52 protein-coding genes and 1 tRNA gene (2 of these 53 only partly in view) are annotated in these 56,828 nt (G+C 66.1%); 24 read left to right on the forward strand and 29 right to left on the reverse strand.

Features of this window, described 5'->3' with window-relative positions:
• The 23 genes from nuoN to tsaD all read right to left on the reverse strand — a co-directional run.
• Positions 1-220, reverse strand: partial view of an NADH-quinone oxidoreductase subunit NuoN gene (nuoN, locus tag QUV35_RS04420; protein WP_300871146.1) — the beginning only. 1,277 nt of this gene lie to the left of the window's left edge; 220 of the gene's 1,497 nt are visible here — the first part of the coding sequence; its start codon is at positions 218-220; its stop codon lies off the left edge, out of view.
• Positions 221-254: 34 nt separating this feature from the next.
• The gene (locus QUV35_RS04425) at positions 255-1,733 is read right to left on the reverse strand and encodes an NADH-quinone oxidoreductase subunit M (RefSeq protein ID WP_300871148.1); all 1,479 of its coding nucleotides are present in this window, start codon (positions 1,731-1,733) and stop codon (positions 255-257) included.
• A gap of 21 nt (positions 1,734-1,754) precedes the next feature.
• Positions 1,755-3,776, reverse strand: coding sequence for an NADH-quinone oxidoreductase subunit L (gene nuoL, locus QUV35_RS04430; RefSeq protein WP_300871150.1), 2,022 nt, complete (start codon positions 3,774-3,776; stop codon positions 1,755-1,757).
• A 33-nt stretch (positions 3,777-3,809) separates the two neighbouring features.
• A complete protein-coding gene (gene nuoK, locus QUV35_RS04435; protein WP_300871152.1) occupies positions 3,810-4,127 on the reverse strand; it encodes an NADH-quinone oxidoreductase subunit NuoK in 318 nt (105 codons plus the stop codon).
• Positions 4,124-4,777, reverse strand: coding sequence for an NADH-quinone oxidoreductase subunit J (locus QUV35_RS04440; protein WP_300871153.1), 654 nt, complete (start codon positions 4,775-4,777; stop codon positions 4,124-4,126). The genes nuoK and QUV35_RS04440 overlap by 4 nt, the downstream gene beginning before the upstream one ends.
• A 50-nt stretch (positions 4,778-4,827) precedes the next feature.
• Positions 4,828-5,364, reverse strand: coding sequence for an NADH-quinone oxidoreductase subunit NuoI (nuoI, locus tag QUV35_RS04445; RefSeq protein WP_300871155.1), 537 nt, complete (start codon positions 5,362-5,364; stop codon positions 4,828-4,830).
• A 14-nt stretch (positions 5,365-5,378) separates the two neighbouring features.
• A complete protein-coding gene (nuoH, locus tag QUV35_RS04450) occupies positions 5,379-6,461 on the reverse strand; it encodes an NADH-quinone oxidoreductase subunit NuoH (RefSeq protein ID WP_300871157.1) in 1,083 nt (360 codons plus the stop codon).
• Entirely contained in the window at positions 6,458-8,590 is a 2,133-nt protein-coding gene (gene nuoG, locus QUV35_RS04455; protein ID WP_300871159.1) for an NADH-quinone oxidoreductase subunit NuoG, read from the reverse strand. The genes nuoH and nuoG overlap by 4 nt, the downstream gene beginning before the upstream one ends.
• Positions 8,591-8,604: 14 nt before the next feature.
• Positions 8,605-9,978, reverse strand: a complete 1,374-nt coding sequence (gene nuoF, locus QUV35_RS04460; protein ID WP_300871161.1) for an NADH-quinone oxidoreductase subunit NuoF — start codon at positions 9,976-9,978, stop codon at positions 8,605-8,607.
• Positions 9,975-10,508 (reverse strand): NADH-quinone oxidoreductase subunit NuoE, encoded by a 534-nt coding sequence (nuoE, locus tag QUV35_RS04465; protein ID WP_300871163.1) that lies wholly within the window; start codon positions 10,506-10,508, stop codon positions 9,975-9,977. Before nuoE ends, nuoF begins: the two co-directional genes overlap by 4 nt.
• Positions 10,505-11,758 (reverse strand): NADH-quinone oxidoreductase subunit D, encoded by a 1,254-nt coding sequence (locus tag QUV35_RS04470; protein ID WP_300871165.1) that lies wholly within the window; start codon positions 11,756-11,758, stop codon positions 10,505-10,507. The genes nuoE and QUV35_RS04470 overlap by 4 nt, the downstream gene beginning before the upstream one ends.
• Positions 11,759-11,785: 27 nt before the next feature.
• On the reverse strand, positions 11,786-12,409 hold the full coding sequence (locus QUV35_RS04475) for an NADH-quinone oxidoreductase subunit C (RefSeq protein WP_300871167.1): 624 nt from the start codon (positions 12,407-12,409) through the stop codon (positions 11,786-11,788).
• Positions 12,410-12,451: 42 nt separating this feature from the next.
• Positions 12,452-12,931: an NADH-quinone oxidoreductase subunit B family protein gene (locus tag QUV35_RS04480; protein WP_056273769.1), complete on the reverse strand. Its 480-nt coding sequence runs from the start codon at positions 12,929-12,931 to the stop codon at positions 12,452-12,454.
• A gap of 36 nt (positions 12,932-12,967) precedes the next feature.
• A complete protein-coding gene (locus tag QUV35_RS04485) occupies positions 12,968-13,327 on the reverse strand; it encodes an NADH-quinone oxidoreductase subunit A (protein ID WP_300871169.1) in 360 nt (119 codons plus the stop codon).
• A 47-nt stretch (positions 13,328-13,374) separates the two neighbouring features.
• A tRNA-Leu gene (locus tag QUV35_RS04490) sits at positions 13,375-13,459 on the reverse strand.
• A 155-nt stretch (positions 13,460-13,614) separates the two neighbouring features.
• On the reverse strand, positions 13,615-14,016 hold the full coding sequence (gene secG / locus QUV35_RS04495; protein WP_300871171.1) for a preprotein translocase subunit SecG: 402 nt from the start codon (positions 14,014-14,016) through the stop codon (positions 13,615-13,617).
• Between the two features lie 53 nt (positions 14,017-14,069).
• A complete protein-coding gene (tpiA, locus tag QUV35_RS04500) occupies positions 14,070-14,816 on the reverse strand; it encodes a triose-phosphate isomerase (protein WP_300871173.1) in 747 nt (248 codons plus the stop codon).
• 13 nt (positions 14,817-14,829) lie between these two features.
• A complete protein-coding gene (locus QUV35_RS04505) occupies positions 14,830-15,819 on the reverse strand; it encodes an NAD(P)H-quinone oxidoreductase (RefSeq protein ID WP_300871322.1) in 990 nt (329 codons plus the stop codon).
• A gap of 11 nt (positions 15,820-15,830) precedes the next feature.
• Positions 15,831-17,957 (reverse strand): polyribonucleotide nucleotidyltransferase, encoded by a 2,127-nt coding sequence (gene pnp / locus QUV35_RS04510; RefSeq protein WP_300871175.1) that lies wholly within the window; start codon positions 17,955-17,957, stop codon positions 15,831-15,833.
• A gap of 259 nt (positions 17,958-18,216) precedes the next feature.
• A complete protein-coding gene (gene rpsO / locus QUV35_RS04515) occupies positions 18,217-18,483 on the reverse strand; it encodes a 30S ribosomal protein S15 (RefSeq protein ID WP_300871177.1) in 267 nt (88 codons plus the stop codon).
• 134 nt (positions 18,484-18,617) lie between these two features.
• A complete protein-coding gene (locus QUV35_RS04520) occupies positions 18,618-19,841 on the reverse strand; it encodes a pyridoxal phosphate-dependent aminotransferase (RefSeq protein ID WP_300871179.1) in 1,224 nt (407 codons plus the stop codon).
• A complete protein-coding gene (locus QUV35_RS04525; RefSeq protein ID WP_300871181.1) occupies positions 19,841-21,136 on the reverse strand; it encodes a branched-chain amino acid ABC transporter substrate-binding protein in 1,296 nt (431 codons plus the stop codon). The genes QUV35_RS04520 and QUV35_RS04525 overlap by 1 nt, the downstream gene beginning before the upstream one ends.
• A gap of 117 nt (positions 21,137-21,253) precedes the next feature.
• On the reverse strand, positions 21,254-22,357 hold the full coding sequence (gene tsaD / locus QUV35_RS04530) for a tRNA (adenosine(37)-N6)-threonylcarbamoyltransferase complex transferase subunit TsaD (RefSeq protein ID WP_300871183.1): 1,104 nt from the start codon (positions 22,355-22,357) through the stop codon (positions 21,254-21,256).
• A gap of 66 nt (positions 22,358-22,423) precedes the next feature.
• Here tsaD and QUV35_RS04535 point away from each other — a divergent pair, with 66 nt between their 5' ends.
• From QUV35_RS04535 to QUV35_RS04585, 11 genes are all read left to right on the forward strand, one after another.
• Positions 22,424-23,692: a nitrate regulatory protein gene (locus QUV35_RS04535; RefSeq protein ID WP_300871185.1), complete on the forward strand. Its 1,269-nt coding sequence runs from the start codon at positions 22,424-22,426 to the stop codon at positions 23,690-23,692.
• A 355-nt stretch (positions 23,693-24,047) separates the two neighbouring features.
• Entirely contained in the window at positions 24,048-25,361 is a 1,314-nt protein-coding gene (locus QUV35_RS04540; RefSeq protein ID WP_300871187.1) for an ABC transporter substrate-binding protein, read from the forward strand.
• Between the two features lie 44 nt (positions 25,362-25,405).
• Positions 25,406-26,272: a nitrate ABC transporter permease gene (ntrB, locus tag QUV35_RS04545; RefSeq protein WP_300871189.1), complete on the forward strand. Its 867-nt coding sequence runs from the start codon at positions 25,406-25,408 to the stop codon at positions 26,270-26,272.
• A 58-nt stretch (positions 26,273-26,330) separates the two neighbouring features.
• Complete coding sequence (locus QUV35_RS04550; RefSeq protein ID WP_300871324.1) at positions 26,331-27,146, forward strand: ABC transporter ATP-binding protein; 816 nt, start codon at positions 26,331-26,333, stop codon at positions 27,144-27,146.
• Position 27,147: 1 nt separating this feature from the next.
• Positions 27,148-29,637, forward strand: a complete 2,490-nt coding sequence (gene nirB, locus QUV35_RS04555) for a nitrite reductase large subunit NirB (protein WP_300871191.1) — start codon at positions 27,148-27,150, stop codon at positions 29,635-29,637.
• Positions 29,634-30,017 (forward strand): nitrite reductase small subunit NirD, encoded by a 384-nt coding sequence (gene nirD / locus QUV35_RS04560; protein ID WP_300871192.1) that lies wholly within the window; start codon positions 29,634-29,636, stop codon positions 30,015-30,017. Before nirB ends, nirD begins: the two co-directional genes overlap by 4 nt.
• A complete protein-coding gene (locus tag QUV35_RS04565; RefSeq protein WP_300871194.1) occupies positions 30,014-32,962 on the forward strand; it encodes a nitrate reductase in 2,949 nt (982 codons plus the stop codon). The genes nirD and QUV35_RS04565 overlap by 4 nt, the downstream gene beginning before the upstream one ends.
• Before the next feature lie 56 nt (positions 32,963-33,018).
• Positions 33,019-33,948 carry a DNA-binding protein YbiB gene (ybiB, locus tag QUV35_RS04570; RefSeq protein ID WP_300871196.1) on the forward strand — a complete coding sequence of 310 codons (930 nt, stop codon included), beginning with the start codon at positions 33,019-33,021 and terminating at the stop codon, positions 33,946-33,948.
• The gene (gene cobA, locus QUV35_RS04575) at positions 33,932-34,717 is read left to right on the forward strand and encodes a uroporphyrinogen-III C-methyltransferase (RefSeq protein ID WP_300871197.1); all 786 of its coding nucleotides are present in this window, start codon (positions 33,932-33,934) and stop codon (positions 34,715-34,717) included. The genes ybiB and cobA overlap by 17 nt, the downstream gene beginning before the upstream one ends.
• A gap of 69 nt (positions 34,718-34,786) precedes the next feature.
• The gene (locus QUV35_RS04580; protein WP_300871199.1) at positions 34,787-35,914 is read left to right on the forward strand and encodes a sterol desaturase family protein; all 1,128 of its coding nucleotides are present in this window, start codon (positions 34,787-34,789) and stop codon (positions 35,912-35,914) included.
• 23 nt (positions 35,915-35,937) lie between these two features.
• Entirely contained in the window at positions 35,938-37,149 is a 1,212-nt protein-coding gene (locus QUV35_RS04585) for an NAD(P)/FAD-dependent oxidoreductase (RefSeq protein ID WP_300871201.1), read from the forward strand.
• Here QUV35_RS04585 and QUV35_RS04590 read toward each other — a convergent pair.
• Positions 37,146-37,877, reverse strand: coding sequence for a helix-turn-helix transcriptional regulator (locus QUV35_RS04590; RefSeq protein ID WP_300871202.1), 732 nt, complete (start codon positions 37,875-37,877; stop codon positions 37,146-37,148). The genes QUV35_RS04585 and QUV35_RS04590 overlap by 4 nt on opposite strands.
• Before the next feature lie 85 nt (positions 37,878-37,962).
• On the opposite strand from QUV35_RS04590, the gene QUV35_RS04595 reads away from it, so the two are divergent.
• The 6 genes from QUV35_RS04595 (at position 37,963) to QUV35_RS04620 (ending at position 42,194) form a co-directional block, all read left to right on the forward strand.
• Entirely contained in the window at positions 37,963-39,240 is a 1,278-nt protein-coding gene (locus tag QUV35_RS04595) for an MFS transporter (protein ID WP_300871203.1), read from the forward strand.
• A 12-nt stretch (positions 39,241-39,252) separates the two neighbouring features.
• Complete coding sequence (locus QUV35_RS04600; RefSeq protein WP_300871204.1) at positions 39,253-39,585, forward strand: NIPSNAP family protein; 333 nt, start codon at positions 39,253-39,255, stop codon at positions 39,583-39,585.
• Positions 39,582-39,962: an antibiotic biosynthesis monooxygenase gene (locus QUV35_RS04605; RefSeq protein ID WP_300871205.1), complete on the forward strand. Its 381-nt coding sequence runs from the start codon at positions 39,582-39,584 to the stop codon at positions 39,960-39,962. The genes QUV35_RS04600 and QUV35_RS04605 overlap by 4 nt, the downstream gene beginning before the upstream one ends.
• 127 nt (positions 39,963-40,089) lie before the next feature.
• A complete protein-coding gene (gene rpsU, locus QUV35_RS04610) occupies positions 40,090-40,302 on the forward strand; it encodes a 30S ribosomal protein S21 (RefSeq protein ID WP_056273869.1) in 213 nt (70 codons plus the stop codon).
• A 108-nt stretch (positions 40,303-40,410) separates the two neighbouring features.
• Positions 40,411-40,857 carry a GatB/YqeY domain-containing protein gene (locus tag QUV35_RS04615; protein ID WP_300871206.1) on the forward strand — a complete coding sequence of 149 codons (447 nt, stop codon included), beginning with the start codon at positions 40,411-40,413 and terminating at the stop codon, positions 40,855-40,857.
• A 122-nt stretch (positions 40,858-40,979) separates the two neighbouring features.
• Complete coding sequence (locus QUV35_RS04620; RefSeq protein ID WP_300871207.1) at positions 40,980-42,194, forward strand: ABC transporter substrate-binding protein; 1,215 nt, start codon at positions 40,980-40,982, stop codon at positions 42,192-42,194.
• A 7-nt stretch (positions 42,195-42,201) separates the two neighbouring features.
• Here the strand turns inward: QUV35_RS04620 and QUV35_RS04625 are convergent, their stop codons facing one another.
• Together QUV35_RS04625 and pmbA are read right to left on the reverse strand one after the other, a co-directional pair.
• Positions 42,202-43,089 carry a DMT family transporter gene (locus QUV35_RS04625; RefSeq protein ID WP_300871209.1) on the reverse strand — a complete coding sequence of 296 codons (888 nt, stop codon included), beginning with the start codon at positions 43,087-43,089 and terminating at the stop codon, positions 42,202-42,204.
• A gap of 285 nt (positions 43,090-43,374) precedes the next feature.
• Positions 43,375-44,805 (reverse strand): metalloprotease PmbA, encoded by a 1,431-nt coding sequence (pmbA, locus tag QUV35_RS04630; RefSeq protein ID WP_300871210.1) that lies wholly within the window; start codon positions 44,803-44,805, stop codon positions 43,375-43,377.
• A gap of 97 nt (positions 44,806-44,902) precedes the next feature.
• Here pmbA and yjgA point away from each other — a divergent pair, with 97 nt between their 5' ends.
• The 3 genes from yjgA to QUV35_RS04645 are packed head-to-tail and all read left to right on the forward strand — an operon-like array spanning position 44,903 to position 46,654.
• On the forward strand, positions 44,903-45,556 hold the full coding sequence (gene yjgA / locus QUV35_RS04635) for a ribosome biogenesis factor YjgA (RefSeq protein ID WP_300871211.1): 654 nt from the start codon (positions 44,903-44,905) through the stop codon (positions 45,554-45,556).
• On the forward strand, positions 45,553-46,158 hold the full coding sequence (gene mog, locus QUV35_RS04640) for a molybdopterin adenylyltransferase (RefSeq protein ID WP_300871213.1): 606 nt from the start codon (positions 45,553-45,555) through the stop codon (positions 46,156-46,158). The genes yjgA and mog overlap by 4 nt, the downstream gene beginning before the upstream one ends.
• Before the next feature lie 19 nt (positions 46,159-46,177).
• Complete coding sequence (locus QUV35_RS04645; protein WP_300871214.1) at positions 46,178-46,654, forward strand: peptidylprolyl isomerase; 477 nt, start codon at positions 46,178-46,180, stop codon at positions 46,652-46,654.
• A gap of 44 nt (positions 46,655-46,698) precedes the next feature.
• On the opposite strand, the gene cysE is transcribed toward QUV35_RS04645, so the two are convergent.
• Together cysE and QUV35_RS04655 are read right to left on the reverse strand one after the other, a co-directional pair.
• Positions 46,699-47,463 carry a serine O-acetyltransferase gene (cysE, locus tag QUV35_RS04650; RefSeq protein ID WP_300871215.1) on the reverse strand — a complete coding sequence of 255 codons (765 nt, stop codon included), beginning with the start codon at positions 47,461-47,463 and terminating at the stop codon, positions 46,699-46,701.
• 9 nt (positions 47,464-47,472) lie between these two features.
• Positions 47,473-48,207: an RNA methyltransferase gene (locus tag QUV35_RS04655; protein ID WP_300871217.1), complete on the reverse strand. Its 735-nt coding sequence runs from the start codon at positions 48,205-48,207 to the stop codon at positions 47,473-47,475.
• A 125-nt stretch (positions 48,208-48,332) separates the two neighbouring features.
• Here QUV35_RS04655 and QUV35_RS04660 point away from each other — a divergent pair, with 125 nt between their 5' ends.
• Positions 48,333-49,271 carry an inositol monophosphatase family protein gene (locus QUV35_RS04660; protein WP_300871219.1) on the forward strand — a complete coding sequence of 313 codons (939 nt, stop codon included), beginning with the start codon at positions 48,333-48,335 and terminating at the stop codon, positions 49,269-49,271.
• Positions 49,272-49,274: 3 nt separating this feature from the next.
• Here QUV35_RS04660 and QUV35_RS04665 read toward each other — a convergent pair whose 3' ends face one another.
• Complete coding sequence (locus QUV35_RS04665; protein WP_300871221.1) at positions 49,275-52,592, reverse strand: PAS domain-containing protein; 3,318 nt, start codon at positions 52,590-52,592, stop codon at positions 49,275-49,277.
• Between the two features lie 162 nt (positions 52,593-52,754).
• Here QUV35_RS04665 and mutS point away from each other — a divergent pair, with 162 nt between their 5' ends.
• The 3 genes from mutS to QUV35_RS04680 all read left to right on the forward strand — a co-directional run.
• Entirely contained in the window at positions 52,755-55,376 is a 2,622-nt protein-coding gene (gene mutS, locus QUV35_RS04670; RefSeq protein WP_300871326.1) for a DNA mismatch repair protein MutS, read from the forward strand.
• A complete protein-coding gene (locus QUV35_RS04675) occupies positions 55,373-56,200 on the forward strand; it encodes a proteasome-type protease (RefSeq protein ID WP_300871222.1) in 828 nt (275 codons plus the stop codon). The genes mutS and QUV35_RS04675 overlap by 4 nt, the downstream gene beginning before the upstream one ends.
• A 72-nt stretch (positions 56,201-56,272) precedes the next feature.
• On the forward strand, positions 56,273-56,828 hold the 5' portion of the coding sequence (locus tag QUV35_RS04680; RefSeq protein ID WP_300871223.1) for an alpha/beta hydrolase. The gene runs 299 nt beyond the window's last position; the window shows 556 of its 855 coding nt (coding positions 1-556); it begins with the start codon at positions 56,273-56,275; the stop codon falls past the right edge of the window.

Below are 56,828 nucleotides of genomic sequence, written 5' to 3' on the forward strand. Positions count from 1 at the left end.
GGTCGCTGACGATCATGCCGCCGAAGCCCATGATGGTGTTGCCGGAAGCGGCAGCCATGGCCAGCAGCAGGGCCACGGCACCCAGCGACAGCAGCGTGAGCACATAGGTGGTGCCGCGCAGGGGCGACTTCACCGTCAGATCGGCCAGCGCGATCACGCAGGCCATCGTGAGCAGGAGGATTTCCGGGTAGGCCGCGACCCAGCTGAGCTTGTCAATCATTGTTCGTTCTCTTGTGTCGTGTGGCGCGCCCGGCTCACTGGGGCAGCTTGGAAATGGCCACGTGGCGCAGCAGGTCGGCCACGGAGGCGTCCATCACGTCGGTGAAAGGCTTGGGGTACACGCCCATGAAGAGCACGGCCACCGCCAGCACCGACATCACGAGAAATTCACGCGGGTTGAGGTCGACCAGCTTTTTCACGTTGTCGTTGCCCACGGCGCCCAGGTAGACGCGCTTGTACATCCACAGCGAGTAGGCGGCACCGAAGATCAGGGCCGAGGCGGCGAGCAGACCGATCCAGAAATTGGCCTTCACCGCCGCCAGGATCACCATCCATTCGCCCACGAAGCCGGCCGTACCCGGCAGGCCGCAGTTGGCCATGGTGAAGAGCAAGGCGAATGCGGCAAACCGGGGCATGGTGTTGACCACGCCGCCGTAGTCGGCGATCTCGCGCGAGTGCACCCGGTCGTACAGCACGCCGATGCCCAGGAACATGGCGGCCGACACGAAGCCGTGGGCAATCATCTGCACAATACCGCCCGACACACCCAGGTCGCTGAAGACGAAGAAGCCCAGGGTGACGAAGCCCATGTGGGCCACCGAGGAGTACGCCACCAGCTTTTTCATGTCCTGCTGGACCATGGCCACCAGACCCACGTAGATCACCGCCACCAGCGACAACGCGATCATGAGCCAGGCCCATTCCTGCGAAGCGTCGGGCAGGATCGGCATCGAGAAACGCAGAAAACCGTAGGCGCCGAGCTTGAGCATGATGGCGGCCAGCACGGCCGAGCCGCCGGTGGGGGCTTCCACGTGCACATCGGGCAGCCAGGTGTGCACCGGCCACATCGGCACCTTCACGGCAAACGCTGCGAAGAAGGCGAAGAACAGCAAGGTCTGCGCGGTGCTGCTCAGGGGCAGTTGGTACCAGTCAGCGAGCGCAAAGCTGCCGCCGGACACGGTGTACAGGTAGATCAGTGCCACCAGCATCAACAGCGAGCCGAGCAGCGTGTACAGAAAGAACTTGAACGCGGCGTAGATCTTGTTCGGGCCGCCCCAGATGCCGATGATCAGGTACATCGGGATCAGCGTGGCTTCGAAGAACACGTAGAACAGCATCGCGTCCTGCGCGGCGAACACGCCGATCATCAAACCCGAGAGGATCAGGAACGCACCCATGTACTGGTTGACGCGCGTCGTGATCGACTCCCAGCTCGCCACCACCACCACCACGTTGATGAAGGCCGTGAGCAGGATCAGCCACAGCGAGATGCCGTCCACGCCGAGGTGGTAGTGGATGTTGAAGTTTTCGATCCAGGGACTCTTCTCGACGAACTGCAGCGCGGCCGTGCCGAGCTTGAATCCGGTGTAGAGCGGCACCGTGACCGCCAGCCCCACCAACGCACCCACCAACGCGATCCAGCGCACCATGGGTGCCTGTTCGTCACGGCCCAGGGCCAGCAGCACGACGCCAAAAGCAATGGGCGTCCAGATGGCAAGGCTCAGCAAACCCATGATGTTCTTCTTCCTCTTGTTTTATTTGGCGAGCCAGACGAAGTACGTCATGAACAGCAGCACACCCACGATCATCATCAGCGCGTAGTGGTAGAGATAACCCGTCTGGGCGCGGCGCACCACGCCCGACACCAGTCCCACCAGCTTCCAGCTGGCGTTCACCACACCGCCTTCGATCACGCCACGGTCACCACCCTTCCACAGCCCGATGCCCAGTGCGCGCGCGCCTTTGGCGAGAACGTTCTCGTTGAACCAGTCCAGGTAGTACTTGTTCTCGAGAATCACCACCAGCGGACGCAGTGCGCGTCCGATGGCGGCCGGCACGGCCGGGTTGATCAGGTACATGTACCAGGCGCTCACGGCGCCGGCGAGTGCCAGGTAGAGCGGCGGCGTGGACAAGGCATGGGTGGCCATCGACAGCGGACCATGGAAGATCTCGGCAAACCGGGCCATGGCCGGATGCGCTGCCGCGTTGATCGTGATCGCATCGCTGAAGAAGTCGCCGAACAGCATGGGTTCGATGGTCATGAAGCCGATCACCACCGACGGAATGGCCAGCAGCACCAGCGGCACCGTCACCACCCAGGGTGATTCGTGCGGCTTGCCGTGACCATGATCGTCGTGGTGACCATGGTCGTCGTGGTGGGCGTCCGGGTTCTGGTCGTAGCGCTCCTTGCCATGGAACACCAGGAAGTACAGGCGGAATGAATAGAACGAGGTCACGAACACACCGGCGAGCACCGCAAAGTAGGCGAAGCCTGCGGCCGGCAGGTTGCTGAAGTGCACCGCCTCGATGATGCTGTCCTTGGAATAAAAGCCCGAGAACAGGGGCGTGCCGATCAGGGCCAGCGTGCCGAGCAGGGAGGTGATCCAGGTGATGGGCATGTACTTGCGCACGGCGCCCATCCAGCGGATGTCCTGGTTGTGGTGCAGCCCCATGATGACCGAGCCTGCGGCCAGGAAAAGCAGCGCCTTGAAGAATGCGTGCGTCATGAGGTGGAACACCGCCACCGAATAGGCCGAGGCGCCGAGCGCCACCGTCATGTAGCCGAGCTGCGACAGGGTGGAGTAGGCCACGATGCGCTTGATGTCGTTCTGGATGATGCCCAGGAAGCCCATGAACAGCGCGGTGATGGCGCCGATGATGAGGATGAAGTTGAGCGCGGTGTCCGACAACTCGAACAGCGGCGACATGCGCGCCACCATGAAGATGCCGGCCGTGACCATGGTGGCAGCGTGGATCAGCGCCGAGATGGGGGTCGGGCCTTCCATCGAATCGGGCAACCACACATGCAGCGGGAACTGCGCGCTCTTGCCCATGGCGCCGATGAAAAGGCAGATGCAGATCACGGTGATCAGCAGCCAGTCGGTGCCGGGGAAGCCCATGGCGCCGAGTTCCGGCGCCTTGGCAAACACCTCGGTGTAGTTCAGCGTACCGGCGTAGGCCACGATCAGGCCAATGCCCAGGATGAACCCGAAATCGCCGACGCGGTTGACCAGAAACGCCTTCATGTTGGCGAAGATCGCCGTGGGCTTGTTGAACCAGAAACCAATGAGCAGGTAGGACACCAGGCCGACCGCTTCCCAGCCGAAGAACAGCTGCAGCAGGTTGTTGCTCATGACCAGCATGAGCATGGAGAAGGTGAACAGCGAGATGTAGGCGAAGAAGCGGTTGTAGCCTTCGTCTTCCTCCATGTAGCCGATGGTGTAGAGGTGCACCATGAGCGAGACGAAGGTGACCACCACCATCATCATGGCGGTGAGGCCGTCGACCAGAAAGCCGATCTCCATCTTCAGCCCGCCGACGACCATCCAGGTGTAGAGGGTCTCGTTGAAGCGGGCGCCGTCCAGGGCCACGCTCTTGAGCGTCATGGCGGACAGGACGAAGGCGACCAGCACACCCAGGATGGTGAGCGTGTGCGAGGCGCGGCGGCCGATGACGTTGCCACCGAAGGTGGTGCCCAGAATGCCGGCCAGGGCCGCGCCGATCAGCGGCGCCATGGGGACGGCGAGCAAGGTGCTGGCAGAGAGTGTGGTGCTCATGGTGCTGTTGGGTTCTGGTCTTGGTGCCGGTGCTCAGCCCTTGAGCGTGTTGAGCTCTTCGACGCTGATCGAATGCTTGTTGCGGAACAACAGCACCAGGATGGCCAGGCCGATCGCCGACTCGGCGGCGGCCACGGTCAGGATGAAGAACACGAACACCTGCCCGTGCATGTCGCCCAGGAAATGGGAGAAGGCCACGAAGTTCATGTTCACCGCCAGCAGCATCAGCTCGATCGCCATGAGCAGCACGATCAGGTTCTTGCGGTTGAGGAAGATGCCGACCACCGACAGCGCGAACAGGATCGCGCCCACCGACAGGAAATGGCCCAGGGTCAGACTGGTTAAGTTCATGCCTTGCCCTCCTCGGCGGCTGCCGGCGCCTCGGGCGCGGCTTTTTGTGTGGGCGCCATGGGCAGCACCACCAGACGGTCACGGGCGCGCACATGCACCTGCAGGCCCGGGTTGATGGCCTTGCTGTCCTTGCGCTGGCGAAGGGTGAGTGCGATCGCGGCAATCATGGCCACCAGCAGGATCACGGCAGCCACCTCAATGGGGTAGAGGTACTCGGTGTAGAGCAGCAGCCCCAGCTCGCGTGTGTTGGAGTAGTTGGCGGCGTTGATGCCGGCGCCGGCCGCATCCGGATTTGCCGCCAGGCTCGGAAAGCCGACAAACAGCACGGCGATCAGTTCGGCCGCCACGAGGGCACCGAGGATCGCGGCCAGCGGGAAGTGTTTCCAGAAACCCTTGCGCACGCTGTCCATGTTGATATCGAGCATCATCACGACGAACAGGAACAGCACCATCACCGCGCCCAGGTACACCAGCACCAGGGTGATGCCAAGGAACTCCGCCTTGAGCAGCAACCACAACGCAGACGCCTGCGAAAACGCCAGCATGAGGAACAGCACAGCGTGCACCGGGTTTCGCGCGGTGACCACGCGGAAGGCTGCAAACAGCAGCACCGCAGCGAAGAGATAAAAGAAGCCGGTCTGGTAGTCCATGGCGTTGTGGTTGTGTCGTCGGGTCCGGTCGGATTCCAGGGTCGCAGCGATCAGCGATAGGGGGCGTCGGCGGCCCGGGCGGCGGCAATCTCGGTCTCGTAGCGGTCGCCCACGGCCAGCAGCATCTCTTTGGTGAAGTACAGGTCGCCCCGCTTCTCGCCGTGGTATTCGAAGATGTGGGTTTCGACGATGGAGTCCACCGGGCAGCTCTCCTCGCAGAAACCGCAGAAGATGCACTTGGTCAGGTCGATGTCGTAACGCGTGGTGCGTCGTGAGCCGTCCTCGCGCACGTCGGACTCGATCGTGATCGCCATGGCCGGGCACACCGCTTCGCACAACTTGCAGGCAATGCAGCGCTCTTCGCCGTTTTCGTACCGGCGCAGCGCATGCAGGCCGCGAAAGCGCGGCGACAGCGGCGTCTTTTCCTCGGGAAACTGCACGGTGATCTTGCGCTTGAAGGCGTAGCGACCCGTCAGGGCCATGCCCTTGAACAGTTCCACCAGCAAGAAGCTGTTGAGAAAATCGCGGAACGAGAATGGCGCCACGACCGCAGGGGACGCAGTGGTTTGGGCAGTGATGGTGGACATGGTCAGGCGCCCTCTTATTTCCAGAGGTTCCACGACGTCTGCATCAGGCCGCCGACGAGCAGCAGGTAGATGAGCGTGACGGGAATGAAGATCTTCCAGCCCAGACGCATGATCTGGTCGTAACGGAAGCGCGGAAAGGTGGCACGGATCCAGATGAACATGGACACCACGAGGAAGGTCTTCAGGCCGAGCCAGATCCATCCCGGGATCCAGTTGAACAGCGCGCTGTCGATGGGCGACAACCAGCCGCCCAGGAACATCAGCACCGCCAGCACCGAGATCAGCCACATGCTGGCGTACTCGGCCAGGAAGAAGATGGCAAAGCCCATGCCGGAGTACTCGACCATGTGGCCCGCGACGATCTCGGCCTCGCCTTCGACCACGTCGAAGGGGTGCCGGTTGGTTTCGGCCACGCCGGAGATCAGGTACACGAAGAAGATCGGCAGCAGCGGCAGCCAGTTCCACGACAGGAAGTTCAGCCCCTGCGAGGCGGCCATGCCGCGGGCCTGCGAATTCACGATCTCGACCAGGTTCAGACTGCCTGCCGTCATCACAACGATCAGGAAGCAGAAGCCGATGGCGATCTCGTAGCTCACCATCTGCGCCGAGGCGCGCAACGCGCCGAGAAACGCGTATTTCGAGTTGGAGGCCCAGCCCGCGATGATCACGCCATACACCTCGATCGAGGTGATGGCCAGGATCACCAGCAGACCGGCATTCACGTTGGCCAGCACCGCTTCGGGGCCGAATGGCACGGCCACCCAGGCGGCCAGCGCCGGCATGATGGCCATGATGGGGCCCAGGCGAAACAGGCCGTTGCTCGCCGCACTCGGGCGGATCAGCTCCTTGGTCAGCAGCTTGAGCGCATCGGCGATGGGCTGCAGCAGACCGAAAGGGCCCACGCGGTTGGGTCCGTGGCGGACCTGGATCCAGCCGAGCAGTTTGCGCTCCCACAGCGTGAGGTAGGCCACCGCGCCCATGAGAGGCGCCAACACGGCCACGATCTTGATCAGGTTCCAGAGCACCGGCCAGGCCGCGGTGGTCCACCACGGTGCGGCGATCAGGCCCAGGCCGCCGTTGTACATCGCGTCGATCATGCGTGCACCTCATGGGTGGTCAGGCTGGCGCGGGCGTCTGCGGTCATCTGCAGCGCAGGAGCACGGCGCACCAGTCCGTCGAGTTGGTAGATCGCGGCCACGCAGGGTTCGGCGCCGGCAGGCGCCGTGTCGATCGGCACGCTGCCGGTGTTGTCCAGACGGGCAGCATCCACCAGCGCGCCACTGGCGACACCGGGCAGGACGCTGGCCAGCACGGCCTGGGAGGAATCGGCATCGAAGCCGGCCAGACCCAGCAGGTTGCCCAGCACGCGGATCACCTTCCAGGCCGGGCGCGTTTCACCCAGCGGGCGAACAACGGCGTGGAAGCTCTGCAGTCGGCCTTCGGCATTGACGAAGGAGCCCGATGTCTCGGTGAAGGGTGCGATCGGCAGCAGCACATCGCTGAGGTCGAGGTTGGTCTTGAACGGGCTGAGCGTGATCACCATGCCGCCCGGGGCCAGAGAGCCGACGCCGGCCGCACTGTCATGCTCGGGTTCGGTATTGAGCAGGACCAGCGCATGCACCCCGCCCGCCAGCATCCGGCCGGCATCCATGCCGTCCTGCCCCGGCACGGCGCCCACCAGCTGCGCGCCCACCGTGTTGGCGGCTTCGCTGAAGTAACCCACCGTGGCACCGGTCTGCCGGGCGATCCAGTTGGCCAACGACAGCAGGCTGGCTGCTTTTTGATGGTGCGCGGCGGCGTTGCCGAGCAGGATGGCCTTGTGCTCACCACCCAGCAGCGATTTCGCCACGGCGCGGTGGGCGTCGGTCACGTCGGCGTTCGCCGGCGCGATCGCACCGGTCTCGGCAGCAACGGCCGCGGCAATGCCGGCGAGCGCCGACACCCAGACGCCGCTGTCGGCGAGCACCACGTTTTTCAGCGGCATGGCCCAGTCTTGTGCGACCGCGTTGAGCACGTTGACCTGCGCGCCCTTGCGTTGGGCTTGACGGATCCGCTGTGCGAACAGCGGGTGGTCCTTGCGCAGGTTCGAGCCCACCACCAGCACACGCTGGAGGTTGGAGAGCGATGCGATCGGCATGCCCAGCCAGCGCGCTGCACCGGCGGGAGCGGTGTTGGAAGGATCGGCATGGCGCAAGCGGCTGTCGATGTTCTGGCTGCCCAGGCCGCGCACCAGGGCACCGGCCAGCGCCAGCTCTTCCAGCGTGCTGTGCGGGCTGGCCAGCAGGCCGATGGCGCCGGCGCCGTGTTCGGCCTTGACCTGCTTCAGGCCGTTGGCAACATATTCGAGCGCGGTCTGCCAGTCGACCGTGTGCCACTCGCCTCCCTGCTTGAGCATGGGCGCGGTCAGGCGGTCTTCGCTGTTGACGGCTTCGTACGAAAAACGGTCCCGGTCGGCGAGCCAGCACTCATTGATGGCTTCGTTTTCGAGCGGCACCACGCGCATGACCTTGTGGTTCTTCACCTGGATGATGAGGTTCGCGCCGGTGCTGTCGTGCGGGCTCACGCTCTTGCGGCGTGAGAGTTCCCAGGTGCGCGCGCTGTAGCGGAACGGCTTGCTGGTGAGCGCGCCGACCGGGCAGATGTCGATCATGTTGCCCGAGAGCTCGGAGTCGACCGTGTCGCCCAGCACCGTGGTGATCTCGGCGTGCTCGCCGCGGTGGATCATGCCCAGCTCCATCACGCCGGCCACTTCCTGACCAAAACGAACGCAGCGCGTGCAGTGGATGCAGCGGCTCATCTCCTGCATGGAAATCAGCGGGCCGACGTCCTTGTGGAAGACCACGCGTTTTTCTTCTTCGTAGCGCGAGCCCGAACTGCCGTACCCCACCGCCAGGTCCTGCAGCTGGCACTCGCCGCCCTGGTCGCAGATCGGGCAGTCCAGCGGGTGGTTGATCAGCAGGAACTCCATCACCGATTGCTGGGCCTTGATGGCCTTGTCGCTCTTGGTGCGAACGATCATGCCCTGCGTGACCGGCGTGGCGCAGGCCGGCATCGGCTTGGGCGCCTTCTCCACGTCAACCAGGCACATGCGGCAGTTGGCCGCGATGGACAGTTTCTTGTGATAGCAGAAATGCGGGATGTAGGTACCGGCCTTCTCGGCCGCATGCATGACCATGCTGCCCGGGGGCACTTCCACCTTCTTGCCGTCGAGTTCGATTTCAACCATGGGAATTGTTTCTCTTATGCGGCCTTGGCTGGCGACTGAGCGGCCGCGATCTTGGCCTCGAACTCATGCCGGAAGTGTTTGATCATCGCGCGCACCGGCATGGCCGCCGCATCGCCCAGGGCGCAGATGGTGCGGCCCATGATGTTCTCGGCCACGTTGTCGAGCAGCGCCATGTCGGCCGGGCGACCCTCGCCCGCGTCGATGCGGCTGACCATGCGCCAGAGCCAGCCCGTGCCCTCGCGACACGGTGTGCACTGGCCGCACGATTCGTGCATGTAGAAGTAGGACAGCCTTTTGAGCGACTCGACCATGCAGCGGCTGTCGTCCATCACGATCACCGCGCCCGAACCCAGCATTGAGCCGGCCTTGGCGATGGAGTCGTAGTCCATGGTGCAGTCCATCATGGTGGACGCCGGCAACACCGGCGAGGAGGAACCACCGGGAATCACGGCCTTGAGCGTGCGGCCCTTGCGCACGCCACCAGCGAGCTCGAGCAACTTGCTGAACGGTGTGCCCATGGGAACCTCGTAGTTGCCGGGCATCTCCACGTCACCGCTGACCGAAAAGATCTTGGTGCCACCGTTGTTGGGCTTGCCGCAGGCCAGATACGCCGCGCCACCATGGCGGATGATCCACGGCACCGCGGCAAAGGTTTCGGTGTTGTTGATCGTGGTGGGCTTGCCGTACAGGCCGAAGCTGGCCGGAAACGGTGGCTTGAAGCGCGGCTGGCCTTTCTTGCCTTCCAGCGATTCAAGCAGCGCGGTTTCTTCGCCGCAGATGTAGGCGCCGAAACCGTGGAAGGCGTGCAGCTGGAAGCTGAACCCGCTGTCCAGGATGTTGTCACCGAGCAGTCCAGCTGCACGCGCTTCTTCGAGCGCCGCCTCGAAGCGGTCGTAGGCCTCGAAGATCTCGCCGTGGATGTAGTTGTAGCCCACGCTGATGCCCATGGCGAAGGCGGCAATGGCCATGCCCTCGATCACGATGTGCGGGTTGTACATGAGGATGTCGCGGTCCTTGCAGGTACCGGGCTCGCCCTCGTCGGAATTGCACACCAGGTACTTCTGACCCGGGAACTGGCGCGGCATGAAGCTCCACTTCAGGCCGGTGGGAAAGCCCGCACCGCCGCGGCCGCGCAGCGCCGACTCCTTCAGGGTGGCGATCACCTGGTCCTGGGTCATGCCGACCACGGGCGGATCACCCGCCGGCTCGGCGCCGTCCTTGCCCAGCACCTTGCGCAGGGCCTGGTAGCCACCGCGCGCCAGATAGTCGTTGAGCGACCAGTTGCCGCCGTTGAGGTCGGCATAGATCTGCGGGTTGATGTGACGACCGTGGAAGCAGCTCTGCACGCCGGTGGCGCGGAACTGCGAGAGGATCTGTTCGGCGTTCATGACTGTCCTTGCGGGGCGCCGACCGTCGACTTGAGGCCGTCGATCAGCTGGTCGAGCTTGTCGTTGCTCATGAAGCTGCACATGTGTCGGTCGTTGACCAGCATCACCGGCGAGTCGGCGCAGGCGCCCAGGCATTCGCTCTGCTGCAGGGTGAACAAGCCGTCTGCGGTGGTCTCTCCCATGCGAATGCCGAGCTTGTGCTCGAGGTGATGCAATGCGTTCTGGCCATCACGAAGCTGGCAGGGCAGGTTGGTGCAGACGTTGAGTTTGAACCGGCCCGTTGGCTGCTGGTTGTACATGTTGTAGAAGGTCGTCACTTCATGCACGGCAATGGGCTCCATGCCCAGGTAGCCGGCCAGAGAGGCCTCGGCCGCGGTGCTCACGAAGCCAGCTTCCTGCTGGATGATCGCCAGGCAGGCCATGACCGCCGACTGGGCCTGATCGGCCGGGTACTTGGCGACTTCGCGCGCGAAGCGCTGCCGGGTGGCGCTGCTGAACTCGACAGCAGCAAGTGGTTGGCCGGTGCTCATCGGTCGATCTCCCCGAAAACAATGTCCATGGTGCCGATGATGGCCACGGCGTCGGCCAGCATGTGCCCGCGCGCCATCTCGTCCATCGTGGCCAGGTGCGCAAAACCGGGCGCGCGGATCTTCAGGCGATAGGGTTTGTTCGCGCCGTCGCTCACGAGGTAGATGCCGAACTCGCCCTTGGGATGCTCCACCGCCGCATAGGCCTCGCCTTCGGGCACGTGGAAGCCCTCGGTGAACAGCTTGAAGTGGTGGATCAACTCTTCCATGTTGGCCTTCATGGCCTCACGGGCGGGTGCCGCCACCTTGTGGTTGTCGGTGATCACCGGGCCAGGGTTGGCACGCAGCCACTTCGAACACTGCTCGATGATGCGGTTGGACTGCTTCATCTCCTCCATGCGAACCAGGTAGCGGTCGTAGCAGTCGCCGGTCTTGCCCACCGGAATGTCGAAATCCATCTGCCCGTACACGTCGTAAGGCTGCTTCTTGCGCAGGTCCCAGGCAATGCCGGAGCCGCGCAGCATGGGGCCGGTCATGCCCAGGTTCAAGGCGCGTTCGGGCGCGACCACGCCGATGCCCACGGTGCGCTGCTTCCAGATGCGGTTGTCGGTCAGCAGCGTGTGGTACTCGGCGAGATAGGTGGGGAAGCGCCTGGTGAAATCGTCGATGAAATCGAGCAGCGAACCCTGGCGGTTCGTGTTCATCTGCTCCATGGCTCGCGCATTGCGGATCTTGCTGTGCCGGTACTGCGGCATGGTCTCCGGCAGGTCGCGGTACACACCGCCCGGCCGGAAATAGGCCGCGTGCATGCGCGCCCCGGACACCGCCTCGTACATGTCGAACAGGTCCTCGCGCTCGCGAAACGCGTAGATCAGGATGGTGGAGCTGCCGCAGTCGTTGCCGTGCGAGCCCAGCCACATCAGGTGGTTGAGCAGGCGCGTGATTTCGCTGAACATCACCCGGATGTATTGCGCGCGGATCGGCACGTCAATGCCGAGCAGCTTCTCGATGGCCAGACAGTAGGCGTGCTCGTTGCACATCATCGACACATAGTCCAGCCGGTCCATGTAGGGCAATGACTGGATGTAGGTCTTGTGCTCGGCCAGCTTTTCGGTGGCTCGGTGCAGCAGGCCGATGTGGGGGTCGGCGCGTTGCACGACTTCGCCGTCGAGCTCGAGCACCAGGCGCAGCACGCCGTGGGCAGCCGGGTGCTGCGGACCGAAGTTGAGGGTGTAGTTCTTGATTTCAGCCATGACGATGTCGCAGGAAGGCCAAAGCCTTCAGTGCAGGCCCCCGTAGTTGTCTTCGCGGATGATGCGCGGCGTGATTTCCCGGGGTTCGATGCTCACCGGTTCGTAAATCACGCGCTGGCGCTCGGCGTCGTAGCGCATCTCGACATGACCCGACAGCGGAAAGTCCTTGCGAAACGGGTGGCCGATGAAGCCGTAGTCGGTGAGGATGCGGCGCAGATCGTCGTGCCCTTCAAACACGATGCCGAAGAGGTCAAACGCTTCGCGCTCGTACCAGTTGGCCGCAGCCCAGAGCCCGGTGACAGATGCCAGCACCGGGAAGTCGTCCTCCGGGCAGAACACCCGGACACGCACCCGGTGGTTGTGGCTGACCGACAGCAGATGCACCACGGCAGCGAAGCGCGAGCCCTCCCAGCGACCGTCGCCATAGGTCTGGTAGTCCATGCCGCACAGGTCGATGAGTTGCTCAAACGAAGCCTCGGGGGCATCCCGCAGCGTTTTCATCACGTCGAGGTAGTGGCTCGCCGCCACGGTGAGCGTGAGCTCGTCCCGAACCACATCCAGCGAAACAACGCGCTCACCCAGCAGCCCGGCGAGGCTGCGCTTCAGGGCTTCCGGCTCGACGGTGTAGGAGGTTGTTGTGCTCTGGGTCATGGATACGTCTCTGGGAACTCGTTTCGCCGGGGCCACCCGCAATCAGGCGCGGGCGATGGTCTGGGTGCGGCGGATCTTTTGCTGCAACTGGATGATTCCGTACAGCAGGGCTTCGGCGGTGGGAGGGCAACCCGGCACGTAGACGTCCACCGGCACGATGCGGTCGCATCCGCGCACCACCGAATAGCTGTAGTGGTAATAGCCACCGCCATTGGCACACGAACCCATCGACAGCACCCAGCGTGGCTCGGCCATCTGGTCATAGACCTTGCGCAGGGCCGGCGCCATCTTGTTGCACAGCGTGCCCGCCACGATCATCAGGTCGGACTGGCGCGGGCTGGCGCGAAACACCTCGGAGCCGAAGCGGCCGATGTCGTAACGCGCGGCTGCCGCGTGCATCATTTCGACCGCACAGCAGGCCAGTCCGAAAGTCATGGGCCACAGCGAGCCCGTCTTGGCCCAGTTCACCACCGAGTCGTAGCTGGTGGTGACGAAACCTTCCTTGAATACGCCTTCAATCATGTCCCGCTCCGGTGCACTCGTGTGTGTTGTTGCCGCTCATTCCCAATCCAGCGCACCCTTCTTCCATTCGTAGGCAAAGCCCACGGTGAGGATGGCGAGAAAGACGACGCCCGCCAGGAAGCCCGTCATGCCGATGTCCGAGAAGGCCACGGCCCACGGGATGAGGAAAGCGATTTCGAGATCGAACAGGATGAAGAGGATCGCCACGAGGTAGTAGCGGACGTCGAACTTCATGCGGGCGTCTTCGAACGCTTCGAAGCCGCACTCGTAAGGAGAATTTTTTTCAGCGTCCGGGAGGTTGGGACCGAGGATGTAACCCAACACCTGCGGGATGATCCCGATGGCAACACCCACCAAGATGAACAGGAGCACAGGTAGGTATTGTTCGAGACTCATCTTGGTCGGTTCCGCTGACACGGCGCGGGGCCGTGTTGTCCAAAGATTGGTGCCGACGGCGAGACTCGAACTCGCACAGCTTTCGCCACTACCCCCTCAAGATAGCGTGTCTACCAATTTCACCACGTCGGCTGGTCTGCATTGCCGGCTCACGAGGTCTGTGTGAGCCTTGCTGACAAGCATCAGAGTTTACCCTGAATCACACCCTGTTTTGAGAGGCTCGGAGCCTTTTTGCACTCGAAAGGGAGATGGAACGGCATGCACGGCGGACGTGCATGCCCGCACCATCATTTCGCAGGGATTTGTGCCGGTCCGACTGGCGCAGGTGCGGCTTCTGGCGCCGGTGCAACCGAAGGACCTGCGCCGGGAATTTGCTGCGCCGGATCGGCGGGCAGCGCGGGTGCCGCAACGCCTTCGAGCACGCTGCCCGAGCTCGGCGCTTCGCGCAGGTTGCCGAAGTAAGCCAATGCAAGTGTGCAAGCGAGGAACACGGCGGCCAGCACGGCCGTGGAACGCGACAGGAAGTTCGCACCCCCCGAGGCACCGAACAGACTCGCCGAGCCCGCGCCACCACCACCGAAGGCCGCACCCGCATCGGCGCCCTTGCCGTGCTGCATGAGGATCAGGCCGATCATGGTCAGGGCCGAGAGGATCTGCACCGCCAGCAGGATGGTCAATACAACGTTCATTTTTTACTCCGGAATCACGGTTGGCTATGTGCCGGTGAGGGCACGAGAAAAAGTCAGCGGGCCGAAGCCACGATGTGCAGGAATTCGGCGGCCTTGAGGGACGCGCCCCCGATCAGGCCACCGTCGATGTCTGGCTGGGCCAGCAGACTGGCGGCATTCGCTGCGTTCATGCTGCCACCATAAAGAATGTGCACACGCTCGGGATGCTGGGTGGCGGCGGCCAACTGGGCACGGAGCACCGCATGGACCTGCTGCGCCTGTTCGGGCGAGGCGGTCTTGCCGGTGCCGATGGCCCAGACAGGCTCGTAGGCCACCACGATCTCACTGGTGCAGTGAGCCACCGCGTGGATCACCGCAGCCAACTGGCGCTTGACCACCATCTCGGTCTGGCCGGCCTCGCGTTCGGCCAGGGTTTCGCCGACGCAGACGATGGGCGTGATGCCGTGGGCCAGCGCCAGCCTGGCCTTCTCGGCCACCAGGGCATCGGACTCGCAGTGGTACTGGCGCCGCTCGGAATGACCCACGATCACGTAGCGACAGGCGAAGTCCTTGAGCATGGTCGCCGACACCTCTCCGGTGTAGGCGCCCTTCTCGTGGCTGGACACGTCCTGCGCCCCCCAGGAGATCGCGCTGCCGTTCAGCAGCGATTGCAGTTGGGCGAGATACGGCGCGGGCACGCACAGGGCCATGTCGGCACCGGGTGCCTGGGCAGCCAGGCCATCGAGCATGGCTTTCACCAGCGACTCGTTGGCCACCAGCGTGCCGTTCATTTTCCAGTTGCCTGCGATCAGTGGTTTCATGTCAGTGGTGCCGTCATGCCCAGGTGAGCACAAGCTTGCCGATGTGGCGGTTGGATTCCATGAGCGCGTGGGCCGCTGCAGCCTCGCCAGCCGGGAACACCTGATGGATCACCGGCTTGATCTGCCCCTGAGCCAGCAATGGCCAGACGCGATCACGCAGCGCCTGCGCGATCGCCGTCTTGAAGGCGATCGGACGCGGCCGCAGGGTCGAGCCGGTGATGGTGAGACGGCGGCGCAACACCAGGCCGGCATTGAACTCGGCTTTCACGCCACCCTGCACCGCAATGATGACCAGCCGGCCATCTTCGGCCAGGCAGTCGATCTCGCGCGCCACGTACGGGCCGGCGACCATGTCGAGGACCACGTCGACACCGCGCCCACCGGTGAGGTCGGCAACCGTGGCGACGAAATCCTGGGTCTTGTAGTTGATCGCGTGGTCGGCGCCCAGTGCGACACAGGCCGCGCATTTTTCGTCGCTTCCGGCCGTGGCGATGACGCGCGCACCGAGGGCCTTGGCCATCTGGATCGCGGTCACACCGATGCCGCTGGTGCCGCCCTGGATCAACAGGGTCTCGCCCGGTTGCAGCCGGGCGCGGTCGAACACATTGCTCCACACGGTGAAGAAGGTCTCGGGCAGCGATGCGGCGGCGATATCGTCCAGGCCATCAGGCACCGGCAGACACTGCCCCACGGGGGCCACGCACCACTGCGCATAGCCGCCCCCGGCGACCAGGGCGCAGACACGATCGCCCGGCTTCAGGCCCGCCGCTTCCATGGCAGCGGCATCGCCCGAGGCAATCACGCCGGCCACTTCCAGGCCGGGGATGTCGGAGGCACCCGGCGGAACCGGGTAGTTGCCGGTGCGCTGCAGCACGTCGGGGCGGTTCACGCCCGACGCGCTGACGCGGATCAGCACCTCGCCCGCAGCCGCAACCGGCACCGGGCGTTCGCCCAGGCGCAGCACCTCGGGTCCACCGAAGCTGCTGATTTCAACCGCCTGCATCACCACCGGAATCACGACTGCGGCTGCTGCTGTGGCTCAACCGCATTGCGGTCAGCCAGCGCCTTCATGGACAGCTTGACGCGGCCTTTTTCGTCGGTCTCGAGCACCTTCACCCGAACAACCTGGCCTTCGGTGAGGTAGTCGGAAACACGCTCGACGCGCTCATGGGCGATCTGGCTGATGTGCAACAGGCCGTCCTTGCCGGGCAGCAGGTTGATCAGGGCACCGAAGTCGAGGATCTTGGTGACGGGGCCTTCGTAGACCTTGCCCACTTCCACTTCGGCCGTGATCTGCTCGATGCGGCGCTTGGCCTCGTCGGCCTTGGCGGCGTCGGTCGAAGCGATGGTGATGGTGCCGTCTTCGTCGATGTTGATCTGGGTGCCGGTCTCTTCGGTCAGCGCACGGATGACGGCGCCGCCCTTGCCGATGACGTCGCGGATCTTCTCGGGGTTGATCTTCATCGTGAACAGCTTGGGTGCGAAGTTGGACACCTCGGTCCGGGCTTCGCCCATGGCTTCCTGCATCTTGCCCAGGATGTGCATGCGGGCTTCCTTGGCCTGGGCCAGTGCGACCTGCATGATTTCCTTGGTGATGCCCTGGATCTTGATGTCCATCTGCAGCGCCGAGATGCCGTTGGTGGTGCCGGCCACCTTGAAGTCCATGTCGCCCAGGTGATCCTCGTCACCCAGGATGTCGGTCAGCACCGCGAAGCGGTTGCCGTCCTTGATCAGTCCCATGGCGATGCCGGCCACGTGGGCCTTCATCGGCACGCCGGCGTCCATCAGTGCCAGACAGCCGCCGCAGACCGAGGCCATTGACGAGGAGCCGTTGGACTCGGTGATTTCCGACACCACGCGCATGGTGTAAGGGAAGTCTTCCTTGCTGGGCAGGGCCGCGATCAGTGCGCGTTTGGCCAGACGGCCATGGCCGATCTCGCGACGCTTGGGCGTGCCGAAGCGGCCGGCTTCGCCGGTGGCGAAGGGAGGCATGTTGTAGTGCAGCATGAAGCGGTCTTCGAACTCGCCAGCCAGCGCGTCGATGCGCTGCGCGTCGCGGTCGGTGCCCAGCGTGGCCACGACCAGCGCCTGGGTTTCGCCACGCGTGAACAGCGAAGAGCCGTGGGTGCGCGGCAGCACGCCGTTGCGGATTTCGATGGCGCGAACGGTGCGGGTGTCGCGGCCGTCGATGCGGGGCTCGCCGGCGAGGATCTGACCACGCACGATCCTGGCTTCGATCTCGAACAGCAGGGCTTCGATGGCCACGCTGTCAAACGCCACGCCTTCGGCTTTCAGGGCGGCGAACACGTCGGCGTAAGCGGCCCGGCAGGCCTGGGTACGGGCCTGTTTGTTGCGGATCTGGTAGGCGGCTTCCAGCCTGGCCTTGGCCAGGCCATCGATGCGGGCGATCAGCGGCTCGTCCTTGGCCGGCGGCTGCCAGTCCCACGACGGCTTGCCGGCGTCGCGCACCAGGTCGTTGATCGCAGCGATGGCGATGTTGCCCTGCTCATGACCGAACACCACGGCGCCGAGCATGATTTCTTCAGACAACTGGTCGGCTTCGGATTCCACCATCAGCACGGCGGACTCGGTGCCGGCGACCACCAGGTCGAGCTGGCTGTCCTTGAGCTGGGTCTGACCCGGGTTGAGCACGTACTGCCCGTTGATGTAACCCACGCGGGCTGCACCAATGGGCCCGTTGAACGGGATGCCGCTGACCGACAAGGCGGCCGAGGTCGCGATCATGGCGGCGATGTCGGCCTGCACTTCGGGGTTCAGGCTCACCACGTGCACGATCACCTGGACTTCGTTGTAGAAGCCTTCAGGGAACAGCGGGCGGATCGGACGGTCGATCAGGCGGCAGGTCAGCGTTTCGAGTTCGCTCGGGCGGCCTTCGCGCTTGAAGAAGCTGCCGGGGATCTTGCCGGCGGCGTACGACTTCTCGGTGTAGTCCACGGTCAGCGGGAAGAAGTCCTGGCCGGCCTTGGCTTCGGTCTTGGCGACCACGGTGGCCAGCACCACGGTGTCATCGATGTTGACCAGCACGGCGCCGGTGGCCTGGCGCGCGATTTCGCCGGTTTCCATGGTGACCGTGTGTGGGCCCCACTGGAAGGTCTTGGTGACTTTGTTGAACATGCTCATGGTTTATCTCCTGGAATTCTTTCCGCCACCGGGCGGAAAACACAGCGTGCGGCAAACCCGCACAAAACCCGGAAACACAACCCAGAACACGATGCCATTCCAGATGGATTGATTGCTTCGCCTCAGGCGCTCAACCCGCTTGGAATGACACAGCTTCGCTCTGTGATCGATGCTCCGGAATCAAAAAAGGGTCAAAAAAGCAAAAAACGCCCGAGCCAGCGAACCAACTCAGGCGTTTTGTGCATCAAGCCGGGGCCAATTACTTGCGCAGGCCCAGTTTCGCAATCAGCGCAATGTAACGCTGGGCGTCCCTGGACTTCAGGTAGTCCAGCAGTTTGCGGCGGCGGCTCACCATGCGCAGCAGGCCGCGACGGCCGTGGTGGTCCTTGGCGTGCGTCTTGAAGTGGGGGGTGAGTTCGTTGATGCGTGCGGTCAGGATGGCGACCTGCACTTCAGGGCTGCCGGTGTCGTTGGCGGCGCGGGCGTTGGCCGCGACGACCTCGGCTTTGATGGATTGGGCAATCATGGAGTTTCCTTCTGGGTTACATGCGTCCCGGCGCAGCCAGCCGGTCCGAGGAGTTGCTCCAGAGCCGGCCGCCGCATCGGGCGTGGGTATGCTGTCCTTTCGAACGGCAACCGCGCATTATAGGGCAGACCGGCTCAAGTGCCAGCGCCGGAGTTGGCGGCGATCCAGCGCTGCAGCCGCTGGGCACCTTCCTCCAGCCGGTGGGTGTCGCGGCTGGCGAAGCACCAGCGCAGCCAGCCGGCCGCTTCCGCCGAGAACGCGCTGCCCGGCGCCAGGCCGATGCCGGCCTCGCGCACCAGCCGCTTGGCCACGTCCAGGCAGTCGTCGTGGCCTTGCAGCTTGAAGAACGCGTACATGCCGCCCAAGGGCTCGGCCAGCGTCACGCCGGGCACGGCGCGCAGCAGCGGCACCAGGGTGTCGCGGCAGGTCTTCAGGTGGGCCACCAGCGCGGGGGTGACCTCCGCGCCGCGCTGCAGCGCCACGGTGGCCCCGCGCTGCACGAACACCGGCGCGCACGAGGTGTTGAATTCGATCAGCTTGCCCATCGCGGCGGTGAGCGCTGCGGGCAGCACCAGCCAGCCCAGGCGCCAGCCGGTCATGAGAAAGCTCTTGGAAAAACTGTGGGCGACCACCAACCGGTCGTCGGGCTCGGCCACGTCGAGAAAGCTGCTGGCAGCGCCGTTGGCGGTGTCACCCGCGTAGTACAGCCGTTCGTAAACCTCGTCGGCCAGGATCCAGGTGCCGCTGCGCCGGCAGTGCGCCAGGATGGTGGCCTGCTCCTCGCGGGTCAGCGTCCAGCCCGTGGGGTTGTTGGGTGCATTGACGACCAGCATGCGCGTGGCCGGCGTGATGGCCGACAACAAGGCCTCCATGTCCAGCGCCCACGCGCCGGCGCGTGCACCCGTGGTGAGCACGCGCAGGGGCACGCTCTTCACCGTCGCGCCCATGATCAGCGGCTGCGCCACCAGGTTGGGCCAGGCCGGCGTGACCACCACCACCTCGTCGCCCGCCTCCACCAGCGCCTGCGATGCCAGCATCAGGCCGTTGACCCCGCCGGAGGTGATGGCCAGGCGGTCCATCCAGTGCGCCGTTCCCAGGCCCGGGTGCAGGCCGTCGGTGTAGCTGGCAAGCGCTTGGCGCAGTTCGGGCAGGCCGAGGTTGTGCGCATAGAAGGTTTCACCCGCCTGCAGCGACGCCACGGCCGCTTCGCGGATGAAGCCGGGCGTGACTTCGTCGCTCTCGCCGAACCAGAACTTGAGCACGTTGTCGCGACCCAGTCCCTCGTTGGCCACCTCGCGGATGCGGGAGGCCTCGAGGCTTTCAATGACAGGGCGCATTAAGGGTGGGCGTTGGGACATCAGGGTCGAACCATGTTGCAGCGATGAGGCTGTTCGGCTTGTTGGGGAGTCATGTTGCGGATGACGCGAAAACCGTAGCCCGATCCTTCGACGTCGAACTTCACACCGGGCGCACCCTGGCGGTCCATCACGGCCACCGCCAGCGCCTGCTGGAACTGGTGGTCGGCCGCGCGCATGCGGGCGCTCTGGCCAGCCAGGGTGACCTCGGCCTTCTCCAGCCGGGCCGCGATGGTGGCCGCATTGACCGGGCCCGAGGCACCGGCACGTTCGATGGCCTGCGCCAGCGACTCGATCATGAGCTGCATGCGCATGTGCACGTAGTCGTCGGCCGGGTCGGGAAAGCGCTGGCGAAACTCACGGTAAAAGGCTTCCGATTCGCGCGTGGGCACGTTGGGGAACCAGTCGGCCACCGCGATCACCTTGCCGATCCCGGCCTCGCCCATGGCCGCCGGCGCACCGAGCGCGTTGCCGTAGAAGGTGTAGAAGGTGCCGTCGAACCCGACCTCGCGCGCCGCCTTCACCAGCAAGCTGAGGTCGTTGCCCCAGTTGCCGGTGAGCACCGCCTGCGCACCACTGGCCTTGATCTTGGTGGCATAGGGCAGAAAGTCCTTCACCCGCGCCATCGGGTGCAGTTCTTCGCCGACGATCTTCACGTCGGGACGCTGCGCAGCCAGCTGGCTGCGGCCCTCGCGCAGCACGGCCTGCCCGAAGCTGTAGTCCTGGCCGATCAGGTAGATGTTCTTGAGTTGCCGGTCCTCGCGCAGCACGCTCATGAGTGCGGTCATGCGCATGTCGGCGTGGGCGTCGAACCTGAAATGCCAGAAGCTGCATTTTTCGTTGGTCAGGGCCGGGTCCACCGCCGCGTAGTTGAGAAACAGCATCTGGCGCGCCGGCTCGCGCGCGTTGTGCTTGTTGATGGCCTCGATCAGCGCGCTGGCAGCGGCCGACGAGTTGCCCTGGGTGACGATGGTGATGTCCTGGTCCACCGCCAGACGCAGCGCCGAGAGGGCTTCTTCGGTCTGTCCCTTGCTGTCGAAACGTTCGATCAGCAGCGGGCGGTTGCCACCGGGCAGGCGCACACCGCCGCGGGCGTTCACGCGCTCGGTGGCCCAGACCAGGTTGCGGTACACCGCCTCGCCGGTGTTGGCAAACGGCCCGGACAGGCCTTCGATCATGCCGATGCGGATGGGAGCGGGCGCCTGGGCCTGCACCGCCGGCGCGGCCAGTGCCGCGCCCAGGGCGGCCAACAGCGCGCAACGGCGCAAGGACAACAAGAAGTGGATCGGTTTGTTCATTGACAGGGCTCCTGGATGACGCTGTTGCAGGGCCGGTGCCCCGTGGATCGAAGTCACCTGGGCGACAGCGGTCGCGGAGTCTAATTCATAATTACAACAGCTCACCCACCCGGGTATTCAAACCAGCACCGCAGGCGGCGCCAGTTCGGCCAGGGGCCAGCGCGGCTTCACGTCGAAGCTGTAACCGGCAGCGCCGGCAAGGCTCCAGTCCACCAGTCCGGCCTGCACCCGCATGCCACCGGCCAGCGCGATCATGGCGCCGTTGTCGGTGCACAGGTGAAGCTCGGGGTAATGCACCCGCACGCCGGCCCGGGCGCAAGCGCTGCCCAGTTGTTCACGCAACTGGGTGTTGGCCCCCACCCCGCCGGCCACCACCAGGCGGCGCAGGCCGGTCTGGCGCACCGCCGCCATGGACTTCCTGACCAGCACCTCGACGATGGCGGCCTGCACGCTCGCGGCCACATCGGCCTTCTGCTGCAAGGTGAGCGGATCGGCCAGGTGCAACGTGGCAGGGCCGTCCAGCCGGGCATGGGCCAGTCGCTTGACCTGGGTGAGCACCGCGGTCTTGAGGCCGGCAAAGGAAAAATCGAGATCGCCGCTGTGCAACAGCGGGCGCGGAAATTTGTAGGCCAGGGGATCGCCCTGCAGCGCCAGCCGTGCCAGCGCCGGGCCGCCGGGGTAACCCAGGCCGAGCAGCTTGGCCGACTTGTCGAACGCCTCGCCGGCCGCGTCGTCGATGGTTTCGCCGAGCAGGGTGTAGCGCCCCACCCCGTCCACCCGCATCAGCTGGCTGTGGCCACCCGAGACCAGCAGCGCCACAAAGGGAAACTCGGGCGGGTCGGCACTCAGGAACGGCGACAGCAAATGGCCTTCGAGGTGGTGCACGCCGATCACCGGCTTGCCCAGCGCAAACCCGAGCGCGCAGGCCACGCCCGACCCCACGAGCAGCGCGCCGGCCAGGCCGGGGCCGCGGGTGTAGGCCACGGCGTCCACGGCCGAGAGCGGCACGCCGGCCTGGGCCAGCGCCGCGTCGGTCAGCGGCAACACGCGACGGATGTGGTCGCGGCTGGCGAGTTCGGGCACCACGCCCCCGAAGGCGCGGTGCATTTCGATCTGGCTGTGCAGCGCATCGCCGAGCAGGCGGGGCGTTCGGCCGCCGCTGGCGTCCACCAGGGCCACGCCGGTTTCGTCGCAGGACGATTCGATTCCCAAAATCAGCATGCGTCGAGTGTACGGGCGGCATGTTTGTTGCTCCGCCAAGGGAATGTGTGCCACATCCCCTTCAAGATGACATCGGGCCTGCGCTTTCTGGTCGCGGCCAAACGCTGCGAGATCGCCGAACTCGAGCAACTCGCGCTCACCAGCGCGCTGGTCAATGTGACCGGACGGCTGGTGCATGGGCTGCAGCGCGAACGCGGCCTGTCCAACCTGTTTCTGGGCTCCCAGGGCCAGCAGTTCGGCGAGGTGCGCAGGCAGCAGATCGGCGAGAGTCGGCAGATCGAAGCCGAGTTGCGCGCCTGTTTCGACGAACTCGACACCGATTCGGCGCTGGTGGGCAATGGTGCGCGACTGTTCAGCCGCATGGCCTACGTGTTGCACGGGCTCGATGCACTGGAGGGTCTGCGCCTGCGGGTGCAGGCGCTCGAATGGTCGCCGCGGCAGGCCACCGAGGCCTATGTGCGGCTGATCACGGGCTTGCTGGCGGTGGTGTTCGAAGCCGCGGACAGCGCCAGCGATCCTGAAATCTCGCGCCTGCTGGTGGCCCTGTTCAACTTCATGCAGGGCAAGGAATTCGCCGGTCAGGAGCGGGCCACGGGCTCCGCGCTGTTCGCCGCGGGACGCGCCGAGGCCGTGGAGCAGCAACGGCTGCTGCACCTGATCGAGTCGCAGGAGCGCTGCCTGGAGGTGTTTGCCGAGTTTTCCAATGCGCAGGCGCTGGAGCTGTGGAACGCCACCCAGGCCAGTGCCATGCTGGCCGAGCTGGAGCGCCTGCGCCGCGTGCTGTGCACGGCGGCGCACGGCGCGCCCCTGAACGACCAGTTGAGCAAGGCCTGGTTCGATTGCTGCAGCCGGCGGATCGATCGCATGAAGGCGGTCGAAGACCGCCTCGCGCTCGACCTGCTGCAGGCCTGCGAGGAAAAGGTCACCGCGGCCCACGCCGAACTGGGTCGTTTTCACGCCTTGAACAACAGCCCGGCGACCGAACCGGACGTGTTGTCGTTCTTCCAGACGCCGTCTGGCGCAAACGCCGGCGGGTACGCCACGGCGCCAACGAGCTACGGCCCGCATCTCGAGCGCTCGATCCTGGAACTGGTGCAGGAGCAGGCCCGGCGGCTGCAATCGATGAGTGAAGAACTCGACACGGTGCGCGCCAGCCTCAACGAGCGCAAGTTGATCGAGCGCGCCAAGGGCCTGCTGATGGCGCACCGCCACCTCAGTGAAGAAGACGCCCACAAGACCATGCGCCAGATGGCGATGAACCAGAACCGCCGCCTGGTCGAAGTGGCCGAGGCGGTGCTGTCCATGGCCGACATGCTGCCTGAGCGCCTGGCTTGAGTTGAGCACCGGTTTGCTGCTGCAGTGCACAAATTTCGTGCCGACCCGTGGCTTTGCACCAGATTGAGGCCCCGCGCGCGCCATCGAGGCAACGCCGCATCGCGCTCTTCTGCCCGACCCCGGGCGTGTTGGCTTGTGAATCAGGGCTCTTTGCGCGTTGCGCGGGATGACCCTGAAGCTGGCACGGTAACTGCTTGAAAGAACCATCGAAGAAGTTGACCAATGGCGGTCGGCCTCTTCCAGTCTCCCCAGACACGGACAACGGCGTCCATTGCTCTCCTGACCTCGGTCAGGGATGCAATGGGCGCCGTTTTGCTTTTGGGCCTTGCTTTTTCACCTTTCACAGGAGTTGATCATGAAGAAACCACCGAACGCCACGTCCCCCTCGCGCCGCGATGTCATCCAGAAAGCCTCGGCACTGGGCGCCGCCGCGCTGACGGGCAGTCTCTGGTCGAGCCGAGCCCGGGCCCAGGCCACTGGCGCCCCCGAAACCCGGGCGGCCAAGCTCGGGTTCATCGCGCTGACAGACGCCGCCCCGCTGTTCGTCGCCGACGAAAAGGGCTTCTTCAAGAAGCACGGCATGTCCGATGTCGAGGTGCTCAAACAGTCCTCCTGGGGCACCACGCGCGACAACCTGGTGCTGGGCTCCGGCAAGGGGGGCATCGACGGCGGCCACATCCTCACGCCCATGCCCTACCTCATCAGCACCGGGGCCGTCACGGCCAACAACATCCCGGTGCCGATCAACATCCTGGCGCGCCTGAACCTCGGTGGCCAGTGCATTTCCGTGGGTGACGAGTACAAGGACCTCAAGGTCGGCGTGGACACGAAGGAATTCAGCAAGGCCCTGCTCGCCAAGCGCCTCAAGACCGGCAAGCCGGTGAATGCCGCCATGACCTTCCCCGGCGGCACGCACGACATGTGGATCCGCTACTGGATGGCCGCCGGCGGCGTGGATCCGAACAAGGACATCACCACCATCGTGGTGCCGCCCGCGCAGATGGTGGCCAACATGAAGGTCGGCAGCATGGACACCTTCTGCGTGTGTGAGCCGTGGAACCGCCAGCTGATCAACCAGAAGATCGGCTACACGGCGCTCACCACCAGCGAACTGTGGATGAACCACCCCGAAAAGGCCTTTGCCATGCGCGCCGACTACGTGCAGGCCAACCCGATCGCGACCAAGGCCTTGCTCAAGGCCGTGATGGAGGCGCAGATGTGGTGCGAAGACCCGGCCAACCGCGCCGAGGTGGCCGAGATCTGCTCGCGCCGGCGCTGGATCAACGCGCCGGTGGCCGACGTGATCGACCGCGTCAAGGGCGACTTCGACTACGGCACCGGCCGCGTCGAGGCCAACAGCAAGTACCAGATGCGCTTCTGGAAGGACCAGGCGAGCTACCCCTTCCAGAGCCACGACCTGTGGTTCCTGACCGAGAACATCCGCTGGGGCTACCTGCCGCCCAACCTGGACACCAAGGCCCTGATCGCCAAGGTCAACCGTGAAGACCTCTGGCGCGCCGCGGCCAAAGAGCTGGGCGTGGCCGCCAGGGACATCCCCGGTTCCACCTCGCGTGGCGTGGAGACCTTCTTCGACGGCAAGGTGTTCGACCCGGCCAACCCGAAGAAATACCTCGACAGCCTGAGCATCAAGTACCTCAAGAACGCCTGACACCTCGAGCCCGACGTTTCCCCATTCCGATCCGGAGCATTTCAATGAACACCACCGAAACCATCGAGCCGATCCGGCTGTCCGCGCCTGCGGCGGCGTCGTCGGCGCTGCCGGGCTGGCTCAAGACCGCGTCGCGCGGGTTCGTCAACCACGTGCTGCCCCCCCTGGTCGTCATCGGCTTGCTCGTGCTGGTCTGGGAAATGCTGGGCTCGCGCCCGGGTGCGGCACTGCCGGCACCCAGCCGGGTGATCGAAGACACCTGGGAACTGATCCTGCACCCGTTCTACGACAACGGCGGCAACGATGTCGGCATCGCCTGGCAGCTGCTCGCCAGCCTCCAGCGCGTGGCCTACGGCTATTCGCTGGCGGTGGTCGCCGGTGTCAGCCTGGGCGTGCTGGTGGGCCAGTCCACCTGGGCCCTGCGTGGGCTGGACCCCCTCTTCCAGGTGCTGCGCACCGTGCCGCCCCTGGCCTGGCTGCCGATCTCGCTGGCCGGTTTCCAGGACGGCAACCCCTCGGCCATCTTCGTGATCTTCATCACCTCGATCTGGCCCATCATCATCAACACGTCCATCGGCATCCGCAATATCCCCGAGGACTACCGCAACGTGGCGCGTGTGATCCGGCTCAACGGCATCGAGTATTTCATCAAGATCATGCTGCCCGCGGCCGCGCCCTTCATCTTCTCGGGCCTGCGCATCGGCGTGGGCCTGTCGTGGCTGGCGATCATCGCGGCCGAGATGTTGATCGGCGGCGTGGGCATCGGCTTCTTCATCTGGGACGCCTGGAACTCCTCGCGCATCAGCGACATCATCCTCGCGCTCGTCTACGTCGGCCTGATCGGCTTCCTGCTCGACCGGGTGGTCGCCTGGATCGGCCGCGCCGTGACCCACGGCACCTCGGCCAGCTGAGCCGCGATTTCAGGAGCACCCCATGAGCAACGCCTATCTCACCCTCTCACGCGTCGACATGACCTTCACCGGCAACAACGGTGTGGTCAACCCGGTGCTTCGCGGCATCGACCTCGAGGTCCAGCGCGGCGAGTTCATCTCGCTCATCGGCCATTCGGGCTGCGGAAAATCCACCGTCCTGAACATCGTGGCCGGATTGCTCCGGGCCTCTGCCGGCGGCGTGATTGTCGACGGACGCGAAGTGAACTCGCCCGGTCCGGACCGCGCCGTGGTGTTTCAGAACCACTCGCTGCTGCCCTGGCTCACGGTCTACCAGAACGTGGAAATCGCCGCGGCCAAGATCTTCGCCGACAGCAAGACCAGCGCCGAGCGCAAGGAGTGGATCCTGCACAACCTGAACATGGTGAACATGTCGCACGCCCTGCACCGCCTGCCTTCGGAGATTTCGGGAGGCATGAAGCAACGCGTGGGCATTGCGCGTGCACTGGCGATGGAGCCCAAGGTGCTGCTGCTCGACGAGCCCTTCGGCGCGCTCGACGCCCTCACGCGCGCCCACCTTCAGGACGAGGTGATCCGCATACAGGGCGAGCTGGGCAACACGGTCATGATGATCACGCACGACGTGGACGAAGCCGTGCTGCTGTCCGACCGCGTGGTGATGATGACCAACGGCCCGGCCGCCACCATCGGGCAGATCCTCGACGTGCCGCTGGAGCGCCCACGCAACCGCATCGCGCTGGCCGAGAACCCGGTCTACAACCACTGCCGCCAGGAGATCCTGACCTTCCTGTACGAAAAGCAGCGCAAGGTGGAACCGATCGCCGCTGCGCGTGCGAGCCCGGGCGTTGCCGCGGCCATCGCACTGAAAGCCTGACATGGACATGCGCCTTCCACCCCGCCAGCGACTCAGGCTTGTCATGGTCGGCAACGGCATGGCCGGTGTGCGTGCGATCGAGGAGCTGCTCAAGCTCGCGCCCGATCTCTACGACATCACCGTCTTCGGCGCCGAGCCCCACCCCAACTACAACCGCATCCTGCTCTCGCCGGTGCTCGCCGGTGAACAGACGCTGGGCGAGATCGTGCTCAACGACTGGGCCTGGTACAGCGACAACGGCATCACCCTGCACGCCGGCAAGACGGTGACCGAGGTGGACCGCGTCAAACGTGTGGTGCGCGCCACCAATGCCGACGGCAGCATGATCGAGGCGCCGTACGACCGGCTCATCATGGCGACCGGCTCCAACCCTTTCATGCTGCCCATCCCGGGCAAGGATCTCGCCGGCGTGCTGGCCTACCGCGACATCGCCGACACGCAGACCATGATCGACGCGGCCACGAAATACAAACACGCCGTCGTCATTGGCGGCGGCCTGCTGGGTCTGGAAGCGGCCAACGGTTTGATGAAGCGCGGCATGACGGTGAGCGTGGTGCACGTCGCACCCTGGCTCATGGAACGCCAGCTCGACGAGGTGGCGGGCAAGCTGCTTCAGCAGTCGCTGGAGACACGCGGCATGAATTTTCTGATCGGCGCACAGACGCAGGAGCTGGTGGGTGGCGACGACGGGCGGGTGAAGGCCATCCGGTTCAAGGACGGCACCGAATTGCCAGCCGACCTGGTGGTGATGGCCGTGGGCATTCGCCCGAACACGGCGCTGGCAGAACGCATGAACCTGCACGTCAACAAGGGCATCGTGGTGAGCGACACGCTGCAGACGGTGACCGATCCACGCATCTACGCGGTGGGCGAATGTGCGGCGCACCGCGGCATCGCCTACGGCCTGGTGGCCCCGCTGTTCGAACAGGGCAAGGTGCTGGCCACCCATCTGGCCGAATTCGGCATCGGGCGCTACACCGGATCGCTCACCTCGACCAAGCTCAAGGTCACCGGCATCGACCTGTTCTCTGCCGGCAACTTCACCGGCGGGCGCGACACCGAAGAGATCGTGATGAGCGATCCGTCGGCTGGCGTGTACAAGAAACTCGTGATCAAGGACGACCGGCTGATCGGCGCCTGCCTGTATGGCGACACGGTAGATGGCAGCTGGTATTTCAAGCTGCTGCGCGACGGCCGCAGCGTCGCCGACATCCGCGACAAACTGATGTTTGGCGAGTCCAACATCGGCGATGTGGGGCATCAGGGCCAGAGCAAGGCCTCGGCCATGCTGGATACCGACGAGGTCTGCGGCTGCAACGGCGTGACCAAGGGCGCCATCTGCAAGGCGATCAAGGACAAGGGCCTGTTCACGCTCGAAGAGGTTCGCAAGCAGACCAAGGCCAGTGCCAGCTGCGGCTCGTGCACCGGTCTGGTCGAGCAGATCCTGATGTTCACCGCCGGCGGTGACTACTCGGCCACCCCGAAGCTCAAGGCCATGTGCGCCTGCACCGACCACGGCCACCAGGCGGTGCGCGACGCCATTCGGCAGAGCCGGTACACCAACACCGGCGCGGTCTTCGCCGGCATGGGATGGCGCACACCCGATGGCTGCGCCACCTGCCGCCCCGCCGTCAACTACTACCTGATCAGCACCTGGCCCAAAGAGGCGAAGGACGATCCGCAAAGCCGCTTCGTCAACGAGCGCATGCACGCCAACATCCAGAAGGACGGCACCTACAGCGTGATCCCGCGCATGTGGGGTGGTGAAACCACCGCCGATGAACTGCGCCGCATCGCCGATGCGGTGGACAAATACAAGATCCCCACGGTGAAGGTCACCGGTGGCCAGCGCATCGACCTGCTGGGGGTGAAGAAGGAAGACCTGCAGGCGGTCTGGAACGACATCGGCATGCCCAGCGGCCATGCGTATGCCAAGGCCCTGCGCACGGTGAAAACCTGCGTGGGCAGCGAGTGGTGCCGCATGGGCACACAAGACAGCACGCAGATGGGCAAGGACCTGGAGCGTGCGATGTGGCGCATGTACGCACCGCACAAGGTGAAGTTCGCCGTCTCGGGCTGCCCGCGCAATTGCGCCGAGGCCGGCATCAAGGACGTGGGCATCATCGGCGTCGACTCGGGCTGGGAGATGGTCGTGGCCGGCAACGGCGGCATCAAGACCGAGGTGGCGCATTTCTTCACCAAGCTCAAGACCGCCGAGGAGGTGCTGGAATACACCGGCGCCTTCATGCAGCTCTACCGGCTGGAGGGCTGGTATCTCGAGCGAACGGTGCACTACGTGAACCGCGTGGGTCTGGATTACGTGAAGAAGAGGATCCTCGAGGACCACGAGGGCCGCAAGGCGCTGTGGGCCGAGCTTCAGTTCGCGCTCGATGGGGAACCCGATCCCTGGTTCGAACACCAGAAGGCCGCGCTGGACACGCGCCAGTTCGTTCCGATCCAGGCTGTGGCCATCGAAGGAGCCAATGCATGAGCCCGTGGATTCCCATCGCCCGCGTGGACGACATTCCGGTGCTCGGTTCGCGTTGCGTGCAGCGCGAGCACGGCCTGGACGTGGCGCTGTTCCGCAACGCCCGGGACGAGGTGTTCGCCCTGCTCGACCGCTGCCCGCACAAGGGCGGCCCCTTGAGCCAGGGCATCGTCTTCGGCAGCAGCGTGGCCTGCCCGCTGCACAACTGGACCATTGGCCTGGACAGCGGCTGCGCCAAAGAACCCGACGAGGGCTGCACGCCGCGGTTTGCGGTGAAGGTGGAAGACGGCGTGGTGCACCTGGATGCAGCCGAGCTCGCCACGCACGCGACCGAGCTCACGCGCCCGCTCGCCGGCCCTGCGCGCCGAACCGCCACCGCATGAGCCCGACCACCACCCGCTCGACCTGCCCCTACTGCGGCGTGGGCTGCGGGGTGCTGATCGACAGCGAGGGCAGCCAGATCACCGGCGTGCGCGGCGACCCGGACCACCCGGCCAACTTCGGCAAACTCTGCACCAAAGGTCAGACGCTGCACCTCACCGCCTCGCCCGCGATCGCGCAGCAGACGCGCTTGCTGCAGCCCATGCAGCGGCTGAAACGCGGCAGCGCCGCGCAGGCTGTGGGCTGGGACGCGGCGCTCGACCTCGCCACCGACCGCTTCGCCTCCACCATCGCACATCACGGCCCCGACGCGGTCGGCTTCTACATCAGCGGCCAGTTGTTGACCGAGGACTACTACGTCTTCAACAAACTGGCCAAGGGCCTGATCGGCACCAACAACATCGACACCAACTCACGCCTGTGCATGAGCAGCGCGGTGGCGGGCTACAAGCTCACGCTGGGGGCAGACGCGCCACCCACCTGCTACGACGACGTGAACCACGCCGGCTGCCTGTTCATCGTCGGCAGCAACGCGGCCTTTGCGCACCCGGTGCTGTTTCGCCGCATCGAAGAAGCGAAGAAGCTCAACCCAGACATGAAGGTGATCGTGGCCGACCCGCGCCGCACCGACACCGCAGGCCTGGCCGACCTGTTCCTGCCGCTGCAACCCGGCAGCGACGTGATGCTGTTCCACGGCATGCTGCACACCATGTTGTGGGAAGGCTGGCTGGACGCGGCCTTCATGGCCGCACACACCAGCGGGTTCGATGCGCTCAAGGCCCTGGTGCGAGATGCCTCACCGGACCGCGTGGCGCTGGCCTGTGGCCTGAAGAAGGAAGACATCCACACCGCCGCGCAGTGGTTTGCGCAGTCGCCCGCCACGCTCAGCCTCTATTGCCAGGGCCTGAACCAGAGCAGCAGCGGCACGGCGAAAAACGCCACGCTGATCGACCTGCACCTGGCCACCGGCCAGATCGGCAAGCCGGGCGCCGGCCCGTTCAGCCTCACCGGCCAGCCCAACGCCATGGGTGGGCGTGAAGTTGGCGGCCTGGCCAACCTGCTGGGCGCCCACCGCGACATGTCCAACCCGCAGCACCGCGCCGAAGTCGCGGCCCTCTGGGGCGTGGCCGATGTGCCCGGGCAACCGGGCAAGAGCGCGGTGGAGATGTTCGAAGCCGCGGCCGATGGCGAGATCAAGGCGCTGTGGATCGCCTGCACCAACCCGGCCCAGTCCATGCCCGACCAGGCCACCGTGCGCCGCGCGCTGCAGCGCGCCGAGTTCGTGGTGGTGCAGGAGGCCTACGCCACGGCGGCCACCTGCGACTTCGCCGACCTGCTGCTGCCCGCCACCACCTGGGGCGAAAAGGACGGCACCGTGACCAACAGCGAACGCTGCATCAGCCGCGTGCGCCCGGCGGTGGCGCCCCCGGGGGAAGCGCGGCACGACTGGCGCATCGTGGTGGACTTTGCGCAAAGACTGGAGCGGGTCCTGCCGGCGGTGGCCCTTCGACAAGCTCAGGGCGAACGGGAGGCGTCCGTTCGGGCTGAGCCAACCTCCGCTTCGACCGAGCCAACCTCCGTTCGGGCTGAGCCTGTCGAAGCCCTCACCAACCCGCAACGCATGAGCCCTTCCACAAGCCCGGGGCGAACGGGCGTGGGTCGGGCACGAAAAGACGCTTCGCTCTTTCCCTACCAAAACCCCGAGACCATCTGGAACGAACACCGCGAATCCACCCGGGGCCGCGACCTCGACATCACCGGCCTCAGCTACGCCTTGCTGGAACAGCAAGGCCCGCAACAATGGCCCTTCAGGTCCGGCGACACGCAGGGAAAACAGCGCCTCTACGAAGACGGCATCTTCCCCACACCCGACGGGCGTGCCCGCTTCGCCGCCCTGCCCTTCGCTCCGCTGGCCGAGCCGCGCGAATCGCGTTACCCCTTCTCGCTCACCACCGGCCGCCTGCGCGACCAGTGGCACGGCATGACGCGCACCGGCACGCTGGGCCGGCTGTTCGGTCACGTGGCCGAGCCGGCGGTACAACTCCATCCGCAGGACATGGTGCGGCGTGGATTGAAGGAAGGTGATCTGGTGCACGTGACCAGCAAGCGCGGCTCCATCGTGGTGCCGCTGCAGGGCTCGACCGACATCGGCCTGTCGCAGGCCTTCATCGCCATGCACTGGGGCGCCGAGTACCTCAGCGGCCTGAGCAGCACCGGCGAGGTGCTCGCCGGTGTCAACGCCCTCACCACCTCGGCTTGCTGCCCCACCTCGAAACAGCCGGAGCTCAAGCACGCCGCGGTGAAGGTGCTCAAGGCCGAACTGCCCTGGACCCTGCTGGCCATGGCCTGGCTGCCAGAGACCGACGCCCTGAGCGCACAGCACGGGTTGCGCGAGTTCATGGCGAAGTTTCCGTTCGCGTCCTGCGTCCCGTTCGGCCGGGACCGCACCGGGGTGCTGTTTCGCGCCGCCGCGCACGAAGCACCCGAGCCTGCCCTGATCGCGCGCATCGAAGCACTGCTGGGCCTGAACACCACCGACGCCCTGCGCTACGACGACAAACGCCTGGGCCAGCACCGCGCCGCGCGCCTGGTGCGTGGGGGCGAGGTCACACGACTCGACGGTTTCATGCTCGCCGGCGACACGCGCGCCGAGGCCTGGCTCAAGCCGCTGCTGCAGGACGAGTTGCCCGCCAATGCCTACGGCCGTCGCCTGCTCATGCCCGGCGCCAAGACACCCGTGGCCATCGAAGTCAGGGGCCGGCAGGTATGCACCTGCTTCAACGTGACCGACCTGGCCATCACCAAGCGGCTGGCCTCCTGCGAGGGCAGCGACGACGAGCGCCTGGCGACGCTGCAAGGCAGTCTGCGATGCGGCACCCACTGTGGCTCGTGTGTGCCCGAGCTCATGCGCCTGGTGCGCGCCACGCCCGCGCTGCTGCCCGCCTGAAGCCCGCTTTGGCCATATAACCCCGAGTCATCAAACTTCCCGGACAATCGCGCGCCATGGGGATCAGCCACTACATCAAGGACATCGGCCGCGGCAAGGACGGCGCGCGAGCGCTCACGCGCGAGCAATCCGCCGACCTGCTGGGCCAGGTGCTCGATGGCACAGTGACCGACCTGGAGGTGGGCGGTTTTTGCCTGGCCATGCGGATCAAGGGCGAAACCCCCGACGAGATGGCTGGCTTTCTCGACGCTGCGCACGCCCGCTTGCACAAGTTGCCCGACAACGGCCTCACCACCGTGGTGCTGCCCAGCTACAACGGTGCGCGCAAGCTGCCGGTGCTCACGCCCCTGCTCGCGCTGCTGCTGGCGCGCCAGGGTGTGCCCGTGGTGGTGCACGGCACGGCCACCGAAGACAGGCGTGTGTTTGCATCTGCCGTGTTCAGCGAACTCGGTGTGTTGCCCGCGGCCCAGGTGCCCCGACTGGCCGCAGGCGAGGTGGCCTTTGTGCCCACCGAGGTGCTGTGCCCCGGCCTCAAGCGCCTGCTCGACGTGCGCCGTGTGGTCGGCCTGCGCAACCCGGCGCACAGCCTGGTGAAACTGATGAACCCGTGCGCCGGCCCGGCTTTCATCGTGGGCAGCTACACCCACCCCGAATACGCAACGTCCATGGCCGCCACCTGGGCCCTGACCGGTGCCCACGCCATGCTGCTGCGCGGTACCGAAGGTGAACCGGTAGCCGATGCGCGGCGCACACCCCGCATGGAAATTTTTCGCGAAGGCGAGCGCACCGAGGTGCAGCCACAGCAAGACGGGCCGCTCGCGCAACTGCCTTCGCTGCCCACGGTGGACGCGGCACACAGCGCCGAGTACATCCGCGCCGTGCTCAACGGTTCGATACCCATTCCCACGCCGATCGCCCTGCAGGTGGAACACATCTTGCGAGCGCTCGAGCACCATGACTCCCCAGCCCATGCACACGCCCTCTGACTTCCTGCCCGGCACCGTCTCGCTCGTGGGCGCAGGGCCAGGCGACCCCGAACTGCTCACGCTCAAGGCCGTGCGGGCGATCGGCGCGGCCACCGTGTTGCTGGTCGACGATCTGGTGAGCGACGCGGTGCTGGCGCACGCCTCACCGCGTGCGCGCATCGTGCACGTGGGCAAACGCGGCGGTTGCAAGAGCACCCCACAAGCCTTCATTGAAAAGCTCATGGTCATGGCCGCCAGCGAAGGCGAAGTGGTGGTGCGGCTCAAGGGCGGTGACCCGTTCATCTTCGGGCGCGGCGGCGAAGAGGTGGAAGCCCTGCGCGCCGCCGGCATCGAGGTGCAGGTGGTCAACGGCATCACCTCGGGCCTGGCCGGCCTCACCTCGCTGGGGGTACCACTGACCCATCGCGAACACGCTCACGGTGTGGTGTTCGTCACCGGTCACGCCAAGCCCGGCGACCGCGGCACCGACTGGAAGGCGCTGGCCGCCACCGCGCGCGACGCCAGGCTCACGCTGGTGATCTACATGGGCGTGAGTGGTTCACAACAGATCCAGACCGAGCTGCTCACCGGCCTGCCTGCCCACACACCGGTGGCCGTGATCCAGCACGCCACGCTGCCCGAGCAGCGGCACGCGGTCACCACCCTGGGGCAACTGCGCGCCACCATCGAGCGCGAGGGCCTGGGCAGCCCGGCGGTGATCGTGGTCGGTCATGTGGTCAGCGGCATCGCCGCTCTTCAGACGCCTCTGCCGCTCGCCCGCACGGCCTGAGCCCGCGCGCCAGCGCCCCGCTACACTGCCGCAGCCGCGCCCCATCGGGGTGCCTTCGGAGCTCGTCGCATGCTCAAGAAACTCCAGCAGATCCTGGACGGCCACGGCGCCCTGCGCCCGGGCCACGGGCTGATCACCGGTGTGATCGCGCTGTCGCTGGCCATCCTGTGCTTGCTCGGCGTGATGGCCTTTCATTTCCCGCAATACCTCACCACGCCCGAGCTGCGCCAGCAATACGACGTGGCGTTCCTGCGGCGGTTGCTGTTCGTGTCCCTGGTGGTGGCGGGTGGCCTGAGTCTGGTGAACGTGCTGTTCAACCGGGCGCGCTGGCTCTCGGCTTGCGCCTTCACGCTGGTCACGCTCAGCGCACTGCTGGGCGGGCACCAGGTGGACGTCGACCCCCACTTTCCCGACCACACGCCCTACATCGGCATGGACTGGTTCATCCTCGATCTGCTGGGCTCGGCGTTGATCTTCATCTTCATTGAAAAACTCTTTGCGCTGCGCCGCGACCAGCCGGTGTTTCGCCCCGAATGGCAGACCGACTTCCAGCATTTCATCGTCAACCACCTGGTGATCGGCTTCATGCTGCTGGCCACCAACCTGCTGGTGCACAGCCTCTTCGGCTGGGTGCCGGTGCAAGGCCTGCGCGGCTGGATCGCGGCCTTGCCGTTCTGGGCCGCGCTGCCCCTGATCATTCTGGTGGCCGACCTCGCCCAGTACTGGACACACCGCGCCTACCACGAGGTCCCACTGCTCTGGCGGCTGCACGCGGTGCACCACAGCAGCCAACACATGGACTGGATGGCCGGTTCGCGCCAGCACCTGCTGGAAACCATCATCACGCGCACCCTGGTGCTCGGGCCGATCTACCTGCTGGGTTTTTCCAAGGAGGTGATCGACGCCTACATCATCGTGGTGGGCTTCCAGGCCGTGTTCAACCACGCCAATGTGAGCGTGCGCCTGGGCCCGCTGCGCTACCTTGTCGTCACGCCGAACTTCCACCACTGGCACCACAGCCAGGACGCCGACGCGCTGGACAGGAACTACGCTGCCCACTTTGCGTTTCTCGATCATGTGTTCGGAACCGCCGTCCACAGCAACAAGGTCTGGCCCGAGCGCTACGGTGTGCTGGGCGACCACGTGCCCAAGGGCTTCCTGAAACAGCTCGCGTTCCCCTTCACCTGGAAAGGCTGAGCGCACCCCCTACACTGCGCGCCATGCAAAACTTCGACGCCATCGTCATCGGCGCTGGCGCCGCCGGTCTTTTCTGCGCCGGGGTGGCCGGCCAACGCGGCCTGCGTGTGCTGGTGCTCGACCACAGTGAAAAGATCGCCGAGAAGATCCGCATCTCGGGCGGCGGGCGGGCCAACTTCACCAACCGCGACCTCGACCCGCACGCCCCAAACAAACACTTCATCAGCGCCAACCCGAACTTCTGCCGCTCGGCGCTCTCGCGCTACACACCCGCCGATTTCATCGCGCTGTTGCAGCGGCACGGCGTCGCCTTTCACGAAAAGCACAAGGGCCAGCTCTTTTGTGACCGTTCGGCCGAAGACCTGATCCAGATGCTGCTGCACGAATGCGAGGCCGGTGGCGTGCAGCGCTGGCAGCCCTGCGGCGTCAAGGCCGTGCGGGTGGACGGTGACGGCGTGTACGAACTCGATACCGACCAAGGCACTGTGCGCAGCCGCTCGGTGGTGGTGGCCACCGGCGGCCTGTCCATCCCCAAGATCGGCGCCACCGATTTCGGCTATCGACTGGCCAGACAGTTCGGCCTGCGGCTGGTCGAGCCGCGCCCGGGACTGGTGCCACTGACCTTCGACGGTGATGGCTGGTTGCCATACGCCGGATTGTCCGGGCTGGCGCTGCCGGTGCGCATCGAGACCGGCGACAAGAAGGGCCGCATGGCATTCAACGAAGACCTGCTGTTCACCCACCGCGGCCTCTCGGGTCCGGCGGTGCTGCAGATTTCCAGCTACTGGCACGACAACTCCCCGATCCGGCTCAACCTGGCTCCCGACGCCGACCTGCCCGCCTCGCTGGCGCGTGCCAAGGCCACGTCACGCAAGCTGATCGCCAACGAACTCGCCGGCCTGGTGCCCAGCCGCCTCGCCGACGCCTGGGTGCAGCAGGACGCCGACTGGCAGCGCCCAGTGGCCGAGGCCTCCGACAAGGCGCTGGCCCGGTTGGCCGAGCGCCTGTCGCGCTGGGAGATCACCCCCACCGGCACCGAAGGCTACAAGAAAGCCGAAGTGACGCTGGGCGGCGTGGACACGCGCGACCTCTCGTCGCAGACGCTGGAATCGAAGCAGCCGGGCCTGTATTTCATTGGCGAAGTGGTGGACGTGACCGGCTGGCTGGGCGGCTACAACTTCCAGTGGGCCTGGGCCAGCGCGCACGCGTGCGCGCAGGCTCTTCCAAGCCCTTAGCCGCCTACAACGTCGCGCCAGCGCGCGGTGCCCAGCCAGTCGCGCAGGGCCAGGGCGCCCGGCGGTGCGATGGTGAGGGCGCGCGTTCCCTGGCCGCGCAAAAGCCAACCCCTCTCCAGGCAGTGGTGGCAGATCAGCGCGCCCAGCCGGCCTGCCAGGTGCATGCGTCGCTCGCTCCAGTCCAGGCACGGGCGGCAGTGAGGGCGCCCGCCCACCCGACCCATCACCGCGACATCGGCATCCAGCCCCAGGCCCCGCAAAACATCCGCAACACGGTCGGTCACATGTCCCGCGCCTGCCTCGTCGTCAAACACCACCGCCCTCGACACCAGCAGATGGTCCGCGATGGCCACACCGAGGCGGCCTGCCAGGTGGTCGTAGCAAGTGCGGGCGGCGCGCAATGCAGCGTCGCGCGGACCCACGACCACACGGGGCGGCGCCAGCGGCGCCTGGGGTGACACCGCCAGCTGCATCAAGCCTTCGAGCACGCGCGCCACCTCGGGAGAGGCCAGGCGGTGGTAGCGGTGCCGGCCCTGGCGCTCCACGCGCAGCAGCGCGGCTTCCACCAGCAGGCCCAGATGGCGGCTGGCGGTGGCGGGCGTGATGCGGGCCACATCGGCCAGTTCGCGCGCGGTCAGCGCGCGCCCGTCCATCAGCGCCAGCAACATGGCGGTGCGGGCCGGCTCGCCGACCAGAGCGGCCACGTGTGCGATGCGGTTGGTGTTCATGGCGCGAGTGTGCTGCATGCGCGGGCCACGATGCTTCGCTCCACAGCGAAGCCACGCAGCGGCGGCGCGGACCACGATGCAGGTCATGTGGACCCGATTGATCGCCCCGTCTCCCCGCCCCTTTCACGGCACCACCGTGGTGCGCGCGGCGTTCGTGCTGGCCCTGTTCGGCTGGGGCGTGGGCTTCTATGGTCCGCCCATCTACCTGCACGCCGTGGTTGTGCGCACCGGCTGGCCACTGGCCCTGGTGTCGGGGGCGGTCACCGTGCACTTTCTCTGGGGCGCCGCCGTCGTGGCCTGCCTGCCACGCCTGCATGCCCGCTGGGGCATTCCGGCGACCACCCTGTGGGGCGCGGTGGCTCTGGCGCTGGGCGTCGCAGGTTGGGCCCACGCCAGCCAGCCATGGCAGTTGTTCGGCGCGGCCCTGCTCAGCGGCGGCGGCTGGGTCCCACTCGGCGCTGCCGGCATCAACGCCATGGTCTCGCCCTGGTTCACGCGCCAGCGCCCCGCCGCCCTCTCGCGCGCCTACAACGGCGCCAGCATCGGCGGCATGGTGTTCTCGCCCTTGTGGGGCACCTTGATTGCCCACATGGGCTTTGGCCAGGCGGCATGGGCCGTTGGCGTGTGCATGGTCTCAGTGGTCGGGTGGCTGGTCCGTCTTGCGCTGACAGTCACGCCCGCCGCACTGGGGCAATCACCCGACGGCAAGACCGATGGTGCGCCCGGCCACCGCGCGCCGCGGCCACCGGACGTCTCCTGGCCGACCTTGCCCGGCCACACGCTCTGGGCCAACCACCGCTTCCAGACGCTGGCCGCGGCCATGGCCTTGGGACTGTTTGCCCAGATCGGCCTTCTCACCCACCTCTACGCCCTGCTCTCGTCAGGTCTGGGCACGCAGGGCGCCGGCTGGGCGATGGCACTGGCCACCGCCTGCGCCATCGGCGGGCGCACGCTGTCCGCGCGGTGCCTGCCGTTCACCGGCGACCCGCGCACCGTGGCCTGCACCAGTTGGGCTGTGCAGATGCTCGGCTCGCTTCTGCTGCTGACCTCGCCTGGCCAGGGGCCGCTGCTGTGGGCCGGCATCGTGCTGTTCGGCGCCGGCATTGGCAACACCACCTCGCTGCCACCGCTGGTGGCGCAAACGGACTTCGCCGCACAAGACGTGGCCCGCGTGGTCGCGCTCATCGTGGCGCTGTCGCAGGCCCTGTATGCGCTGGCCCCCATGGCCTTTGCCCTGCTGTTGGCCACAGACCGGAGCACATCCCTGTTTTTCGGCGCCGCGGCATGCCTGCAACTGCTGGCGCTGACGCTTCTGTGGAGCGGGCGCCAGGCCGCACCCGCCCTTTTTCCACCCCACCCTTGAGGAGAACCCCGCATGACCATCACCTGTTTCATCCGCTACCAGCTCGATCCCTTCCAGGTCGAGGCCTTCCGCACCTATGCCGAAAACTGGGGACGCATCATCCCGCGCTGCGGGGGTCACCTGATGGGCTACTTCCTGCCCAGCGAAGGCACCAACGACGAGGCGTGGGGACTGATCGGCTTCGACAGCCTGGCCGAATACGAGGCCTACCGCGCACGCCTTCGCGTCGACGACGAGGGACGGGCCAACTTCGACATGGCGCGTCGCCTGCGCTTCATCCTGCGTGAAGAGCGCACATTCACCGAGCTGGTAGCGGGCACTTTCGACCGCAAGGCGGCCTCATGATCGCCGTGATCTTTGAAGTCGTCCCCAGCGAAGCCGGTCGGCAGGCCTACCTCGAGATGGCCACTGCGCTGCGCACCGAACTGGAGGAAATGGAAGGATTCCTCTCGGTGGAGCGTTTCGAGAGCTTGAGTCAGCCCGGCAAGCTGCTGTCGCTGTCGTTCTGGCGGGACGATGCAGCCGTTGCGCGCTGGCGCAGCCTGCCATCCCACCGCCAGGCCCAGTCAGCTGGCCGTGCAGGCGTGTTCGCGGACTACCGCTTGCGTGTGGCCTTGGTGCAGCGCGACTACGGCCTGCACGCGCGAGACCAGGCCCCGGCCGATGCCCGGGCCTTTCACACCGGAGCCGCTGGCTTGCCCGAGGTGCCGAAGTGGCTATAATCCAAGGCTTTGCTGGCAAATACCCGTCTGCCAATACTAGTTAACGACGGGACTTTTTGCGGATACGACGCTTGGGCCCGATCTTCCCAAACATCCTCTTTCCGCGCATTCTGGACATCTCTCGCCCATGACGACCATCCGTGTAAAAGACAACGAACCCTTCGACGTCGCCCTGCGCCGTTTCAAGCGCACCATCGAAAAGCTCGGTTTGCTGACCGACCTGCGCGCCCGTGAGTTCTACGAAAAGCCCACCGCCGAGCGCAAGCGCAAGAAGGCCGCTGCCGTCAAGCGCCACTACAAGCGTGTGCGTTCGATGCAGCTGCCCAAGAAGCTGTACTGAGCCTGTGCCGCCGGGTCCGCCCGGTTGCCAAGAAGCCCGCTGGAAGACGTTCAGGCGGGCTTTTTTCTTGTCTGAACATTCCCCCCACCGCCCCACAGGAGCCCCGACATGAGCCTCAAGGACCAGATCATCGAAGACATGAAGGCCGCCATGCGCGCCAAGGACAGCGAGCGCCTGGGCACCATCCGCCTGCTCACCGCGGCCATGAAGCAGAAGGAAGTGGACGACCGCGTGGAGCTGGACGACGCCATGGTCATTGCCATCGTCGACAAGCTGATCAAGCAGCGCAAGGACAGCATCGAAGCCTTCACCAAGGCCGATCGCATGGATCTGGCCGACAAGGAAAGTGCCGAACTGAAGGTGCTGCAGGCCTACCTGCCGGCTCGCCTGTCGTCCGACGAGGTGACGGCCGAAGTCAAAGCCATCGTGGCCGAGCTGGGTGCCTCGGGGCCGGGCGACATGGGCAAGGTCATGGGCGCGGTGAAAACCCGCCTGGCCGGCAAGGCCGACATGGGCATGGTGTCTGCCGCGGTGAAGGCAGCGCTCGCCCCCTGACGACAACCGTTCAGGCGGCCAGCCTGACCTCCCGCTGACCACACGGGGCAAACACAGGGAAAACCCGATCGAATGCTTCTAAATGCCTACATAGACTCGCGGCCACATCTGAGAGGTATCCCATGTCCCGAACCCCTGTCCTGCTGGCTGCGGCCACCGGCCTGATCTGCCTGAGCCTGTCGCCACTCGCGGGTGCCCAAGCGGTGAAACCCGCGGTCAACCCGGTGAAGATCGGCGTCATCGGCCCGTTCTCAGGGCCTTCGTCCGACTTCGGCACGCCCATGCTCAACGGCATCCAGCTCGCCACCGAAGAGATCAACGCGGTGGGTGGTTACCTCGGCCGCCCGCTGCAACTGATCATCAAGGACGACAAGGGCGACCCGGACACCGGGCTCAAAGGCTCGCAGGAGCTGGCCGCCGAAGGCGTGATCGCCACCATCGGTTTCTGCAACACCGGTGTGGCCATGAAGTCGCTGGACGTGTTCCAGACCGCAAAGATCCCTCTGATCGTGCCGTGCGCCACCGGAACACCCGTCACGGCCAGGTTTCCCGGACCCAGCAGCTACATCTTCCGCACCTCGGCCAAGGATTCGATCCAGGCGCCCTTCGTGGTGGACGATCTGGTCAAGCGCGGCTGGACCAAGGTTGCCATCTTTGCCGACACCACCGGTTATGGCGAAGCCGGCCTGAAGGACGTGGAAGCGGCCCTGGCCAGCAAGAACCTCAAGGCCACGCACGTGGCGCGTTTTCCACTGGGCGTGAAAGACCTCAAGGAACCGCTGGCTGCAGCGCGCGAAGCCGGGGCCAACGTCATCTTCAGCTACACCGTGGGACAGGAAAATGCGGTGATCGCCAACGGCAGGCGCGACTTGAAGTGGGATGTGCCGCAGGTGGGTGCCTGGCCGTTGTCCTTTCCGTTTTTCATCCAGGGCGCGCCCCAGGCGGCTGAAGGTTCGCTGATGGCGCAAACCTTCATTGCCGAGCCGAGCAACGAGCGTCGCGCCTCGTTCCTGAGCGCATACGCCCGCAAGTACAACCAGAAAATGACCGTGCCGATGGCCGCCGCCCAGGGCTATGACGCCACTTACCTGCTCACCTACGCCCTGTTCGGCATTCGCAACGGCAAGTTCGACGGGCCCCTGGTCAAGGCGGCGCTGGAGAACATTCCGCGCGTTTACTACGGCGTGGTCGCCACCTACGAGCGCCCGTTCAGCCTGGAGGACAAGGACGCCCTCACCCAGAACATGCTGGTGATGGGCAAGGTCAAGGCGGGCGGGGTGACGTTCGCCTACCCGGAAGACGCGCGACGCAACCTGTTCGTGCAGCGCAAGAAGTGAGGCCTGTCTAGCGCAGGATGAGGGCCGTGCCCAGCACGGCCAGCACGGCGCCCAGCCAGGCCCCCGCGGCAGGCCGGCGGCGATAGACCAGCCAGAGCAGCGGCAGGATCAGGATCGGCGTCACCGAAGAAAGCACGGCCACCAGGCCCGCCTGCCCCAGGCGCATGGCGGCCAGGATCAGTGTCATGCCCAGGGCCATGGCCACCGCTGCACTCACGAAAATGAGTCCCGCGTCCTTCCATTGCAACGGCACCCTGGCACGCGCACCCGACCACCCACTGACCAGCAACAGGGTGTGGGCCGCCAGCGCCACCGTCATGCGCGCGGCACTGGCCGCCACGGCGTCCACCCCGGTGCTCATGAGCGGCTTGAGCATGAGCGTGGCCACCGACTGGCACAGGGCGGCCGCCAGCCCCAGGCCGATGCCGATGAGCAACGGACCACGCGTCTGCTCCCAACCATGCTGTTCATCACTTCGCCGGCCCCAGACGATCGCCAGCATCACCCCGCCCACCAGCAGCCCGCTGCCGATCAGGGCCCAGCCCCACAGCACCTCGCCGAGAAAGAACCAGGCGATCACAGCGGAGAACAGCGCGTGGGTGGCAAACAGCACCCCCGAACGTCGCGGCCCGAGTCGGTTCATGCAGGCGAACAGTGCCGTGTCACCGATGAAAATGCCGATGACGCCCGACAGCGCCAGCAGGCCGATGGCCGAAGCGTCCAGGCTGCGCCAGCCGCCACCGAGCCAGGCCAGCGCCCACAGGATCAGGCAGGCGAACAGCATGCGCCAACGGCTGAAAGCGAACGCCCCCAGGCGTTGCGCAGGTCCGGCCGAAAACAGACTTGAGAGCGCCCAGCAGGCTGCGGCAAGGAGCGCCAGCGCTTCCGGGCGCATGAGGTCAGCCCGGCAACCGCAAAGCCAGCGTTTCGTCGCCGGGCCGACCCAGGACGAAACAGCCCCCCCGGGGGGCAGCGGACCTCGCGAAGCGGGGCAGCGTGGGGGCCAGCGTTTCGTCGCCGGGCCGACCCAAGGCGAAACAGCCCCCCTGGGGGGCAGCGGACCTCGCGAAGCGGGGGAGCGTGGGGGCCACAACCGGGACCGCCGCAGGGCCGCCCCCAAGGCGGGCCCAGCCCCCTCGGGGGGCAGCGGACCTCGCGCAGCGGGGCAGCGTGGGGGCCATCAACTACCGGCGATCTTCATCCGGTTGATCAGGATCGAGCCCACGGTCTTCGCGCCGAAGTTGTACGCGTCCGAGCCCACCGCCTCGATCCCCTGGAACATGTCCTTCAGGTTGCCGGCGATGGTGATCTCGTGCACCGGATAGGCGATCTCGCCGTTTTCCACCCAGTAGCCCGAGGCGCCACGAGAGTAGTCGCCGGTCACGTAGTTCACGCCCTGGCCCATGAGTTCGGTGACCATCAGGCCACGGCCGAGCTTCTTGAGCATGGCGCGCAGGTCGTCACCGGGCGCTGTCAGGCGGCTGGTGAGCGTGAGGTTGTGCGAGCCGCCGGCGTTGCCGGTGGTGCGCATGCCGAGTTTGCGCGCCGAGTAGGTGGACAGGAAATAGCCCAGCACCTTGCCGGCCGAGACCACCTTGCGCCTGGCGGTGCGCACGCCTTCGTCGTCGAACGGCGAGCTGCCCTTGCCGTTGCGCACGTGCGGGTCTTCCAGGATGTCGATGTGCCTGGCCAGCACGCGCTTGCCCAGGCTGTTGGGCAGAAAGGTGGTGTTGCGGTAGAGCGCCCCACCGCTGGTTGCCTGCACATAGGCACCGAGCAGTCCCGCCGCCATGGGCGACTCGAACAGCACCGGGCATTCGGTGGTGGCGATCTTGCGGCCGTTCAGGCGCGCCAGCGTGCGCTCGGCAGCGTAGCGGCCCACGGCCTGCGGCGAGGCCAGGTCTTGCGGTGAACGTTGCGAGCTGTACCAGTAGTCGCGCTGCATGTTCGCGCCCTTGCCGGCAATGGGCGCCACCGACAGGCTGTGGCGCGAACTCGCATAGCCGCCGCTGAAGATGCCGGCACCGGAGCGCGCACCTTCGCGCATGTGGGCGGTGAAAAAGTGCGATTGCTGGGCCGAGACGCCGGCGCCTTCGCTGTTGTTGATCTTCCTGCTGGTGGCAAAGGCCGCGGCCTCGCATTCCAGTGCAATGCGCATGGCCTGCTCGGAGTTCAACGCCCATGGATGAAACAGATCAAGATCGAGCACCTCGTCGGCCACGTCCGCCACATCGGGCAGTCCGGCCATGGGGTCTTCGGCAGTGAACCTCGCAATGTCGTAGGCGGCCTGCACCGTCTGGCGCACGGCGGCGGCGGAGAAGTCGGAGGTGGAGGCATTGCCGCGCTTCTGGCCCAGGTACACGGTGACACCCAGCGACTTGTCGCGGTTGCGTTCCACGTTCTCCAGTTCGCCCTTGCGCACCGAGACGCTCAGGCCGGCGCCTTCGGACACTTCGGCCGCTGCGTCGGCCGCACCGAGCACTTTTGCATGGGAGAGGGCCAGGTCAACCAGCTCTTCAAACTGGCTGCTGGCGTACTGGAAACCGGGGAGCGGGGCGCTGGCCGAGACCGAAGGGGTGGGCTGGGCCGGGGTGTGGGGGGCATTTTTCATATCGACGGCTATGATACTGGCCGCCCTACCCGGGCGCTGCATCGCGCGCAGATGCCCATGCTGCACAGCGTGCAGCCCTCTCCTTCCGAGTACCCACATGTCCCGCAAACCCACCAAAGGCTATTTCGTCCGCGGCCAGTTCGTCGCCCTGGGCAGCGAGCTGGACCTGGAACTCAAGCGCGAGCTCAAGGGTTCGGACGACATGAGCAAGACCGACCTCAAGAAATACAGCGACCGCCTGCAGGAGCTCGGCGAAAGCCTGCTCACGCTGCGCGCCGACCTGATGAAGCGGCTCGACCTGTCTGAAAAACTGGTGGACGCCGTCAACGACGCGAAGAAGATCACCAACTTCGAAGGCCGTCGCCGCCAGATGCAATACATCGGCAAGCTCATGCGCGGCGTGAACGAAGCCACGCTCGCCGAGGTGGAGGCCGCGCTCGACGAACAGAACAAAGGCTCGGCGAAAGGCACCTTGTCGCTGCACCTGGCCGAGCAGTGGCGCGACCAGCTCATCGGTAACGACGAGGCGCTCACGCGCTGGCTGGAGCAGGCACCGGACACCGACGTGCAGCAACTGCGCGCGCTGATCCGTCAGGCCCGCAAGGACGCGCAGGCCAATGCGGCACAGGAGCATCCCGGCGAAGCCGTGCGCCACGGCAAGGCCTATCGCGAGATCTTCCAGCTGGTCAAGGCCGCGCTGAATCAGGGCTCGGACGAGCCCGACGCACCTGTGGAAGAAGACCCCGCATGAACGAACAGACCCGCCCACCCGAAGACCCGGTTCGCATCGGCATCGTGTCCATCAGCGACCGCGCCAGCACCGGCGTGTACGAAGACAAGGGCCTGCCCGCGCTGCAGGAGTGGCTCACGCGAGCGCTGAAGAACCCGATCACCTTTGAGCCCCGTCTCATTCCCGATGAGGTGGAGCGCATCAGCGCCACGCTGATCGAACTGGTGGAGGCCGGTTGCTCGCTGGTGCTCACCACCGGCGGCACCGGCCCCGCGTTGCGCGATGTGACGCCCGAAGCCACCCTGGCCGTGGCGCACAAGGAAATGCCGGGCTTCGGCGAACAGATGCGCCAGATCGGCCTGACCTTCGTGCCCACCGCCATCCTCTCGCGCCAGGTCGCCGTGATCCGCGACCGCAGCCTGATCCTGAACCTGCCGGGCCAGCCCAAGGCGATCGCCGAAACGCTCGAAGGCCTCAAGAACCCCGACGGCACCCAGAAGGTCAACGGCATCTTTGCCGCCGTGCCGTACTGCATCGACCTCATCGGTGGCCCGTATCTGGAAACCAACGACGAGGTCTGCAAAGCCTTTCGCCCCAAATCTGCCGTGCGCGCCGCACGCTGAAACCGTTCAAGAGCCACCCATGAAGATCACCAAAGACACCATCGTCACCCTCACCTTCCGTGCCACCGATGCCCAGGGCAAGGTGCTTGAAGACGGCAAGGAGCCGCGCGCCTACCTCCATGGCGGCTACGGCAACACGCTGCCGGGCATCGAGCGGGCACTCGAAGGCCAGGAGGCCGGCTTTGCCGCCACGCTGGTGCTGCCGCCCGAAGACGCGTTCGGCGTGCGCGACGACAGCCTGGTGACAACCATGCCCAAGCGCGACTTTCCACCGGGCGTGAAGGTCGGCGGCCAGCTCGAAGGCAGCGACGACAAGGGCCAGCAGCACGTGTTCACCGTGATGAAGATCAAGGGCGACACGGTGCACCTCGACGGCAACCACCCGCTGGCCGGGCAGACGCTGAAGTTCGCGGTGAAGGTGGTGGATGTCAAGGCGGCGAGTGCGGAAGAAATTTCACACGGCCACGCGCACGGTGCACACGGACATCATCATTAAGTACACCCCCGCGCCGCGCCGCAGGCGCGGCGCGGGGGTGTTCCCTATTTCCCGATGAGCTGGTTGAGCTTCTCGGCCTCGAAGCACTCTTCGCGAGCCGCATCCTTGGGCACGCAATCACCGTCTCGCGTTTGCGCCAGCTTCTCGATCGCGCACCACAGCAAGGCGATCTGGTGCTCCTGGCTGGCGGTGGTGTCGATCAGGCCGCGCATGGCCTGTGACAGCGGATCGTCTTCCTGGGTGATGCCGTAAGCCTGGAACTTCGGATCGGTCACGTCGGCGCTCTCGCCGGTCTTGCTCGGGATGATGCGTGCCGGAATGCCCACCGCCGTCGCGCCCGCCGGCACCGGCTTGATCACCACCGCGTTGCTGCCGATCTTGGCGCCGTCACCCACCAGAAAGCCGCCGAGCACCTTCGCGCCCGCGCTCACCACCACGTCCTTGCCCAGCGTGGGGTGGCGCTTGGTGCCCTTGTAGAGCGAGGTGCCCCCCAGCGTCACGCCCTGGTAGATGGTGCAGCCGTCGCCGATCTCGGCCGTCTCGCCGACCACCACCCCCATGGCGTGGTCGAAGAAGACGCGCTCACCCACTTTGGCACCCGGATGGATCTCGATGCCGGTGAAGAAGCGCGCGAGGTGCGAGATGAACCGGCCGAGCCATTTGAGGCCGTGCGTCCAGCACCAGTGGGCCGGTCGGTGCAGCCACACCGCATGCAGGCCGGGGTAGCAGGTGATGACTTCCCAGGTGCTGCGCGCAGCGGGATCGCGGTCGAGGACGCACTGGATGTCGGAGCGCAGGCGGGTGAACATGGCGGCAGTCTAGCGCCTGGCCTTGTCGGCCACCTGCAGCATCGCCTTCGCAACACCTCGCAGGATGTGGATTTCTTCCTCGCTGGGCGCAGCCCGGTTGAAAAGCTGGTTCAGGCGCGGCATGAGCTTCTTGGGCGCGGCCGGGTCGAGAAAGTCGACCGCCACCAGCGCCTGCTCCAGGTGGGTCAGCATGCCGCCGATGGCCTGCGCGTCGGCCTGCTGGCGTGGCGGCGCCTCGGGCAGCGGCGCAAAACCGCCCAGCGCCTGGCGCCAGTCGTAGGCGATCAGCTGCACCGCCGCAGCGAGGTTGAGCGAACCGAAATCGGGCGCGGTGGGAATGCTCAGCGCCACGTGGCAGCGGTACACGTCTTCGTTGCGCATGCCGAAGCGCTCGGAGCCGAACAGGAAGGCCACGCCTTCGGGTGCGTCGGGCGCGGCCATCAGGGCCTGGAAATGTTCGCGCGGCGCCCGTGTGGTTGGGCCGAAGTCGCGCGGCGTCATGGCCGTGGCGCACAGGTGGCTCATGCCGTCCAGCGCTTCGTCCAGCGTGTCGACGACACGCGTTTTCGCCAGCACGTCGTTGGCGCCGCTGGCGCGCTGGATGGTTTCTTCGCGCCGCAACACGTTGGCCCAGCGCGGCTGGACCAGCACGAGGTCGTCAAAACCCATGACCTTCATGGCACGGGCCACGCCGCCGACGTTGCCGGCGTGGCTGGTCTGGATCAGTACAAAACGGGTGCGCATGCTGGAGGTCGGTGGGGGACGGTAAAATCCGCGCTATTGTCGCCGCCCCGCATCGCCGGGGCGCATCCAGCTGCTCTTCCACTGCCGCGCGCCGCGTCCCTGCGTCGCGCCGAGGTACACAATTCATGTCGTCCACGCTCCATCCCATGCTCAACGTGGCCATCAAGGCCGCACGCCTTGCCGGCACCATCATCAACCGCGCCGCACTGGATGTGGAATCGGTCCGGGTGTCGGTCAAACAGACCAACGACTTCGTGACCGAGGTCGATCAGGCCGCCGAGGCCGCGATCATCGACACCTTGCTCACCGCCTACCCCGATCACGCGATCTGGGCCGAGGAATCGGGCAAACGCGAAGGACGACACGGCGGCGCAGACCATGTCTGGATCATCGACCCGCTGGACGGCACCACCAACTTCATCCACGGCTTTCCGGTCTATTGCGTGAGCATCGCGCTCATGGTGGGCAACAAGCTCGAACAAGCGGTGATCTACGACCCGACCCGCAACGACCTTTTCTGCGCCACGCGCGGGCGCGGCGCCTACCTCAACGACCGCCGCATCCGCGTGGCCAAGCGCACCACGCTGCGTGACTGCCTCATGTCCACCGGCTTCCCGTTTCGCCCGGGCGACGCCTTTCAGACCTACCTGCAGATGCTGGGCGACGTGATGCCTCGCGTGGCCGGCGTGCGCCGCCCTGGCTCGGCCGCACTGGACCTGGCCTATGTGGCCGCGGGCTTCACCGATGGTTTCTTTGAAATGGGCCTGTCCCCCTGGGACGTGGCCGCAGGGGCGCTGCTGGTCACCGAGGCCGGCGGGCTGGTCGGCAACTTCACCGGCGAGGCCGACTTTCTGGAGCAGAAGGAATGCCTGGCCGCGAACCCGAAAATCTATGGCCAGCTGGTGGGTGTGACGGGCAGGTACAGCAAGTTCGCCAGCGCCGGCGACAAGGCGGCGGTTCGTCAGTCGCGAGCGCCGGTCGGCCTTGCGGTGCCCGCAGCCCAGGCACCCAGCGCCGAAGCACCACCGGCAGACGCCACCCGCCAGGGCGACGCACCCTTCTGACGTTCAGGCCTGCGGCACGCGGAACCAGAAGCAGGCGCCCTGCCCGGGCGCCGATTCGGCCCAGATCCTGCCGCCGTGGCGCTCGATGATGCGCGCCACGATCGCCAGCCCCACGCCCATGCCGGGCACATCGCTGCCGGCATGCAGGCGCTGGAACAGCCCGAACAGCTTGTCGGCGTGACTCATGTCGAATCCCATGCCGTTGTCGCGCACAAAGTAGGCGCCCGAGCCCTTGTCGAAGCCCACGCTCACCTGCGGCTCGCTCTGATGCCTTGAGTACTTCAGGGCGTTGTCCAGCAGGTTGCTCAGCACCTGGCGCAAGAGCGTGACGTCTCCCAGCGCGTCGGGCAGTTCGCCCACCTCGATCCGGGCTGAGGGCACCTGCGGCGCCAGGGCGTCGGCCACCGCACTGGCAAGCTCGAACATGTTGACCGGCTGCGCATCGAGTTCGACCTGAACCACACGCAACAACTCCAGCATGTCGGTGATCATCTGGCCCATGTTGCGCGACGAGCGTGCGATGCGCTCGAACATCTGGCGCGCGTTCTCGCTCAGACGCTCGCCCTCTTCTTCAACGATCACCTGGGCAAAACCATTGACCGATCGCAAGGGAGCGCGAAGGTCGTGTGCGATCGAATACGAAATCGCCTCCATGTCCCGCATCGACCGCTCAAGCTCGGCGGTGCGCGCCTGCACCCGCTGCTCCAGGCTGGCATTGAGGGCGTGGATCTGTTCCTGGGCAGCCACGCGATCGCTGATGTCCAGGTGCGTGCCCGACATGTAGAGAGCCCGGTCGTCGTTGTCCCGCTGGTGCACCCGTCCACGTGTGTTGATCCAGACCCAGTGACCGTCCTTGTGCTTGAGGCGGATATCGCAGTCGTAGAAGGGCTGCTCGCCACGCAGGTGCCGATCGCGTTCGAGGGCAGACCGCACGAGGTCTTCCGGATGCACCCGCTGCTGCCAGGTCTCGTGGGTGATCGGCTCCAGCTCCTGCAGGGTGTAACCCAGCATCTCGGCCCAGCGTTCGTTGACGGTCAGGGTGAGGTCGGTGAGGTTGGTTTCCCAGATGCCCGGGCGCGTGGCGTCGAGCACCCAGGCCAGGCGCTGACGCTCTTCCCGCAAGGCTTCCTGGGTCGAGATGTACGACGTCACGTCGGTGAAGGTTCGCACCACGCCGCCATCGGGCAGGCGGCGCGACCGGATCTCGAGCGTGAGACCCTCCCGGGTCTTGCGCCAGTAGTGATCAGGCAGGGCCACCGAATCGGACTCATCCAGAAAGCGCCGGGCAAAGGGGTCCAGCAGTTGCATCCCGTCACCAAAATCGCCCCTGTCGCGCTGGAACCGGACCACCTCCTCGTGGGTGGGCCGCCTGGCCATGAGGTCTTCCGGCAGGTTGAGCAACTCGACGGTGCGGCGGTTGTAGAACAGGATCCGGCCCTGGGCGTCGACCTTGGTCAGGCCCTGGCTGATGCTGTCGAGCGTGGCTTGCAGGGCTTCGCTCTTCTCGGCGAGCAGGGTGCTGGTGGCTTCGAGCTGGTTGCGGGTGCGCCTGCGTTCCTGAAAGCTGCGCCAGGCCAGCACCAACTGCCGCACCGCGCCCAGCAGCGGTTGCAGGAAGCCGATATCGGCTTCGCTGTAACCACCGCGCTTGTTGGCCAGCCCCACCATGGCCACCAGCCGGTCACCCACCGCGAGCGGAACGCCCAGGAAGGCCTCCATGGGCGGATGTCCCTCGGGCAGGCCTGCGGCCCGCGGATCGCTGCGGGGGTCGTTCGCGATCACCGGCTGCCCGCTCGACATGGCGCGACCCATCAAGCTCTTGAGGTTCCTGAAGGTCATGCCGGCATCGAGCTGCTCGGTGTACCTGCGCCGGGACTCGTCGTCCCATGAAATGTCGGTGATCGCATGGGTCTTCAGGTAGGGCCGGTCGTTGACGTCGTAGAGCACCTCGCCCACAAAGCCGTAGTCGCTTTGCGTGAGCTGGATGAAGGCGACCAGCAGGCTCTCGAAAGCGCCGCGCTTGTCCTCGGTTTCAATGAACACCGCCTGCGCCCGGCTGACCGCCTCCAGCATCTGCTGCTGCTGCTCGAGGCGCTGTGCCGCGAGCCGGACTTCAGTGACATCGGAGGTGTAGCCGTGCCAGATCACGGAACCATCGGCCTCGCGTTGCGGCACGGCCTCCACCGAGTACCAGCGCAGCCCGCTGCGTTCCAGCACCACCCGGTAGGTCTGGCGCCAGACACTCAGGTTGCGGGCCGATGCATCGAGCGAGGCGATCACGTCGGCTCGGTCGTCGGGGTGGACCCGCTGGAACAGGATGCGCGCGTCGCTCTGCAGGGCCAGCGGCTCCAGCTCGAGCAGGTCGCGGGCCGCGTCGTTCACATACAGGATCGTGCTCCTGCCGTCCGGCCCGAGCCGCGACTTGAACATCATGCCGGGCACGCGCTGCGCGATGTTCTGCAGCAGGTCGAGCTGCCGGGCCAGTTGCTCGCTGGCTTCGCGCTCGGGCGTGATGTCCTGCACCACGCCGAAGTCGGTCTGCGGATTGCCCGCGACCGAAGTCTGGCTGATGCGGGTGCGGAACCAGCGCTGCTGGCCATCGGGCCGGCGCCAGCGGAACGCCACTTCCCGGCTGTCCCGCGCCGCCCGCGCCTCGAGCCAGGCCGGCATGTCGTCGGGGTGGATGCCGCCGCGTCCGACGTCGCGCTGCAGCAGGCCATTCAAGGGCACCCCGGAGATCTCGTGCAGTCCGGGCGACCAATGAACGTGTTCTTCACTCTCGGCGTTCGTCCAGTGACCCACGCGCCCCAGCTTCTCGATCGCCACGTGCAGCTCCACGCGCTGTTGCAGCGCCACATTGGCCTGCCGCAGCGCTTCGTTCGAGCGGGCCAGCGCGGTCTCGGCCTCGTGTTCGCGCGCGGCTTCGGTGATCTGCACCAGCAACAGCTTTTGGGGCAAGGCCTCCAGCACGGTGGCGTGCATGCGCACCCGGTGCGCAATGCCTCCCTTGAGCTGCAGCACCTGCATCTCGTTCGCTGACGACAGGTCGTTCAGGAACCGGTTGCGTGCGGCCATGTCCGGCCAGTGCCCGAGCTCCAGGGTGGTGCGGCCAACCGCCTCTTCGTGCGACAAGCCCGTGAGGCGCAGCCAGGCATCGTTGACCGCCAGCAGGCGACCGTCGTGCCAGCTCGAGACCGAAGCCGGCACCGGCGAAGCCATGAAAAGGGGTTCGAAAGGAAGGGCCGGGACCTGGCCCCTGGCGCTCGCCGCGAGGTCGGGGTGGTGCCCGCTGGGCACGGAATCGGGGGCAGCTTCGGGCATGCGTGCGCTGAGGTTGAGGACAACAGGAACCAGGAAACCACTCGGTCTGCCCGAGCCGAAGGCGACCGGCTCACAGGGGCCGAACTGCTAAAGTCAACGGCTGTCTTGAACATCCTTTCCAAGAGCCTCGCCTTGACCATTCCGCTGGACAAACACACCCCGATGATGCAGCAATATCTGGCCATCAAGGCCGGATTTCCGCACACATTGGTGTTTTACCGAATGGGCGATTTCTACGAGCTGTTCTTTGAAGACGCGGAAAAGGCCGCGCGCTTGCTCGATATCACGCTCACCCAGCGCGGCCAGTCTGCCGGTCAGCCGGTGGTCATGGCGGGCGTGCCGTTTCACTCGGTCGACACCTATCTGGCGCGCCTGATCAAGCTGGGCGAATCGGTCGCGCTGTGCGAGCAGGTGGGTGACGTGGCCACCGCCAAGGGGCCGGTGGAGCGCAAGGTGGTGCGCGTGGTCACACCGGGCACGCTGACCGACAGCGAACTGCTCTCCGACAAGTCCGAAGCCCTGCTGATGGCCGTGCATCCCGGCGCACGGACCGGTTGCGGCCTGGCCTGGATGTCGGTCACCCAGGGCATCGTGTTCCTGGCCCAGTGCGCCAGCGACGAGCTGGCCGACTGGGTGGCCCGGGTCGGCCCGGGTGAACTGCTCTACAGCGCCGATGCATCCCCCACGTTCGAGAAGACCGTGCAAGCCCTGTCCTCATCGAACGGGCAGCGGCTGGTGGCGGTGCTGCGCCCGGCCTGGGCCTTCGACGCCAGCCTGGGCCAGCGAAAGCTGCTGGAGCAGCTCCAGACGGCCAGCCTCGCCCCCTGGGACGCCCAGGACCTGGGCGACGCCCACGCCGCCGCCTCTGCCCTGCTCAACTACGCCGAGCACACCCAGGGCCGCGCCCTCAGCCACGTCAAGAGCCTGCAGGTCGCGCGCAACGACGACCTGATCGACCTGCCCCTCAACACCCGTCGCAACCTCGAGCTCACGCTGACCCTGCGCGGCGAGACCAGCCCCACCCTGTTTTCATTGCTCGATGTGTGCTGCACCGGCATGGGCAGCCGTGCGCTGCGCAGCTGGCTGCTGGCGCCGCCGCGCGAACGTGCGCAGGCTCGGGCCCGGCTGGCCGCCATCGACACGCTGCGCGGCGGCCTCTGGCAAGGTCTGCGCGCCTCTCTCAAGGGCGCCAGCGACGTCGAGCGCATCACCGCCCGCACCGCGCTGCGGCAGGTGAAGCCCCGCGAGCTGGTCGGTCTGGGCCAGACGCTGGAGCGGGCGCAGCAACTGGCCCGCCAGCTCGGGAGCCAGGAAACTGGCGGCTTGCTGCACGGCATCGGTCAACACCTCACGCCCCCGCCAGGCTGCCAGGCACTGCTCGGCCAGGCCCTGCTCGCTGAACCCGCAGCGCTGGTGCGCGATGGCGGCGTCATCGCCGACGGCTTCGACACCGAACTCGACGAGCTGCGCGCCATCCAGAACAACTGCGACGGTTTCCTGATCGAGCTGGAGCGGCGCGAGCGCGAGCGCACCGGCATCAGCAACCTGCGCGTGCAGTTCAACAAGGTGCACGGCTTCTACATCGAGGTCACGCAGGGCCAGGCCTCCAGGGTGCCCGAGGACTACCGCCGCCGGCAAACCTTGAAAAATGCCGAGCGTTTCATCACGCCCGAACTGAAGGCGTTTGAAGACAAGGCGCTGTCGGCGCAGGACCGGGCACTGGCGCGCGAGAAGTGGCTGTACGAACAACTGCTCGACCAGATGCAGGCCTTCGTGGCACCGCTCACGCAGCTGGCGCGTGCCATGGCCGCGCTCGATGCGCTGTGTGCACTGACTGAACGCTCGCTCACGCTGAACTGGACCGCACCGCAGTTCGTGCCCGAGCCCTGCATCGACATCCGTGGCGGGCGCCACCCGGTGGTGGAGGCTCGGCTGAACGAAACCTGGTCAACGAGCGCGGCCAGCGGCGGTGCCGGCGGCTTCATTGCCAACGACACGGTGCTCGGCCCCAAGCACCGCATGCAGGTGATCACCGGTCCCAACATGGGCGGCAAGAGCACCTACATGCGCCAGGTGGCCGTGATCGTGCTGCTGGCGAGCATGGGCAGCTTCGTGCCGGCGGCGTCATGCCGGCTGGGTCCGATCGACGCCATCCACACCCGCATCGGCGCGGCCGATGACCTGGCCAATGCGCAGTCCACCTTCATGGTGGAGATGACCGAGGCGGCGCAGATCCTTCACGCCGCCACACCAGAGAGCCTGGTGCTGATGGACGAAATCGGCCGCGGCACCTCCACGTTCGACGGCCTGGCACTGGCCGGTGCCATCGCCACCCACCTGCACGACAAGTCGCGCGCCTTCACGCTGTTTGCCACGCACTACTTCGAGCTCACCGAGTTCCCGGCCAGCCACCATGCCGCGCTCAACGTGCACGTGAGCGCGGTGGAATCGGCGGGCAAGGGCGGCGGCAGGACCGGCGGCATCGTGTTCCTGCACCAGATCGAGCCCGGTCCGGCCAGCCGCAGCTACGGCATCCAGGTGGCACGGCTGGCCGGCGTGCCTGCCGCCGTGGTGCAGCAGGCGCGCCACGCGCTGGCCGCGCTGGAGGCGCAGAGCGAGGAAAGCCGCACGCAGGTCGACCTGTTTGCGCCGCCACCTGCCACACTGGAGGCCGACGCCCACCCGCTGCAGACCGCACTCGAGCGCATCGACCCCGACACCCTGAGCCCGCGCGAAGCGCTGGAGCAGCTCTATTCATTGAAAAAACTGGCCTCCTCAACATGACTTACTGCGTCGCCGTCAAGCTCAACGCCGGCATGGTCTTCCTGTCCGACTCGCGCACCAACGCGGGCCTCGACCAGATCAGCACCTTCCGCAAGATGATCGTTTACGAAAAGCCGGGTGACCGCTTCATGTGCCTGCTGTCTGCCGGCAACCTGAGCGTTTCGCAGTCGGTGCGCGAGATCCTGCAGGTGGAACAACTCGAGGACATCGACGGTGGCGAACCCATCACCATCTGGAACGCAAAGAGCATGTTCGACGCCGCCCGCGTGCTCGGATCTGCGGTGCGCCATGTGTACGAGCGCGACGGCGATTCGCTGCAGCGCGCAGGCGTCGAGTTCAACGTGTCGATGATCTTCGGTGGACAGATCCAGGGCGAGGGCATGCGCCTGTTCCAGGTCTATTCGGCCGGCAACTTCATCGAAGCCACCTCCGAGACGGCGTTCTTCCAGATCGGCGAGTCCAAGTACGGCAAACCCGTTCTCGACCGCGTGATCACACCCGACACCCCGCTCAACGAAGCGGCCAAGTGCGTGCTGGTGTCGATGGACTCCACCCTCAAGTCCAACCTGTCGGTCGGACTGCCGCTGGACATGGCGGTGTACGAGGTCAACCAGCTGGCCTCCGACAAGATCACCTGCATCGACGACAACAACCCCTACTTCCGCATGGTGCACAACACCTGGGGGCAGAAGCTGCGCCAGGTGTTCGACAGCATCGAACACCCGACCTGGGACGGAGCGCACACCGAGGTGCCCTTGCTGAGCACGGGCCCGCGCTGCCAGCCGCTGAAGAAGATCACGAACGCCAGAGAGAAACTGATCTGAGCCTGTGGCCCCCATGCCGCACCGGCGCCGGGCGACCCGGCGGCGCACCCTTCCCGCTGTTTCGCTGAATCCATGTCCCTGATCATCTTCTCGCACGCCAACAGCTTTCCCGCCAGCACCTACCGCGTCCTGTTCAAGTCGTTGCGAGCCCGCGGCCACGCGGTGCGGGCAGTCGAGAAATTCGGGCACGACCCGGCCTACCCGGTCACCAGCAACTGGCCGCACCTGGTGCAGCAGCTCGCCGATTTCGCTGCCCCCGAAATCGAAGCGCACGGCAGCGGTGCCTGGCTGGTCGGCCATTCGCTCGGTGGCTTTCTGAGCCTCATGTGCGCCGCTCGCCATCCCCGGCTCGGTGGTCACACGGTCAGGGGCGTGTTGCTGATCGATTCGCCCCTGCTCGGTGGCTGGCGCGCGCGCACGCTCGAGTTGATCAAACGCACCCAGCTGGTGGGCTCGATCTCGCCCGGCAAGGTCAGCCGCAAGCGGCGCAACAGCTGGCCCGATGCCCGGACCGCCATGGCCCACTTCGCCGGCAAGAAGGCCTTTGCCGCCTGGGAGCCGCAGGTGCTGCAGGACTACATCACCCACGGCACCCACGACCAGATCGACGCCAGCGGCAAACGGCACC

The organism is Hydrogenophaga sp., from assembly GCF_030373225.1.
Taxonomy (GTDB): Bacteria; Pseudomonadota; Gammaproteobacteria; order Burkholderiales; family Burkholderiaceae_C; genus Hydrogenophaga.

Bases quoted from the DNA above. Each gene is read 5' to 3' on its own strand.
- QUV35_RS04425 (WP_300871148.1), bottom strand. From the start codon at position 1,733: ATGGGTTTGCTGAGCCTTGCCATCTGGACGCCCATTGCTTTTGGCGTC.
- nuoL (WP_300871150.1), bottom strand. From the start codon at position 3,776: ATGAGCACCACACTCTCTGCCAGCACCTTGCTCGCCGTCCCCATGGCG.
- nuoK (WP_300871152.1), bottom strand. From the start codon at position 4,127: ATGAACTTAACCAGTCTGACCCTGGGCCATTTCCTGTCGGTGGGCGCG.
- QUV35_RS04440 (WP_300871153.1), bottom strand. From the start codon at position 4,777: ATGGACTACCAGACCGGCTTCTTTTATCTCTTCGCTGCGGTGCTGCTG.
- nuoI (WP_300871155.1), bottom strand. From the start codon at position 5,364: ATGTCCACCATCACTGCCCAAACCACTGCGTCCCCTGCGGTCGTGGCG.
- nuoH (WP_300871157.1), bottom strand. From the start codon at position 6,461: ATGATCGACGCGATGTACAACGGCGGCCTGGGCCTGATCGCCGCACCG.
- nuoG (WP_300871159.1), bottom strand. From the start codon at position 8,590: ATGGTTGAAATCGAACTCGACGGCAAGAAGGTGGAAGTGCCCCCGGGC.
- nuoF (WP_300871161.1), bottom strand. From the start codon at position 9,978: ATGAACGCCGAACAGATCCTCTCGCAGTTCCGCGCCACCGGCGTGCAG.
- nuoE (WP_300871163.1), bottom strand. From the start codon at position 10,508: ATGAGCACCGGCCAACCACTTGCTGCTGTCGAGTTCAGCAGCGCCACC.
- QUV35_RS04470 (WP_300871165.1), bottom strand. From the start codon at position 11,758: ATGGCTGAAATCAAGAACTACACCCTCAACTTCGGTCCGCAGCACCCG.
- QUV35_RS04475 (WP_300871167.1), bottom strand. From the start codon at position 12,409: ATGACCCAGAGCACAACAACCTCCTACACCGTCGAGCCGGAAGCCCTG.
- QUV35_RS04480 (WP_056273769.1), bottom strand. From the start codon at position 12,931: ATGATTGAAGGCGTATTCAAGGAAGGTTTCGTCACCACCAGCTACGAC.
- QUV35_RS04485 (WP_300871169.1), bottom strand. From the start codon at position 13,327: ATGAGTCTCGAACAATACCTACCTGTGCTCCTGTTCATCTTGGTGGGT.
- secG (WP_300871171.1), bottom strand. From the start codon at position 14,016: ATGAACGTTGTATTGACCATCCTGCTGGCGGTGCAGATCCTCTCGGCC.
- tpiA (WP_300871173.1), bottom strand. From the start codon at position 14,816: ATGAAACCACTGATCGCAGGCAACTGGAAAATGAACGGCACGCTGGTG.
- QUV35_RS04505 (WP_300871322.1), bottom strand. From the start codon at position 15,819: ATGCAGGCGGTTGAAATCAGCAGCTTCGGTGGACCCGAGGTGCTGCGC.
- pnp (WP_300871175.1), bottom strand. From the start codon at position 17,957: ATGAGCATGTTCAACAAAGTCACCAAGACCTTCCAGTGGGGCCCACAC.
- rpsO (WP_300871177.1), bottom strand. From the start codon at position 18,483: ATGATTGCCCAATCCATCAAAGCCGAGGTCGTCGCGGCCAACGCCCGC.
- QUV35_RS04520 (WP_300871179.1), bottom strand. From the start codon at position 19,841: ATGTCCCAACGCCCACCCTTAATGCGCCCTGTCATTGAAAGCCTCGAG.
- QUV35_RS04525 (WP_300871181.1), bottom strand. From the start codon at position 21,136: ATGAACAAACCGATCCACTTCTTGTTGTCCTTGCGCCGTTGCGCGCTG.
- tsaD (WP_300871183.1), bottom strand. From the start codon at position 22,357: ATGCTGATTTTGGGAATCGAATCGTCCTGCGACGAAACCGGCGTGGCC.
- QUV35_RS04535 (WP_300871185.1), top strand. From the start codon at position 22,424: ATGACATCGGGCCTGCGCTTTCTGGTCGCGGCCAAACGCTGCGAGATC.
- QUV35_RS04540 (WP_300871187.1), top strand. From the start codon at position 24,048: ATGAAGAAACCACCGAACGCCACGTCCCCCTCGCGCCGCGATGTCATC.
- ntrB (WP_300871189.1), top strand. From the start codon at position 25,406: ATGAACACCACCGAAACCATCGAGCCGATCCGGCTGTCCGCGCCTGCG.
- QUV35_RS04550 (WP_300871324.1), top strand. From the start codon at position 26,331: ATGACCTTCACCGGCAACAACGGTGTGGTCAACCCGGTGCTTCGCGGC.
- nirB (WP_300871191.1), top strand. From the start codon at position 27,148: ATGGACATGCGCCTTCCACCCCGCCAGCGACTCAGGCTTGTCATGGTC.
- nirD (WP_300871192.1), top strand. From the start codon at position 29,634: ATGAGCCCGTGGATTCCCATCGCCCGCGTGGACGACATTCCGGTGCTC.
- QUV35_RS04565 (WP_300871194.1), top strand. From the start codon at position 30,014: ATGAGCCCGACCACCACCCGCTCGACCTGCCCCTACTGCGGCGTGGGC.
- ybiB (WP_300871196.1), top strand. From the start codon at position 33,019: ATGGGGATCAGCCACTACATCAAGGACATCGGCCGCGGCAAGGACGGC.
- cobA (WP_300871197.1), top strand. From the start codon at position 33,932: ATGCACACGCCCTCTGACTTCCTGCCCGGCACCGTCTCGCTCGTGGGC.
- QUV35_RS04580 (WP_300871199.1), top strand. From the start codon at position 34,787: ATGCTCAAGAAACTCCAGCAGATCCTGGACGGCCACGGCGCCCTGCGC.
- QUV35_RS04585 (WP_300871201.1), top strand. From the start codon at position 35,938: ATGCAAAACTTCGACGCCATCGTCATCGGCGCTGGCGCCGCCGGTCTT.
- QUV35_RS04590 (WP_300871202.1), bottom strand. From the start codon at position 37,877: ATGAACACCAACCGCATCGCACACGTGGCCGCTCTGGTCGGCGAGCCG.
- QUV35_RS04595 (WP_300871203.1), top strand. From the start codon at position 37,963: ATGTGGACCCGATTGATCGCCCCGTCTCCCCGCCCCTTTCACGGCACC.
- QUV35_RS04600 (WP_300871204.1), top strand. From the start codon at position 39,253: ATGACCATCACCTGTTTCATCCGCTACCAGCTCGATCCCTTCCAGGTC.
- QUV35_RS04605 (WP_300871205.1), top strand. From the start codon at position 39,582: ATGATCGCCGTGATCTTTGAAGTCGTCCCCAGCGAAGCCGGTCGGCAG.
- rpsU (WP_056273869.1), top strand. From the start codon at position 40,090: ATGACGACCATCCGTGTAAAAGACAACGAACCCTTCGACGTCGCCCTG.
- QUV35_RS04615 (WP_300871206.1), top strand. From the start codon at position 40,411: ATGAGCCTCAAGGACCAGATCATCGAAGACATGAAGGCCGCCATGCGC.
- QUV35_RS04620 (WP_300871207.1), top strand. From the start codon at position 40,980: ATGTCCCGAACCCCTGTCCTGCTGGCTGCGGCCACCGGCCTGATCTGC.
- QUV35_RS04625 (WP_300871209.1), bottom strand. From the start codon at position 43,089: ATGCGCCCGGAAGCGCTGGCGCTCCTTGCCGCAGCCTGCTGGGCGCTC.
- pmbA (WP_300871210.1), bottom strand. From the start codon at position 44,805: ATGAAAAATGCCCCCCACACCCCGGCCCAGCCCACCCCTTCGGTCTCG.
- yjgA (WP_300871211.1), top strand. From the start codon at position 44,903: ATGTCCCGCAAACCCACCAAAGGCTATTTCGTCCGCGGCCAGTTCGTC.
- mog (WP_300871213.1), top strand. From the start codon at position 45,553: ATGAACGAACAGACCCGCCCACCCGAAGACCCGGTTCGCATCGGCATC.
- QUV35_RS04645 (WP_300871214.1), top strand. From the start codon at position 46,178: ATGAAGATCACCAAAGACACCATCGTCACCCTCACCTTCCGTGCCACC.
- cysE (WP_300871215.1), bottom strand. From the start codon at position 47,463: ATGTTCACCCGCCTGCGCTCCGACATCCAGTGCGTCCTCGACCGCGAT.
- QUV35_RS04655 (WP_300871217.1), bottom strand. From the start codon at position 48,207: ATGCGCACCCGTTTTGTACTGATCCAGACCAGCCACGCCGGCAACGTC.
- QUV35_RS04660 (WP_300871219.1), top strand. From the start codon at position 48,333: ATGTCGTCCACGCTCCATCCCATGCTCAACGTGGCCATCAAGGCCGCA.
- QUV35_RS04665 (WP_300871221.1), bottom strand. From the start codon at position 52,592: ATGCCCGAAGCTGCCCCCGATTCCGTGCCCAGCGGGCACCACCCCGAC.
- mutS (WP_300871326.1), top strand. From the start codon at position 52,755: ATGATGCAGCAATATCTGGCCATCAAGGCCGGATTTCCGCACACATTG.
- QUV35_RS04675 (WP_300871222.1), top strand. From the start codon at position 55,373: ATGACTTACTGCGTCGCCGTCAAGCTCAACGCCGGCATGGTCTTCCTG.